General features: G+C 64.8%; 54 protein-coding genes and 1 pseudogene (2 of these 55 running past the window's edge). 19 read left to right on the forward strand and 36 right to left on the reverse strand.

The window, feature by feature from the left end; all coding sequences use genetic code 11:
• Positions 1 to 377, reverse strand: the start of a protein-coding gene (locus J2W94_RS09490) for a class I SAM-dependent methyltransferase (RefSeq protein WP_310092558.1). Its footprint begins 805 nt before the window's first position; 377 of the gene's 1182 nt are visible here — the first part of the coding sequence; its start codon is at positions 375 to 377; the stop codon falls past the left edge of the window.
• 119 nt (positions 378 to 496) lie between these two features.
• Between J2W94_RS09490 and J2W94_RS09495 the strand changes: the two genes are divergently transcribed.
• Positions 497 to 1330, forward strand: a complete 834-nt coding sequence (locus tag J2W94_RS09495) for a 20S proteasome subunit A/B (protein WP_310092560.1) — start codon at positions 497 to 499, stop codon at positions 1328 to 1330.
• 112 nt (positions 1331 to 1442) lie between these two features.
• On the opposite strand, the gene J2W94_RS09500 is transcribed toward J2W94_RS09495, so the two are convergent.
• Both J2W94_RS09500 and J2W94_RS09505 read right to left on the reverse strand, forming a co-directional pair.
• Positions 1443 to 2384, reverse strand: coding sequence for an alpha-E domain-containing protein (locus J2W94_RS09500; RefSeq protein WP_310092562.1), 942 nt, complete (start codon positions 2382 to 2384; stop codon positions 1443 to 1445).
• Positions 2384 to 3832: a circularly permuted type 2 ATP-grasp protein gene (locus J2W94_RS09505; RefSeq protein ID WP_310092564.1), complete on the reverse strand. Its 1449-nt coding sequence runs from the start codon at positions 3830 to 3832 to the stop codon at positions 2384 to 2386. Before J2W94_RS09505 ends, J2W94_RS09500 begins: the two co-directional genes overlap by 1 nt.
• A 162-nt stretch (positions 3833 to 3994) precedes the next feature.
• On the opposite strand from J2W94_RS09505, the gene J2W94_RS09510 reads away from it, so the two are divergent.
• Complete coding sequence (locus J2W94_RS09510; protein ID WP_310092566.1) at positions 3995 to 4735, forward strand: pteridine reductase; 741 nt, start codon at positions 3995 to 3997, stop codon at positions 4733 to 4735.
• Positions 4736 to 4790: 55 nt separating this feature from the next.
• Here J2W94_RS09510 and folK read toward each other — a convergent pair whose 3' ends face one another.
• The 3 genes from folK to tsaD all read right to left on the reverse strand — a co-directional run bounded on the left by folK (position 4791) and on the right by tsaD (position 6982).
• Complete coding sequence (gene folK / locus J2W94_RS09515) at positions 4791 to 5291, reverse strand: 2-amino-4-hydroxy-6-hydroxymethyldihydropteridine diphosphokinase (RefSeq protein WP_310092568.1); 501 nt, start codon at positions 5289 to 5291, stop codon at positions 4791 to 4793.
• A 129-nt stretch (positions 5292 to 5420) separates the two neighbouring features.
• A complete protein-coding gene (gene folB / locus J2W94_RS09520) occupies positions 5421 to 5774 on the reverse strand; it encodes a dihydroneopterin aldolase (protein ID WP_310092569.1) in 354 nt (117 codons plus the stop codon).
• Between the two features lie 149 nt (positions 5775 to 5923).
• On the reverse strand, positions 5924 to 6982 hold the full coding sequence (gene tsaD, locus J2W94_RS09525; protein ID WP_310092571.1) for a tRNA (adenosine(37)-N6)-threonylcarbamoyltransferase complex transferase subunit TsaD: 1059 nt from the start codon (positions 6980 to 6982) through the stop codon (positions 5924 to 5926).
• Between the two features lie 125 nt (positions 6983 to 7107).
• Between tsaD and rpsU the strand changes: the two genes are divergently transcribed.
• The 3 genes from rpsU to J2W94_RS09540 all read left to right on the forward strand — a co-directional run bounded on the left by rpsU (position 7108) and on the right by J2W94_RS09540 (position 8562).
• Positions 7108 to 7323 (forward strand): 30S ribosomal protein S21, encoded by a 216-nt coding sequence (rpsU, locus tag J2W94_RS09530; protein WP_002808376.1) that lies wholly within the window; start codon positions 7108 to 7110, stop codon positions 7321 to 7323.
• A 148-nt stretch (positions 7324 to 7471) separates the two neighbouring features.
• A complete protein-coding gene (locus tag J2W94_RS09535) occupies positions 7472 to 7918 on the forward strand; it encodes a GatB/YqeY domain-containing protein (protein ID WP_310092573.1) in 447 nt (148 codons plus the stop codon).
• A 134-nt stretch (positions 7919 to 8052) separates the two neighbouring features.
• Positions 8053 to 8562, forward strand: coding sequence for a GNAT family N-acetyltransferase (locus J2W94_RS09540; protein WP_310092575.1), 510 nt, complete (start codon positions 8053 to 8055; stop codon positions 8560 to 8562).
• Positions 8563 to 8598: 36 nt separating this feature from the next.
• On the opposite strand, the gene J2W94_RS09545 is transcribed toward J2W94_RS09540, so the two are convergent.
• Positions 8599 to 9516: a hypothetical protein gene (locus J2W94_RS09545; protein ID WP_310092577.1), complete on the reverse strand. Its 918-nt coding sequence runs from the start codon at positions 9514 to 9516 to the stop codon at positions 8599 to 8601.
• A gap of 447 nt (positions 9517 to 9963) precedes the next feature.
• A complete protein-coding gene (locus J2W94_RS09550) occupies positions 9964 to 10866 on the reverse strand; it encodes a hypothetical protein (protein WP_310092579.1) in 903 nt (300 codons plus the stop codon).
• A gap of 217 nt (positions 10867 to 11083) precedes the next feature.
• Here J2W94_RS09550 and dnaG point away from each other — a divergent pair, with 217 nt between their 5' ends.
• Positions 11084 to 12823, forward strand: coding sequence for a DNA primase (gene dnaG / locus J2W94_RS09555; protein WP_310093668.1), 1740 nt, complete (start codon positions 11084 to 11086; stop codon positions 12821 to 12823).
• 108 nt (positions 12824 to 12931) lie between these two features.
• Here dnaG and J2W94_RS09560 read toward each other — a convergent pair whose 3' ends face one another.
• From J2W94_RS09560 to J2W94_RS09580, 5 genes are all read right to left on the reverse strand, one after another.
• Entirely contained in the window at positions 12932 to 14239 is a 1308-nt protein-coding gene (locus tag J2W94_RS09560; protein WP_310092581.1) for a metal-dependent hydrolase family protein, read from the reverse strand.
• Between the two features lie 71 nt (positions 14240 to 14310).
• The gene (gene cyoE / locus J2W94_RS09565; RefSeq protein WP_430540580.1) at positions 14311 to 15237 is read right to left on the reverse strand and encodes a heme o synthase; all 927 of its coding nucleotides are present in this window, start codon (positions 15235 to 15237) and stop codon (positions 14311 to 14313) included.
• A gap of 2 nt (positions 15238 to 15239) precedes the next feature.
• A complete protein-coding gene (locus J2W94_RS09570; protein ID WP_310092583.1) occupies positions 15240 to 16403 on the reverse strand; it encodes a COX15/CtaA family protein in 1164 nt (387 codons plus the stop codon).
• Positions 16403 to 16990 (reverse strand): hypothetical protein, encoded by a 588-nt coding sequence (locus J2W94_RS09575; protein WP_310092585.1) that lies wholly within the window; start codon positions 16988 to 16990, stop codon positions 16403 to 16405. The genes J2W94_RS09570 and J2W94_RS09575 overlap by 1 nt, the downstream gene beginning before the upstream one ends.
• A 28-nt stretch (positions 16991 to 17018) precedes the next feature.
• A complete protein-coding gene (locus J2W94_RS09580; RefSeq protein ID WP_430540581.1) occupies positions 17019 to 17786 on the reverse strand; it encodes an SURF1 family protein in 768 nt (255 codons plus the stop codon).
• Positions 17787 to 17855: 69 nt separating this feature from the next.
• On the opposite strand from J2W94_RS09580, the gene J2W94_RS09585 reads away from it, so the two are divergent.
• Positions 17856 to 18074 carry a twin transmembrane helix small protein gene (locus J2W94_RS09585; protein ID WP_093289811.1) on the forward strand — a complete coding sequence of 73 codons (219 nt, stop codon included), beginning with the start codon at positions 17856 to 17858 and terminating at the stop codon, positions 18072 to 18074.
• Positions 18075 to 18254: 180 nt separating this feature from the next.
• Here J2W94_RS09585 and J2W94_RS09590 read toward each other — a convergent pair whose 3' ends face one another.
• The 6 genes from J2W94_RS09590 to J2W94_RS09615 all read right to left on the reverse strand — a co-directional run bounded on the left by J2W94_RS09590 (position 18255) and on the right by J2W94_RS09615 (position 23076).
• A complete protein-coding gene (locus J2W94_RS09590) occupies positions 18255 to 19133 on the reverse strand; it encodes a cytochrome c oxidase subunit 3 (RefSeq protein WP_310092587.1) in 879 nt (292 codons plus the stop codon).
• A 60-nt stretch (positions 19134 to 19193) separates the two neighbouring features.
• Positions 19194 to 19772 (reverse strand): cytochrome c oxidase assembly protein, encoded by a 579-nt coding sequence (locus J2W94_RS09595; protein WP_310092589.1) that lies wholly within the window; start codon positions 19770 to 19772, stop codon positions 19194 to 19196.
• Positions 19769 to 19918: a hypothetical protein gene (locus J2W94_RS09600; RefSeq protein WP_310092591.1), complete on the reverse strand. Its 150-nt coding sequence runs from the start codon at positions 19916 to 19918 to the stop codon at positions 19769 to 19771. Before J2W94_RS09600 ends, J2W94_RS09595 begins: the two co-directional genes overlap by 4 nt.
• 6 nt (positions 19919 to 19924) lie before the next feature.
• Positions 19925 to 21535: a cytochrome c oxidase subunit I gene (ctaD, locus tag J2W94_RS09605; protein ID WP_310092593.1), complete on the reverse strand. Its 1611-nt coding sequence runs from the start codon at positions 21533 to 21535 to the stop codon at positions 19925 to 19927.
• 77 nt (positions 21536 to 21612) lie between these two features.
• The gene (gene coxB, locus J2W94_RS09610; protein ID WP_310092595.1) at positions 21613 to 22569 is read right to left on the reverse strand and encodes a cytochrome c oxidase subunit II; all 957 of its coding nucleotides are present in this window, start codon (positions 22567 to 22569) and stop codon (positions 21613 to 21615) included.
• A gap of 18 nt (positions 22570 to 22587) precedes the next feature.
• Positions 22588 to 23076, reverse strand: coding sequence for a DUF2244 domain-containing protein (locus J2W94_RS09615; protein WP_310093677.1), 489 nt, complete (start codon positions 23074 to 23076; stop codon positions 22588 to 22590).
• Positions 23077 to 23214: 138 nt separating this feature from the next.
• On the opposite strand from J2W94_RS09615, the gene putA reads away from it, so the two are divergent.
• On the forward strand, positions 23215 to 26535 hold the full coding sequence (gene putA / locus J2W94_RS09620; RefSeq protein ID WP_310092597.1) for a bifunctional proline dehydrogenase/L-glutamate gamma-semialdehyde dehydrogenase PutA: 3321 nt from the start codon (positions 23215 to 23217) through the stop codon (positions 26533 to 26535).
• Positions 26536 to 26638: 103 nt separating this feature from the next.
• Positions 26639 to 27793, forward strand: a complete 1155-nt coding sequence (locus J2W94_RS09625) for a GGDEF domain-containing protein (RefSeq protein WP_310092599.1) — start codon at positions 26639 to 26641, stop codon at positions 27791 to 27793.
• Between the two features lie 173 nt (positions 27794 to 27966).
• Here the strand turns inward: J2W94_RS09625 and J2W94_RS09630 are convergent, their stop codons facing one another.
• A complete protein-coding gene (locus J2W94_RS09630; protein ID WP_310092601.1) occupies positions 27967 to 29346 on the reverse strand; it encodes an OmpP1/FadL family transporter in 1380 nt (459 codons plus the stop codon).
• 234 nt (positions 29347 to 29580) lie between these two features.
• Here J2W94_RS09630 and J2W94_RS09635 point away from each other — a divergent pair, with 234 nt between their 5' ends.
• From J2W94_RS09635 to J2W94_RS09645, 3 genes are all read left to right on the forward strand, one after another.
• Positions 29581 to 30273, forward strand: coding sequence for a rhomboid family intramembrane serine protease (locus J2W94_RS09635; protein ID WP_310092602.1), 693 nt, complete (start codon positions 29581 to 29583; stop codon positions 30271 to 30273).
• Between the two features lie 74 nt (positions 30274 to 30347).
• Complete coding sequence (locus tag J2W94_RS09640; protein ID WP_162313861.1) at positions 30348 to 30668, forward strand: DUF1820 family protein; 321 nt, start codon at positions 30348 to 30350, stop codon at positions 30666 to 30668.
• A 121-nt stretch (positions 30669 to 30789) separates the two neighbouring features.
• Positions 30790 to 31308 carry a CHRD domain-containing protein gene (locus J2W94_RS09645; RefSeq protein WP_310092606.1) on the forward strand — a complete coding sequence of 173 codons (519 nt, stop codon included), beginning with the start codon at positions 30790 to 30792 and terminating at the stop codon, positions 31306 to 31308.
• 54 nt (positions 31309 to 31362) lie between these two features.
• Here J2W94_RS09645 and J2W94_RS09650 read toward each other — a convergent pair.
• From J2W94_RS09650 to gpmI, 3 genes and pseudogenes are all read right to left on the reverse strand, one after another.
• A pseudogene (locus J2W94_RS09650) lies at positions 31363 to 32685 on the reverse strand (S41 family peptidase); the annotation flags it as partial.
• A 120-nt stretch (positions 32686 to 32805) separates the two neighbouring features.
• Positions 32806 to 34071, reverse strand: coding sequence for a murein hydrolase activator EnvC family protein (locus J2W94_RS09655; RefSeq protein ID WP_310092608.1), 1266 nt, complete (start codon positions 34069 to 34071; stop codon positions 32806 to 32808).
• Complete coding sequence (gene gpmI, locus J2W94_RS09660; protein ID WP_310092610.1) at positions 34068 to 35627, reverse strand: 2,3-bisphosphoglycerate-independent phosphoglycerate mutase; 1560 nt, start codon at positions 35625 to 35627, stop codon at positions 34068 to 34070. Before gpmI ends, J2W94_RS09655 begins: the two co-directional genes overlap by 4 nt.
• Positions 35628 to 35837: 210 nt before the next feature.
• Here gpmI and J2W94_RS09665 point away from each other — a divergent pair, with 210 nt between their 5' ends.
• The 3 genes from J2W94_RS09665 (at position 35838) to J2W94_RS09675 (ending at position 38889) form a co-directional block, all read left to right on the forward strand.
• Positions 35838 to 36500, forward strand: coding sequence for a hypothetical protein (locus J2W94_RS09665; protein ID WP_310092612.1), 663 nt, complete (start codon positions 35838 to 35840; stop codon positions 36498 to 36500).
• A gap of 69 nt (positions 36501 to 36569) precedes the next feature.
• The gene (locus tag J2W94_RS09670) at positions 36570 to 38294 is read left to right on the forward strand and encodes a M28 family metallopeptidase (RefSeq protein WP_310092613.1); all 1725 of its coding nucleotides are present in this window, start codon (positions 36570 to 36572) and stop codon (positions 38292 to 38294) included.
• Between the two features lie 205 nt (positions 38295 to 38499).
• Complete coding sequence (locus J2W94_RS09675; protein WP_310092615.1) at positions 38500 to 38889, forward strand: MAPEG family protein; 390 nt, start codon at positions 38500 to 38502, stop codon at positions 38887 to 38889.
• A gap of 79 nt (positions 38890 to 38968) precedes the next feature.
• Here J2W94_RS09675 and J2W94_RS09680 read toward each other — a convergent pair whose 3' ends face one another.
• The 12 genes from J2W94_RS09680 to J2W94_RS09735 all read right to left on the reverse strand — a co-directional run bounded on the left by J2W94_RS09680 (position 38969) and on the right by J2W94_RS09735 (position 51660).
• A complete protein-coding gene (locus J2W94_RS09680; RefSeq protein WP_310092617.1) occupies positions 38969 to 39682 on the reverse strand; it encodes a pseudouridine synthase in 714 nt (237 codons plus the stop codon).
• A gap of 120 nt (positions 39683 to 39802) precedes the next feature.
• Positions 39803 to 40180 (reverse strand): hypothetical protein, encoded by a 378-nt coding sequence (locus tag J2W94_RS09685; RefSeq protein ID WP_310092619.1) that lies wholly within the window; start codon positions 40178 to 40180, stop codon positions 39803 to 39805.
• Between the two features lie 109 nt (positions 40181 to 40289).
• On the reverse strand, positions 40290 to 41948 hold the full coding sequence (gene ubiB / locus J2W94_RS09690; RefSeq protein WP_310092621.1) for a ubiquinone biosynthesis regulatory protein kinase UbiB: 1659 nt from the start codon (positions 41946 to 41948) through the stop codon (positions 40290 to 40292).
• A complete protein-coding gene (locus tag J2W94_RS09695) occupies positions 41945 to 42577 on the reverse strand; it encodes a ubiquinone biosynthesis accessory factor UbiJ (protein WP_310092623.1) in 633 nt (210 codons plus the stop codon). The genes ubiB and J2W94_RS09695 overlap by 4 nt, the downstream gene beginning before the upstream one ends.
• An 81-nt stretch (positions 42578 to 42658) precedes the next feature.
• Positions 42659 to 42814, reverse strand: a complete 156-nt coding sequence (locus J2W94_RS09700) for a DUF1328 domain-containing protein (RefSeq protein ID WP_310092625.1) — start codon at positions 42812 to 42814, stop codon at positions 42659 to 42661.
• A gap of 66 nt (positions 42815 to 42880) precedes the next feature.
• On the reverse strand, positions 42881 to 43888 hold the full coding sequence (oleD, locus tag J2W94_RS09705; RefSeq protein ID WP_310092629.1) for a 2-alkyl-3-oxoalkanoate reductase: 1008 nt from the start codon (positions 43886 to 43888) through the stop codon (positions 42881 to 42883).
• A 97-nt stretch (positions 43889 to 43985) separates the two neighbouring features.
• On the reverse strand, positions 43986 to 44273 hold the full coding sequence (locus J2W94_RS09710; protein ID WP_310092632.1) for an endonuclease domain-containing protein: 288 nt from the start codon (positions 44271 to 44273) through the stop codon (positions 43986 to 43988).
• Positions 44274 to 44392: 119 nt separating this feature from the next.
• Entirely contained in the window at positions 44393 to 46048 is a 1656-nt protein-coding gene (gene oleC, locus J2W94_RS09715) for an olefin beta-lactone synthetase (RefSeq protein WP_310092635.1), read from the reverse strand.
• The gene (locus J2W94_RS09720) at positions 46045 to 46935 is read right to left on the reverse strand and encodes an alpha/beta fold hydrolase (protein ID WP_310092639.1); all 891 of its coding nucleotides are present in this window, start codon (positions 46933 to 46935) and stop codon (positions 46045 to 46047) included. Before J2W94_RS09720 ends, oleC begins: the two co-directional genes overlap by 4 nt.
• Positions 46936 to 47000: 65 nt before the next feature.
• Positions 47001 to 48017, reverse strand: a complete 1017-nt coding sequence (locus J2W94_RS09725) for a 3-oxoacyl-ACP synthase III (protein WP_310092642.1) — start codon at positions 48015 to 48017, stop codon at positions 47001 to 47003.
• 227 nt (positions 48018 to 48244) lie between these two features.
• The gene (locus J2W94_RS09730; protein ID WP_310092645.1) at positions 48245 to 48565 is read right to left on the reverse strand and encodes a DUF4156 domain-containing protein; all 321 of its coding nucleotides are present in this window, start codon (positions 48563 to 48565) and stop codon (positions 48245 to 48247) included.
• A gap of 221 nt (positions 48566 to 48786) precedes the next feature.
• On the reverse strand, positions 48787 to 51660 hold the full coding sequence (locus J2W94_RS09735) for a M16 family metallopeptidase (RefSeq protein WP_310092648.1): 2874 nt from the start codon (positions 51658 to 51660) through the stop codon (positions 48787 to 48789).
• Between the two features lie 108 nt (positions 51661 to 51768).
• On the opposite strand from J2W94_RS09735, the gene J2W94_RS09740 reads away from it, so the two are divergent.
• From J2W94_RS09740 to J2W94_RS09755, 4 genes are all read left to right on the forward strand, one after another.
• Positions 51769 to 52482 (forward strand): SDR family oxidoreductase, encoded by a 714-nt coding sequence (locus tag J2W94_RS09740; protein ID WP_310092652.1) that lies wholly within the window; start codon positions 51769 to 51771, stop codon positions 52480 to 52482.
• Between the two features lie 385 nt (positions 52483 to 52867).
• Positions 52868 to 53260 carry a hypothetical protein gene (locus J2W94_RS09745; protein ID WP_310092655.1) on the forward strand — a complete coding sequence of 131 codons (393 nt, stop codon included), beginning with the start codon at positions 52868 to 52870 and terminating at the stop codon, positions 53258 to 53260.
• 119 nt (positions 53261 to 53379) lie between these two features.
• Complete coding sequence (locus tag J2W94_RS09750) at positions 53380 to 53871, forward strand: tRNA (cytidine(34)-2'-O)-methyltransferase (protein ID WP_310092657.1); 492 nt, start codon at positions 53380 to 53382, stop codon at positions 53869 to 53871.
• A 173-nt stretch (positions 53872 to 54044) separates the two neighbouring features.
• Positions 54045 to 54635, forward strand: coding sequence for a diffusible signal factor-reguated Ax21 faimly protein (locus tag J2W94_RS09755; protein WP_310092659.1), 591 nt, complete (start codon positions 54045 to 54047; stop codon positions 54633 to 54635).
• Positions 54636 to 54752: 117 nt separating this feature from the next.
• Here J2W94_RS09755 and J2W94_RS09760 read toward each other — a convergent pair whose 3' ends face one another.
• On the reverse strand, positions 54753 to 55539 hold the 3' portion of the coding sequence (locus J2W94_RS09760) for an NAD(P)H-dependent glycerol-3-phosphate dehydrogenase (protein ID WP_310092661.1). Its footprint extends 239 nt past the window's final position; only the last 787 of its 1026 coding nucleotides appear in the window; its start codon lies off the right edge, out of view — the gene reads right to left on this strand; the stop codon is at positions 54753 to 54755.

Genomic DNA, 55539 nt, shown 5'->3' on the forward strand with positions numbered 1-55539 from the left:
AGGATCGCGTAGCGCGCGGGCAAGGCATCCATCGCCAGCAGGCGCTTGAGCATGACCTCGGCGAAGGCGCCGCTGCCGCCGCCGATTTCCAGGAACTCGGCTTCCGGTCCCAGTTGCCGCAGCACCGGCGCCACGGCGGTGGCGACGCAACCGGCGAACAGCGGGCCGAGTTCGGGCGCGGTGACGAAATCCCCAGCGGCGCCGAACTTGGCGCTGCCCGCGCTGTAGTAGCCCAGACCCGGCGCGTACAGGCACAGCTCCATGAAACGCGAAAACGGAATGCCGCCACCGGATCCGGCGATTTCGCCGCGGACTATCGCCGCCAGCCCTTCGCTGTGATGGGCCGCATCCGGATCGGGCGTGGGAAGATCTGACATGGGAGGGGAATAAGAGAATCGAGCGTCACATCTTACGCGGCAGACGGTGGCGCTAGCCAAGCGTGGATGGCCCGCATAGAATCGTTGATGCACAGCACAATGGCAGCATAAACGGCCACATGACCTATTGCGTCGGCATAGAAACAGACGAAGGCCTGGTCTTCGCGGCGGATACGCGCACCAGCGCCTCGTTCGACGATGTGCGCGTGTACCGCAAGATGCACGTGTTCGAGTATCCGGGCGACCGCGTGTTCGTGATCATGTCGGCGGGCAACCTGGCGACCACGCAACTGACCATTTCGCGCCTGATGCGCGATGCCGAGGATCCCGCGGCCAGCCGCAGCCTGCGCACTTTCACCCATCTGTACGAGGTCGCCGAATACGTCGGCGAGGTGCTGGTGGCCAGCCAGGTAAAAATGAAGGACGAGGCGCAGCAGAGCGGCGTCAGCGTGCAATCCACCTTGATCCTGGGCGGGCAGATCGCCGGCGAACGACCCGGCCTGTACATGATCTACCCGCTGGGCAACTGCATCGCCACTTCGCCGGAGACGCCGTACCTGCAGATCGGCGAATCGAAATACGGCAAGCCCATCCTGGACCGCATCCTACGTCCGCAGACCACACTGGAAGACGCCGCACGCTGCGCGTTGGTGTCGCTGGATTCCACCATCCGCTCCAACTTGTCGGTGGGTTTGCCTATCGATATCGCCCTGATCCGCGCCGGCGACCTGAAGATCACCCAGAAGATGCGCATGGAAGGCGATACGCCGCTGTATTCAGAAATCCACGAGACCTGGTCGCGGAAACTCGAAGCCGCCGTGCACAGCCTGCCGCGTTTTCCGTGGGAACCGGCGCGCGCGCCCGAAGAGCAGACTTCTTCGTTGCCGCCACTGCCGCCACGCCGGGTGGCGCCACGACCCGATCCGGGCGATGCATCGGGTCAACAGCAATAGTTGGGATTGTCATCCCGAGTGTAGCGAGGGATCTGCTATTGCTGCGAACGATGAAGCAGAACCCTCGCTACGCTCGGGATGACAGTGTGAGCGGGTCGCAAAGCCCAGAATTTCAACCGCAGAAATAGCCATCTGCCAGTGCCGCATGGAAAGTACCCAGGTGCACCTGGATCTCGTCCATGAAATCCGCGGGATTCTTCGCCGCCAGGTGCGCCGGGTCCGCATTACGGATCAGTCCGACCACCCTGTTCAAACCGCGATCCACGCCAGGACGCGCCGGCATGGTGGGTAGGATGCTCTGCGCGCGGGCCAGGCAGAACTGCACGCTGCGCGGGAATTCGCTGTTCTGCAGCAGAAAGCGCAACGCATGTTCGACGCTGACGCGCTGACGCACATGGCGCCGATACATCTGGTAGGCGGCCAGCGAGCGCAGCACCGCCATCCATTGCATGTTCTGGAAAGCTTCGCGATCGTCCTCGTTGCGCGGTGTCACCAGCCCGGACGCGCCGGCATCGATGATGCGCGTGGTCATGTCGGCCTGTTCGATGGCCGTGCCCAGGCGCAGGAACTGGAAGCCGATATCTCGGCTCACATTCGCGGTGAGCAGACCAGAAACCTTGAGGCAGCCATCGGCGATACGGGCGATGAACTCCATGCGATAGCGCCGGCTAACGCCGCGCTCGCCGTTGGCTTCGATGTACAGATACAGATCGTTGATGGCTTCCCATACTTCCTGCGGCAGGGTATCGCGGATGCCGCGCAGAATCTCGCGCGCGTTATCGACGGAACTGCGCAGCGAGGACGCATTGCGTTCGTCCAACAACAGGAAACGCACCACCTCGGCGTCGCTGGCATCGTCGCCGGTGCTGGGGAACAGCTCGGCGAAGGCATCGCCCGCACCCACCGTATCCACCATCGGCCGCCAGGCGAAACGCACCGAGCGCGGCAGGTCCAGCTGCAGCAGGCTGCCGACGCCGACCAGGCGCGCGGTGTTCTCGGCGCGGCGCACGTAGCGGCTGAACCAGTACAGATTGTCGGCGACGCGGGAGAGCATCAATCGGCCTCCTCATCTAGATCCACGACCCACGTGTCCTTGGCGCCGCCGCCTTGCGAAGAGTTCACCACCAGCGACCCCGCTTCCATGGCGACGCGCGTCAAGCCGCCGGTGGTGACGTAGATATCTTCGCGGGACAACACGAAAGGCCTCAAATCCAGATGCCGCGGCGAGGGGCCGTCGTCGGTGACTATGGGCGCCGTCGACAGAGACAACGTCGGCTGGGCCATGTAATTGCGCGGATCGGCTTCGATGAGTTTCTTGAACTTGTCGCGTTGGCGCTTGGTGGAGCGCGGCCCGATCAGCATGCCGTAGCCGCCGGATTCGTTGGCCGGCTTCACCACCAGTTTCTCGATGTTCTCCAGCACGTACTTGCGCTCCTTCGCGTTGTGGCAAAGATAGCTGGGCACATTGGGCAGGATCGGATCCTCGTCCAGATAGTACTTGATCATCTTCGGCACATACGCGAACACCACTTTATCGTCGGCCACGCCCGCGCCCGGCGCGTTGGCCAAGGCTACCTTGCCCGCACGCCAGCTGCGCATCAGTCCCGGCGCGCCCAGCACCGACTCGGGATGAAACACTTCCGGATCGATGAACAAGTCGTCCACGCGCCGGTAGATCACATCCACGCGCTGCGCGCCGTATACGGTGCGCATGTAGGTGCAGTCGTCGTCGGCCACGAACAGATCGTTGCCTTCCACCAGTTCGATGCCCATCGCCTGGGCCAGGTAGGCGTGTTCGAAATAGGCGCTGTTGAACACGCCCGGCGTCAGCAAGGCGATGGTCGGCGTATCGCCCGGACGCGGCGACAGGGCCGCGAGCGTGTCGTAGAGCTGCGAAGGGTATTCGTCCACCGGCAGGATCGAGCTGGTTTCGAACAGTTCCGGAAACACCCGCTTGGCCACCATGCGGTTTTCCAGCATGTAGGACACGCCGCTGGGAATACGCAGGTTGTCCTCCAGCGCGTACAAGGTGCCATCGCCGTCGCGTACCAGGTCCGAGCCGCAGATATGCGCCCATACGCCCAGCGGCGGCTTCACACCGACGCACTGCGGGCGGAAATTGACCGAGTCCTTCAGCAGGATCGCCGGGAACACCTTGTCCTTGACGATCTGCTGCCTGCCATAGATGTCGCCGATGAACAGGTTCAACGCGCGCATACGCTGCTTGAGGCCGGCTTCGGTGCGCACCCATTCGGTGCGCGGGATGACACGCGGGATCAGATCGAACGGCAGCGTGCGGTCCACGTTGCGGCCGTCGGAGTACACGGTGAAGGTAATGCCCATGACCCGGGCGATGACATCGGCGGCGAGCTGGCGTTCGGCGAGCTCACGACCGGACAGGCCACCCAGGTATTCGACCAGGCGACGTGCGGCGGGGCGCGGCTGGCCGTCAGCCTGGATCAGCTCGTCGAAAGTGGTAGTGCGGTATTTCGCCCAGTCCATTCGCTCCGTTCCGTTGTCCTGCGCCGGAGCGTGCCTCCGCGCAGGTGATGCATTGCAACATGCCCGGAACCGGGAGGGCCGTCAAGCATTGGCCCGCGGCGCCGGATTGGAGACATAATGTCAGGAGACACATTGTCTTTGGCCTTCACCTTCAGGAATTCCATGTCCGCATCGACACCCGTCGCCCTGATCACCGGCAGCGCCCGCCGTATCGGCGCGGCCATCGCGCGACGCCTGCATGCGGCGGGGTACGAGCTGGCCCTGCACTACCGCGGCTCGTCGGCGGAAATGCAGGCCTTGGCGGCCGAATTGGAATCGACGCGTGCGGGCAGCGTGCTGACCTTGCAGGCCGACCTGTCCGAATTCGACCGCCTGCCCGAACTCGTGGCCAAGGCGGTCGGCCACTTCGGGCGGCTCGATGCGCTGGTCAACAACGCTTCCGCTTTCCGGCCGACGATCATCGGCGCCACCACGCCGCAGCAGTGGGACGAGCTGTTCGCCTCCAATGCGCGCGCGCCGTTCTTCCTCGCCCAGGCGGCAGCGCCGCACCTGAAGGCCTCGCATGGCGCCATCGTCAATCTGGTCGACATCTATGCCGAGAAACCGTTGGCCGGACACACGGTCTACTGCATGGCCAAGGCCGCGCTGTTGATGGCGACCCAATCGCTGGCGCTGGAACTTGCGCCGGAAGTGCGCGTCAACGCGATCGCGCCGGGCGCGATCCTGTGGCCCGAGCAGGACCATAGCGACACCGCCAAACAGACCATGCTCGGACGCACGCCGCTGGCGCGCACCGGCACAGCGGAGGAAATCGCGGAAGCGGTGCGCTGGTTGCTGCGCGATGCGACCTACACCACCGGCCAGGTGATTCGTGTGGATGGCGGCCGCACACTGGCAGGATGACCGGTGGGAGCGGCGTCCCGCCGCGAGCGTTTGCTTTGTTCTTACCGCAGAAGGGCTAAAGCTCGCGGCGGGACGCCGCTCCCACGACTCGCAACGACGTCTCGCGCTCCGGTGAATGGGCCCACAGCGCAGCCAATGTCCGGCCCGACTTCGGATCCACGAAATCAGGCGCAATGTCGGCCAGAGGCTTCAGCACGAAAGCGTGCCTCAACTCCGGGCGCGGAATACGCAAACTCCCCGCCCCTTCCATCACCAGATCGTCGTAGAACACGATATCGATATCCAGCGGACGGTCGCCGAAACGCGGGCCGCTGCGGTCGCGGCCATGCGCGTCTTCCAGCGCATGCAGCCAATCGTTGAGCGCATGCACATCCAGATCCGATTCGATGATCGCGGCCGCGTTGAGGAAGTCGGCGCCTTCGAAGCCGACCGCGGCGGTGCGGTAAACCGGCGACAGGGCCAGCGCACCGAATCTCGTACGCAACGCGGATACCGCGGAGGCGAGATTCTTTTCCGCCTCCATGTTGCTGCCTAGACTGAGATAAGCCTTGCCCATGTTTACTGCGATCCCGAGCAAATAGACTTTGTCATCCCGAGCGCAGCGAGGGATCTGCTTTCCCCTGCGCGGCGACAGAAGCGTGTAGCAGATCCCTCGCTGCGCTCGGGATGACAAAGGGTTGGGAATTCATCCGCGCGAACGCTCGATGATCACGCCCACCGCCACTGCGCCGCGCACCGCGCCGGGCTTGCTGAGTTTCAGCCGCAGCCAAGACACGCCGAATTCGGCCAGCACGATTTCCGCGCAGCGCTCGGCCAGCGTTTCCACCAGGCCGTAGTCGGATTGCGAGACGAATTCGATCAGCCGTTTGCTGACCGCCTTGTAGTTGAGCGTATCGACGATGTCGTCGCTGGCCGCAGGCTTGCGGTTGTCGAAGCCCATCTCAAGGTCGAAGCGCAAGGTCTGGCGGATGCGCCGTTCCCAGTCGTAGATGCCGATCAGAGCGTCTATTTCCAGACCTTCTATGAAGACTTTGTCCATGTGCGCCGAGAGTATGAAGAGAAATGGAGAGACTATCCGCTTTCGATCGTCATTCCCGCGAAGGCGGGAACCCAGTGACTTTGCTTTGGATGGGTTGCGCAAAAGGCGGAGGCGCTGGGTTCCCGCCTTCGCGGGAATGACGACATTATTTATTCGGATGCCGGAGAGGTCACGAGGGGTAAAGTCGCCATATCCCACCGCGGCGTCACCTTCACCGCCGCGGTTTCGTGCTGTCCGGCCTGCAGGCGCAAGGCGCCGGCGAAAGCGATCATCGCGCCATTGTCCGTGCACAGCGCCGGCCGCGGGAAGCAGGCGCGTCCGCCGCGCTTGCCGCAAATGTCGTGCAGCTTGGCGCGCAGACGCTTGTTGGCGCCGACGCCGCCGGCGACCACCAGGGTGTCGCTGCCGGCCGCATCCAGCGCGCGCTGGCACTTGATCGCCAGCGTGTCCACCACCGCATCCTCGAAACCGCGTGCGATATCGGCGCGGGTGGCATCGGACTGGTCGCTATCGCGCCAGGCCAGCATCACCTGGGTCTTCAGGCCGCTGAAGCTGAAATCCAGCCCGGGCCGGTCGGTCATCGGCCGGGAGAACTTGTAGGCGCCGGGGCGGCCCGGCTCCTTGTCGGATTGCGCTGCCAGGGCGGCCAGCTGCGGACCGCCCGGATACGGCAGGCCCATGACCTTGGCCGTCTTGTCGAAGGCTTCCCCGGCCGCGTCGTCCAGGGTTTCGCCCAGCAGCCGGTAGCTGCCGATGGCGTCCACCGCTACCAACTGGGTGTGTCCGCCGGAGACCAGCAGGGCCACGAAGGGCGCCGCGGGCGGGTCGTCTTCCATCAAAGGCGCCAGCAAATGGCCTTCCATGTGGTGCACACCCACCGCCGGGATCTCCAACGCCCAGGCCAGGGAACGGGCCACGCCCGCCCCGACCAGCAGCGCGCCGACCAGTCCCGGGCCGGCGGTATAGGCCACCCCGTCTAGGTCTTCCAGCTTCAGATCGGCCTCGGCCAGGGTCTGTCTGACCAGCGGCAGCAGCTTGCGGACATGGTCGCGGCTGGCCAGTTCCGGCACCACGCCGCCGTACTCGGCGTGCAGCGCGATCTGGCTGTAAACCGCATGGGCGCGCAGGCCGGCACTGCCCGTCAGGGCCGTGTCGTAGACGGCCACGCCGGTTTCATCGCAGGAGGTTTCAATGCCAAGGACGCGCATGGGGCTCGAAATGGGGACTCGGAAGCGGTAATCCAGCGCCCGGGCGGGTTGCAGGCGGGCCCGGGCTGCCGTTATCATACGCGGCTCGCCGGGACTGACCCGGTTGTTTGTGTCCCGGAGATTCCATGCCCAGCGTCAAAGTCCGCGAAAACGAGCCTTTTGAGTTTGCTCTGCGTCGCTTCAAGCGTACCTGCGAAAAAGCCGGTGTTCTGGCCGAAACCCGCAAGCGCGAGTTCTACGAGAAGCCGACCCAGGAACGCAAGCGCAAGGCCGCCGCCGCGGTGAAGCGTCAGCTGCGTCGCAGCTCGCGCGACGTCACCAAGCGCCAGCGCCTTTACTGAGCCGCGTCGCTTCGCCAGAAGCCGGCACGCGCGAGCGTAGCCGGCTTTTTGTGTTTTTAGGCCCTGTAGGGCGGGCATTGCCCGCCGCGGGTTCGAGCAAGAGCACGGCGGGCAATGCCCGCCCTACGATCGGAATCTGGAGACTGCCATGAGCCTTAAAGAACAGTTGGTCGAAGACATGAAAGCCGCAATGAAAAGCGGCGACAAGCAAACGCTGGGCGTGGTGCGCCTGATCAACGCGGCCATCAAGCAGCGCGAAGTGGACGAGCGCATCGAGCTGGACGACGCCGCCGTAGTCGCCGCGATGGAGAAGATGGTCAAGCAGCGCAAGGATTCGGTCAGCCAGTTCGAGGCCGCTGGCCGCGAAGACCTGGCCGCGATCGAGCGCGCCGAGATCGTGGTGATCGAGAAGTACCTGCCGGCCAAGCTGGGCGAAGCCGAAATCCTGGCCGAGATCGACGCCGCCATCGCCCAGACCGGCGCGACCGGCCCCGCGGACATGGGCAAGCTGATGGGCGTGCTGAAGCCGAAGCTCGCAGGTCAGGCCGATATGGGCTTGGTGTCGGCGCTGGTGAAGAAGAAGTTCGCGGGCTGAGTTTTTCTCCTTCCCCTTCAAGGGGAAGGACGGGATGGGGATGGTTTCCCGTCCGATCCCATTGATTCACTTTCGCAGCCACACCATCCCCACCCAACCCTCCCCTTGAAGGGGAGGGCTATGCTGCTTCGGCCATGACTGAATCCATCACCTCCCCGAATGTCGAACTACGTCCCGCGACGCGCGCGGACGTGCCGCAAATTCTGGCTTTCGTCCGCGAACTGGCTGAGTACGAGCAGCTCGTCCATGAGGCCGTCGCTACCGAAGCCGACATGACCGAGCAATTGTTCGGTGCGCGCCCGGCCGCGGAAGTAGTGATCGCCGAAGTCGACGGCCAGCCGGCCGGATTCGCGTTGTTCTTCCATAATTTCTCGACCTTCCTCGGCCAGCGCGGCCTGTATTTGGAAGATCTGTTCGTTCGTCCGCAATATCGTGGCCTGGGCCTGGGCAAGCGCCTGATGATCCATCTGGCCAAACTGGCGACGGAACGCCATTGCGGCCGCTTCGAGTGGTCGGTGCTGGACTGGAACACGCCCGCCATCGATTTCTATCGCGAACTCGGCGCGTCGCCGCTGGACGAGTGGACCGTACAGCGCGTCACCGGCGATGCGCTCAAGGCGCTGGCTGCACGCGATCCGCGGTGAGTAGGGTCGCGGTCGCAATTCGGGTTCGCAACCTTCTCAGTTGGCCTGACGGCAATCCTTCAGCACCATGCCTTGAGGGGTGAATTCTTCCACCTTGCCGATCAACGTCACCCAGTCCTGCGCCCTCAACGTGGAGAAATACTCCTGCTGATCCAGCGCCATCTTGCATTCGATGCTGAAATTCAAGTTGTTGTAGCTGGAGTCCTGACGGACCCGCAGCAATCCGCGGGTGACCGTGACCAGATAGTCGATGCGACCGACGGTGTCGCGCTCGAACGATTCGGAGGCGGTATAGACCTGGCCGTCTATCCGGTAGGTGCGGCCGACGTACTTGGCGGCCAGCGGGGCGAGCGTCGCATCGATTTCACTGCCGCCGGAGGAAGAATAGGTGCCCAGCAGCAGGTCCTTGAGCCCGCGGGTGTTGAGGGTGCTCGTGGTCTTCCTGACTTCACGGCCGATTTCCGCCGACAGGTCCACCGCCTTGGCGTCGATAACGCGGCCCGTGCCGCTCTTCGCGCGCGCCGCAGCGGCGATGGCTTCGCCCTCCTTGCCGCCCTTCAGTTTCGCCAGCATTCCGCAGATCTTCGCTCGAGCGGCTTCGGCCGGGAATTTCTGCCCGGGTGCGGGCTTGGTGACTATTGAGACTTCGCCGGAGCTGCTGGCCAACGCCCTGATGGTCAGCGGCGGTCTTACGTTGGCCTGCATGAAAGTCAGTTCTCCGGCGTCGCCGGAAATGGACTCTCCACCGACCTGGAAGCCTTCGTCCATCGCCAACTTCTGCAATTGTCCCAGCGCGCTGCTGACGCTAAGGTCGGACACTCTGACCGTACCCCGATAAGTGAGGCCGTTGCGCGGGTCCCCTATCGTCTTGAAATCCTGTTCGCAGGTACCCGCATGGGCAGGGGCAATCGCGGCAGATATCAGCAGGCCGGCAAGATAAATTCCTTTTTTCATAGCAAATCCATTCTCGTGATTGACATTTCCGTGCTTGGAAGTCGTCGTGGCGTTACCGCACACAGCATGATCGGTGCGACTGACCGAGAGGTCGGAGGCGGCCGGATATTAAGGTGAACGGGCCCGAGGATCGGCTGAAGGGATGCCACGATGCGCCCGGCCGTGCGGATTTTGCGGCAGCCCGTTCGCTGCACTTGTTGGCGCCGTCGCGCTTCGGCCGGCATGGCCGCCAAATTCGGCGACGGCCGCTTCGAGCAGTCGGTGCTGGACTGGGGAACGGGCCGGGCCATCCGTTTCTACCGCGGCCTGGGCGCAGCGCGCCTGGAGGAATGGACGGTGCAACGGCTCAGCGGGCCGGCTCTGGACGCGCTGGCCGCGGAATCGGACCGATCCGGACGCCTAGGGTCCGGATCGAGTCCTGCGCATGACGAACGATTGGCGCCGGGCTCAGTTGGCCTGGCGGCAATCCTTGAGCACCATGCCCTGCGTATCGATCTGGTTCACCGTGCCCGCCAGCTTGACCCAATCGCCATCGGCCAGGGTAGTGAAGAACTTCGCCTGGTCCGGCGCGAGGATGCACTGGATGGTGAAGTTGTTGTTGTTGTTCGAAGAACTTTGGCGAATCGCAAGCAAGCCACGGGTTTGCGTGACCAGGTAGGCGACCTCCATTTCACCGCTGAACTGGTTCTCCGACACCGTGTAGATCTGTCCGTCGATCCGGTATTTGCGCCCCTTGTATTTGGCGACGATGGGCGCGAACGCTTCGTTGCGTTCGCCGGCGGTCGCGTAATTGCTGGAGCCGACCATCAGGTTGCCGAATACCCCCTTGCTGTTCACTCCCGCCATCGTCTTCTGGATGTCGCGGCCGATTTCCGCGGACAGCTTCGGGGCCTCGGCATCGATGACCTGGCCTGCGCCGGTCTTGGCGCGCGCAGCGGCGGCGATCGCCTCGCCTTCCTTGCCGGTCTTGAGCTTGGCCAGCATCGAGCAGATTTCAGTGCGCGCCCCTGCGACTTCCATCTTCTGGCCCCGGGCCAGTTTTGTGCCCAGCGATACCTGCCCGGAGCTGTCGGCCTGCACGCGCCATACCAGCGGCGTGCGAAGATTGGTCTGGGTGAAGAGCAACTCGCCCGAATTGCCGGTGATCGACTCGTTGCCGATCTGGTAGCCCTCTTCCTGGGCGATCTTCTGCATTTGCCCAAGGGCGCTACTGACGCTCAGGCCCGGCTTCTGCACCTGACCCATGAACAACATGCCATTGCGCGGGTCGCCGACCGCCTCGAAACCGTCTTCGCAAGTACCGGCGCGCGCGGCCGTGGACAGGGCCAGCAGGCCCACAAGACACAACATCCTATTCCCCATAAAACCTCCCTATGAGCGGAATCCCGCTCGTCCTGAACGAGCCGCGGCGTACACGATTCCGGTGTGATACCCGCGGCGGATCGATCATACTTGAATCGCAGAAAATACAATGCCGGCAATGGCGATGCGCCCCGCACCCATGGCGGCAGTCTTACCCCAACGGGCCGGCACGATCGGCCCCGCAACCGAGGCTTCCAACCCCAGCATGGCGCGTATTCCCGACGCCTTCATCGACGACCTTCTGGCGCGCACCGACATCGTCGAGGTGATCGGTACGCGCGTGCCGTTGAAGCGGCAGGGAAAGGAGTATTCGGCGCGCTGCCCGTTCCACGACGAACGTTCGCCGTCGTTCACGGTGTCGCAGACCAAGCAGTTCTACCACTGCTTCGGTTGCGGGGCGCACGGTACGGCCATCTCGTTCCTGATGAACTACGATCGTCTGGAATTCCTCGATGCGGTCGACGAACTGGCCAAGCGCGTGGGCATGGAAGTGCCCAAGGAAACCCAGAAACGGAACGAGACCGACGACGGCCGCGACATGTACGCGGCGCTGGACGCGGCGGCGAAGTTCTTCCAACGGCAATTGGAGGGCAACGAAAAAGCGAAGGCGTATCTCGACCGGCGTGGCGTCGACGAGAGCATCCGTACGCAATTCTCTATCGGCTATGCGCCCGATGGGTTTTCCGCGCTCAAAGATGCGCTGGGTACCGACGAGCGCCGGATCAAGCTGCTGGACAAGACCGGCATGCTGTCCAGGAGCGACAACGGCCGCGTCTACGACAAATTCCGCGACCGTGTGATGTTCCCCATCCACGACCGCCGCGGCCGGGTGATCGCCTTCGGCGGGCGGGTGCTGGCCAAGGACGACGGTCCGAAATACCTCAATTCGCCGGAGACGCCGCTATTCCACAAAGGGCGCGAACTCTACGGTCTGTGGCAGGTGCGGCAGGCCAACCAGAAGATCGAACGATTGGTGGTGGTGGAGGGCTATATGGACGTGGTGTCATTGTTCCAGTACGGAGTGACGCAAGCCGTCGCGACGCTGGGCACGGCGACCACGCCCGATCATGCCGAGCTGCTGTTCCGCAATTCGCCGGATGTGTATTTTTGCTTCGATGGCGACGCTGCCGGCCAGCGCGCCGCCTGGAAGGCGCTGGAGTCGGTGTTGCCGCGCATGAAGGACGGACGCCAGGCGTTCTTCCTGTTCCTGCCCGATGGCGAAGATCCGGACAGCATCGTGCGCAGCGAAGGCGCGGCGGGTTTCGATACGCGTCTGCAACAGGCCACGCCGTTGTCGCAGTTCTTCTACGACGAACTGGGCAAGGACGTGAAGCTCTCGACGCTGGACGGCAAGGCGAGATTGGCCGAACGCGCCAAACCCCTGCTGGCGCAGATTCCCGACGGCGCCTTCGGCGACCTGATGCGGCAGCGCCTGGGAGAGATTACCGGAGTAGGCGTGCAGCAGCCCGTCGCGCTGCCCGAAAAACCAAAAACAGTTTCGCGCCTGCCCGCGCAGACGCAGAAACGCAGCTTGGTGCGTGGTGCGATCACCGTCCTGCTCCAGCAACCTTCGTTGGCGCTTTCGCTGGAGCCACCATACGGTTTCAAGGACCTCAACCAACCGGGCGTGGGACTGCTGATCGAGCTGCTGTCCTTGGTTCATGCACGGCCGGAAATCACCACCGGTGCGTTACTGCAGCATTTCTCGGAACGAGACGACCTCAACGCACTGCAGAAACTGGCATCGGAAGCCGTGCCAGGCGACGCAACCATCTGGCGGCAGATCTTGATCGATGCGGCCGAACAGCTTGAAGACCAGGCCATTCAGCAGCGCCTCGCGGAATTGCACGCCAAGATGGGCGCCGGCCCCCTGGACGTCGCCGACAAGTACGAACTGATGGCCCTGATGCAGGCGCAACGCCGTCGCGGCAAACTGCCGTCCTGACAAACCTGGATGTCCCGGTCAACTCGCAGCTCCACTGCGCTTCGCCAAAGGTGCTCCCAACCGGCTCAGCGTTCGACAGGATTATCTGCGAACAGCTGATCGCGCTGTTTAGCGCAGATCCTTCACCACTTCCCCGCCCTTCATCACGAAGGGAATCGCTTCGAGCAGACTGACATCCTGGGTCGGATCGCCGGCGACGGCGATCAGATCGGCCCAGCGATCCTTCTCGATCGCACCGACGTCCTTGCGGTCCAGGGCTACGGCCGCATCGAGTGTCGCGCTACGGATCGCTTCGACCGGCGTCATGCCGTAGCGGACCATCACCTTGAACTGGCCGCCATTCAGTCCATGCGGATAGACGCCGGCGTCGGTGCCGTAGACCAGCTTCACGCCGGCGGCGTGGGCGCGGCGGAAACCTTCGCGCTGGATGTCGGCGACCTCGCGGTCCTTGCGTAGGTTGTCCTCCAGCACGCCGTTCTTCTTGCCTTCGGCCTGGGTGTAGTCGGTGTTGTAGATGTCCATCGACAGCCACGCGCCATGCTTCTTGGCCAGGGCGATGCCTTCGTCGTCGATCAGGCTGGCGTGCTCGATGGTGTCCACCCCGGCGCGGATCGCATCCTTGATGCCCGAGGCGCCATGCGCGTGCGCCGCGACCTTGAGACCCTGCAGATGCGCTTCCTCGACGATGGCCTTCATTTCCTCCAGGCTCAGCTGCTGCTGGCCCGGCTCGGTATTGCGCGAGAACACCCCGCCGGTGGCGCAGATCTTGATGACCTGCGCGCCGTACTTGCGCAGTTCGCGCACGCGCTTGCGGCCTTCCTCGGGACTGTCGGCGTTGAACGGACTCTTCTGCTCCATCGACGGCGGGAAGAAGGTCGAATCGCAATGGCCGCCGGTCGAGCCGAACGAATAGCCTGCAGTAACGATGCGCGGCCCGGAAATCTTGCCTGCGTCGATCGCCTGGCGCAGGCCGACGTCGTTCCACGCTTCGGCGCCGACGTTGCGCACGCTGGTGAAGCCAGCCATCAGCGTCTTCTGCGCGTGGGCCACCGCCAGCACCGACCAGAAGCGGTCACTGAATTGCAGGCCGGTGTAACCGCCATAGGAGGGATCGCTGTCCAGATGCACGTGCATGTCGATCAGCCCGGGCAGCAGGGTCATGCCCTGCAAATCCACATGCTTGGCGCCCGCCGGTACGGCGGCCGCGCCGCTGCCGGTTTCGACGATACGGCCGTTGCGCACCAGCACGTGCGGTTGGTCGACCAGGCGGCCGCTGCGGACGTCCAGCATGCGCTCGGCGGTGATCCATACCGTAGCTTCGGCCACGCTTTCTTGCGCGGAGACCGCGCCCGGCACGAGCGCCAGTCCGACGGCAAGAAAAAGGCACCCCGAAGCAAGCAGGCCACGTTCGATCATCTCCACCTTCCCGTTTTTATCGACCCGCCGAGTATAGGCAAAGCGAGCGGTGCCCGGACGGATCCGTGCCGTCAGGACTGCGGAGCGAACTCGATCAACGCCGTCGGCTGCAGCAACGGCATCAGCCAGTGGTCGGCCAACAGGAACGCGAACAGCGCCATCAGGTAGACGATGGAATAGTTGAACACGCGCATCGGAAAGAATTCGTCCGGCGGGTCCAGCAATCGCCATGCGTACCAGAGGAATACAGCACCCAGCACCAGCGCGCCGCCCAGATAGAAGAACCCGCTCATGCCGAAGATGCACGGCAGCACGGTGACCTCGACCAGCAGCACCGTGTAGAACAGGATCTGCCAGCGCGTATAGGTCACGCCATGGGTGACCGGCAGCATCGGCACCAGCGCGCGCGCATAGTCGTCGCGACGGAAGATGGCCAGCGCCCAGAAGTGCGGCGGCGTCCATACGAAGATGATCAGCACCAGCAGCAGCGCATACGGCCAGTCCCACTCGCCGGTCATGCCGGTGACCGCGGCCCAGCCCAGCAACGGCGGCGCGGCGCCGGCGACGCCGCCGATGACGATGTTCTGCGGCGTGGCGCGCTTGAGGAACACGGTATAGACGATCGCATAACCGATCAGCGAGGCGAAGGTCAGCACGGCGGTGATGGTGTTGACCCACACCGCCAGCACCGTCATCGAGAGGGCGGCCAGCGCCAGCGCGAACACCAAGGCCTGCCAAGGCTGCAGCTGGCCGACGACCAGAGGGCGCCACGAAGTGCGCGCCATCTTCGCGTCGATGCGCGCATCCAGGATCTGGTTGATCGCGGCCGCGCTGGAGGCCGCCAGCCAGATGCCGAGGAAACCGAGCGCGCCGTGCTTCAGCTGTTGCGCGTCTGGCATGCCGTCGATGGCCAGCAGCATGCCCACCAGCGCGGTGAACACGATCAGCGCGACGACGCGCGGCTTGGTGAGGCTCCAGTACTGGCGGATGACCGACATCGCTATTCCGGCTTGCGCAAACGCGCCAGCAGCGAGACCAGCACGAACAACAGCAGCGCGGCGCCGGCGTTGTGCGCCACCGCCACGTGCAGCGGCAGGGCCAGCTTGACGTTGAGGATACCCAGCGAGACCTGGGCGACGACCAGCACGATCAATGCAGTGGACCAGCTGCGCATGCCCGGCGTGTACAACAGGCGCACGGCGAACGTCAGCAGGTACAACGCAAGGACGACCGCGACGATGCGGTGCGCCATCTGGATGGCGATGCGCGAGGCGCCGTCCAGCACGCCGCCTTCGTAGTCCACGCCGACGCCGCGCCAGAGCACGAAGCCTTCGCGGAAGTCGTGCGGCGGCCACCACTGGCCCACGCACTTGGGGAAGTTGTCGGCCGACCAGCTGCCCGCGCCGCACGACAGGGCCGCATAGTTGGCGCTGACCCAGCCGCCGAGCGCGATCTGCAGCCCCAGCAGCAGCAGGCCCGCGATGACCCAGCGCTTCAGAGTGTCGGCTTCGACGACGATGATCGGACGGCCGATCGCGCGCCACGCCATCCACGTCAGCAAGGCGAATGTGGTCAGTCCGCCCAGCAGATGACCCATGACCACGATGGGCTTGAGCAGCCAGGTCACCGTCCACATGCCCAGCAGGGCCTGGAAGATGATCACCGCCAGGGTCAGCGCGCCGGTGCGAGCCAGATCCGTATTGGACCAGCGCAACGCGGCGAACAGCAGAATGGTTTCGCCAAGGATCGCCAGCACGGAGGCGGCGCCATGTTGCCCGCGCATGTACAGCGGAATCGCGGCCGCCACCAGCAACGAGGCGATGGCGATCTGCGCGATCCCGTAGCGGCGCTTGCGCGCGGCCAGCACTGCCAGCAGCAGCACCAGCACGCCCAGCGAACCGGCCAGCATCCTGTGCACCTGCTCGCGCCAGGCTTTATGCGTTTCGAAGGGACGGATGGCGCTGGCGGCGTGATCGTTCACTTCGCTGGCGGCCTGCGGCCATGCGGCGCGGCCGTAGCAGGTGGGCCAATCCGGACAGCTCAGGCCCGCATCGGACAAGCGCACAAACGCGCCGAACACCACCACGCACAACGTGAGCGCCACGGCGAGCCAGGCGAAGCGGTGAAAATGTTTATAGACGGCGGGACGGGCGAGCAGATTCATCAGATCAACTTGAGCAATTTCGAAACGTCGGTGCGGATGAAACCCGGATCGGTACCCGGCGCGTAACGCAGGATCACGAAGCCGTTGGGATCGATCACGTACACCGGCACGCCGGCGGGGTCGTTCACGCGCGGCAACGCGGTCAGCAGCTCGGGCGTTGGCTGCAGCTGGCGCAACGACACGGTGTCGGGTGCGCCGGCCGGACGCGGGCCGATCCACAGGATTTCGACGTGATCGGCGTTGTTGCCGAACAACTGCCACACCACGTCCAGGTCCTTGGCCAGTTTCAGGCAGTCGCTGGCGCAATCGGCCGGCGGCGCGACCACGATCCGCCACATGCGTTCGGCAGGTCGCCACGCGTAGTCGCCGCCACCTGCGAGCTTGGGCACCACTGCGCGCGCATCCACCGCCGGGCGCAGCATTTCGCCATGGGCCTTGGTGCCATGCGGTTGCCAGCCGCTGAACCGCAGCACGCCCGCCCCGAAGATGGTGCCGAAGAACAGCAGGAAGATCAGCACCAGGATCCAGCGTCCGCGGCGGATTCGTGCCGCCTCGGAGGAGGTCGGAAGAGGAGGATTCGAATTCATTTGCGGCATTTTCTCATGCGCAGAGGCTCTACGCTGCCTGCGAACGCTGCTTGCGCTTGCGCAAGGTCAGCACCAAAGCGGTGATGAACACGGTCAGCGCCAGCCCGAACCATTGCACCGCGTAGCCGAGGTGGCGTTCGGGCGGCAGGGTGTTGGGAAGGATGTCCAGGTCGCGGAGGTAGCCGACCTTGAGCGCGGGATCCAGGCGCAGCACGCGCGGAGCGAGCGTCGGCAGCTTGAGCGCGTTCGACAGCACCGCATGGTCGAGGCTGGTCGCCAACAGGTTGCCATCGGCCTGCGGCGAAGCGATCGCACTGGCCAGGCCCGCGGACGGCGGCGGCGCCAGCAGGCCAGCCACCTGCAAGGTGCCGGAAAAGGATTCGATTCGGGGAAGCCTGCGATCGCCCGCAAGCGGCATCCACCCCAGTTCCACCAACAAAGGCGGTGCGGCGGCGGCATCGGCTTGGTGCCTGTCGGGTTGGGACATGTTGGGTTGGAACACGCGGTAGACGCGGACTCCGGAACGGCCTTCGCGGGTCTGGTTGTCGAGCAGCACGGCGGGCGCTTCGGTGAAACGGCCCTCGCCTTGCGCCCAGTCGTAGACGGCTTTGCGCGCCGGATCCGCAGCGGCGCGCAACGGCAGCGGCTTGCGCACGGCCAGAACGCTTCGCGATTCGGCCAGCATCGCCTTTTTCTGCTGGGCGCGATCCAGCTGCCAGACGCCGAGGCTGCAGAACAGCGCCATCGCCAGCAAGGCGAGCGTCCAGCCGAACAGATTTCCAGTAGGCCGGCTCACGCGCGCTTGTCCCGTGCCTGCGATAATGCGGGCCTCGATACCACGTGTTCACCGCCGGACGAAAGCACCATGAACGACTCGCTGAAAACCCTGCTGATCATCGCGTTCCTGATAGTGATCCTGTGGAACCTGGGCGCCGGCCTGTACTACCTGCTGGTCGACAAGGGCCAGAGCAAGCGTACCGTCAATGCCCTGACCCGGCGCATCGCGTTCTCGGTGGCGCTGATCCTGCTGGTGGCGCTGGGCATCTATACCGGGGTGATCAAACCGCATGGTATCGGCGGCTGAGCAACGGGGAAGTCGCCCGCTGCGCGGGCTGTGAATGGGGAAGTCGCGCCTTCGACGCTGCAAATCAAAGAAGTCGGCTGCTGCGCAGCCTGAAAATGGACGAGCCATGCTTGCCATTCGCAGGCTGCGCAGCAGCCGACTTCCCCATTCACAGCCCGCGCAGCGGGCGACTTTCCGTTCTTACAGCACGTAGACGAACAGGAACAGGCCCAGCCACACCACGTCGACGAAATGCCAGTACCACGCGGCCGCTTCGAAGGCGAAATGGTTGTCCTTGGTGAAATGGCCCTTGAGCACGCGCAGCCACATGATCAGCAGCATCAAGGTGCCCAGGAACACGTGCGCGCCGTGGAAGCCGGTCAGCATGAAGAAAGTGGAGCCGTAGATGCCCGAACCCAGGGTCAGGTTCAATTCCTTGTAGGCGTGGATGTACTCCTCCGCCTGGAAGGTCAGGAACAGGCCGCCCAGCACCACGGTCAGGCCCAGCCAGATCAGCACCTGCGTGCGGTTGGCCGCTTTCAGCGCGTGGTGGGCGATGGTCAGGGTCACGCCCGAGCTCAACAGGATCAGGGTGTTGACCAAGGGCAGGCCCCAGGCCGGGATGGTCTGGAACGCGCCACCGACCTCTGCCGGACCCGAAGTCGGCCAGGCCGCGCTGAACCCGTCCCACAGCAGCGCATTGGTCATCACGCCGTCGCCTTCGCCGCCCAGCCACGGCAACGCCAGGTTGCGCGCGTAGAACAGAGCGCCGAAGAACGCCCCGAAGAACATCACCTCGGAGAAGATGAACCACACCATGCCCATGCGGAACGACACGTCCACCTGCTTGTTGTAGCTGCCGGTGATCGATTCGCGGATCACATCGCCGAACCACATGAACAGCGTGGCGCAGAGCATGACGAGGCCGGCGAAGAACGCCCACTTGCCCCACGCCGTCTCATTGAGCCAGCTGGCCACGCCCAGCATGGTGGTGAACATGGCGATGGAGCCCACGAACGGCCACTTGCTGTGGTGCGGTACGTAGTAGACGTTGGCGTCCGGCGAATGCGTTTGGGCCATGGCGGGGTCTTTCCTGTTTCTGATGCAGTTGATGCGATGGATTGCGGATTGTTGGGTTGCTTACGGCGCCGCGAGCGGCGTATGCGCTGTCTTGGCCGCGCCGAGCCGCGCGGTCAAGGCATCGTTCCTGAAGAAGGTATACGACAGGGTGATGGTTTTCACGTCGGCCGGCAGGTTGGGATCGACGATGAAACGCACCGGCATATCGCGGGTTTCGCCGGCCTGCAGGGTCTGGGCGGTGAAGCAGAAGCACTCTGTCTTGGTGAAATAGCCCGAGGCGCGCGACGGCGCGACCGACGGCACGGCGCTGCCGACAATGGTGTTCTTGCTGTCGTTGCGCGCGAAGTACAGCGCTTCGTTCAATTCGCCCGGCACCACCTGCATGGTCAGCTGTTCCGGATGGAACGCCCACGGCAGTTTCGAGTTCACGCCGCCATCGAACTGCACGGTCACCGTGCGCGCCTTCGGCGCCAGCGCTGCGGCCTGGGCTTCGCCCGGGCCCTGCTCCAGGCGGATGCCGAAAACCTTCTCGCAAGCGATGCGGTACAGCGGCACCAGCGAGAACGTGAAGGCGAAAGCGGCCAGCGACACGCCCACCAGCTTGAACAGTCCGGCCGCGTTGGACTTGTTGGCGCTCATGCCGCGGCCACGCCGGACAGGATGAAGGCGACGTAGATCGCCACCGCTATCGCGCCTATGACCAACGCCGTGCGCAGCGCGCGTTTGCGGCGCGCGGCGAGATCATTCTCGGTAGAGCTGGCAGCAGGGCGGCGCGGCGCGGTCATGGCGGATCAGTGGGTCACGTCGTCATGGGCCAGGTCGCCCGGGCGGATCACCGGCGGCGTGGTGAAGGTGTGGTGCGGAGCCGGCGAAGGCACCGTCCATTCCAGTCCGCGCGCGTGTTCCCAGGCGCGCGCTTCGGCCTTGGCGCCGTTGCGCAGCGAGCTCAACAGAATCGCCGCCATCAGGAACGGAGTGACGAACATGCCGAACGCGCCGATCGAGCTGATCAGGTTCCAGTCCGCGAACACCGGGTTGTAGTCCGGGATGCGGCGCGGCATGCCGGCCAGGCCCAGGAAGTGCTGCGGGAAGAACAGCAGGTTGACGAACACCATCGTCCACCAGAAATGCACCTTGCCCCAGAACTCGCTGTACATCCGGCCCGACCACTTCGGCCACCAGTAGTAGACCGCGGCGATGATGCCGAACAGCGCGCCGGTGACCAGCACGTAATGGAAGTGCGCGACCACGAAGTAGGTGTCGTGGTACTGGAAGTCGGCCGGCACGATGGCCAGCATCAGTCCGGAGAAACCGCCGATGGTGAACAGGATCACGAACGAGATCGCCCACAGCATCGGCGTCTCGAACGACAGCGAACCGCGCCACATGGTGCTGACCCAGTTGAACACTTTCACGCCGGTCGGGATCGCGATCAGCATGGTCGCGAACATGAAATAGATCTCGCCGCCCAGCGGCATGCCCACCGTGAACATGTGGTGCGCCCACACGATGAACGACAGGAACGCGATCGACGCGGTGGCGTAGACCATGGCCTGGTAGCCGAACAGCGGCTTGCGGCTGAAGGTCGGCAGGATCTCGCTGGCGATGCCGAACGCCGGCAGGATCATGATGTAGACCTCCGGATGCCCGAAGAACCAGAAGATGTGCTGGAACATCACCGGGTCGCCGCCGCCGGCCGCATTGAAGAACGAGGTGCCGAAGAATTTATCGGTCAGCAGCATGGTCACCGCGCCGGCCAGCACCGGCATCACCGCGATCAGCAGGAACGCGGTGATCAGCCAGGTCCAGCAGAAGATCGGCATCTTCAGCAGGTCGATGCCCGGCGCGCGCATGTTGAGGATGGTGGCGATGATGTTGATCGCGCCCATGATCGAGCTGACGCCCATCATGTGGATGGCGAACACGGTGAAGGCCACGTTGTAGCCGCCCTGCAGCGACAGCGGCGGGTACAGCGTCCAACCGCCGGCCGGTCCGCCGCCTGGCAGCACCAGGGTCAGCAGCAGCATGGTGAAGGCGAACGGCAGGATCCAGAACGACCAGTTGTTCATGCGCGGCAGCGCCATGTCCGGCGCGCCGATCTGCAGCGGCACCATCCAGTTGGCCAGGCCCACGAACGCCGGCATCACCCCGCCGAAGATCATCACCAGCGCATGCATCGAGGTCATCTGGTTGAAGACCTCGGGCTTCACGAACTGCAGGCCCGGGGTCATCAGCTCCGCGCGGATGATCACCGACATGCCGGCGCCGATCAGGAACATGACGAAGCTGAAGATCAGATACAGCGTGCCGATGTCTTTGTGGTTGGTCGAGAAGAACCAACGCTCGATGAAGCCTTGCTTGTGGCCGTGATCGTCATGGTGGGCGACTTCGGAATAGGCCATGGGGTGTTACCTCAGAAAATCGGTGCGGGCTAGTGAAATGCGGATGGCGTGAGCGGATCGGCGTCGGTTAGACGCGATCAAGCCTTGGCGGGTTCGGGGGCGGGAGCGGCTTCGGCCGGTGCGGCGGCAGGCGCAGCCCCGGCGGGCGCGGCTTCAACCGGTGTGGCTTCGACCGGCGCAGCGGGGGCGGACGCAGGCGCAGGGGCGGCCGGCTTACGCGAAGCGATCCACTGTTTGAATTCTTCCTTCGATACCGCACGCACCACAATCGGCATGAAGCCGTGGTCCTTGCCGCACAACTCGGCGCACTGGCCACGATAGATGCCGGGGGTCTGGATGTCGGTCCAGGCCTCGTTGATGATTCCCGGAATGGCGTCCTGCTTCCAACCCAGCGCCGGCACCCACCAGGCGTGGATCACGTCGTCGGCGGTGATGACGAAACGGATCTTGGTGTTGACCGGCAGCACCAGCTGGTTGTCGACGTCGAGCAGGTAGTGCGGATTGGCCGCCACCGTCGGCTTGGCCCCGCTCTGGCGGATGCGATCGGATTCGCGGTCCAGGCGGCTGGTGAACACGACGTCCTGGCCCAGGTATTCGTACTTCCACATCCACTGGTAGCCGGTGATCTTCACCGTCATCTCGGAATCGCGGGTGTCGTACATGGCGATCAGCTTGGCCGTGGCCGGCCAGGCCATCACGATCAGGATCAGGATCGGGATCACCGTCCAGATGACTTCGGCCGTGGTGTTATGGCTGAACTGCGCGGCGACCGCGCCCTTGGAATGGCGGAACTTGACCATGGCGTAGGCCATCGCGCCGAACACGATGACGCCGATCACCACACAGACCCACAGCGCCACCATGTGCGCGTCGTAGGCGTGCTGCGCGGACGTGGTGACGCCCCTGCCCATGTTGAGCTGCCAGGGTTTGGGATCGGCCGATTGCGCCCAGGCCAATGCCGGCGCCAGCAACAATGCGCAGGCCGCACCCAAAGACCGCGTGACCCGCTTGAAGAAACCTTTCGCTTGCGTCATTGCCTAGACCCTTGTGCGTCATCGGTAGCGACTTGCCGCCGCCAGTAAATCCTGCAATTGCCTTGCCAGCTCCCGGCGTTCGGCCGGCCCGAGGAAGTTGCCCACCTCGACCCGCCTGCCGCTGGAAACCAGCGAAATCCTTTCGCCTTCCTCTTCGATACGCAGACGCACCCAATAGGGATGCGCCCGGAATATCGGCTGTGCCTCTGCCCCGGTTCCGGCGCTGCGGCTGACCTCCACCACCTCCGGATCGATGGTGATGCATTCGCCGCGTTCGCCGCTGCGCCACAACCAGCGCAGCGCAGCCGCCACGATCGCGCTGTGCAGCAGCGCGAAAGCCGGCGCGAACACATTGCCGGCCAGCCAGCCTGCGCTGGCCACCAGCCACATCGTCCCGGCCAGCACGGCGAACAGCGCCCTGAACTGAGGGGCCGTCAGCGCCCGGGGCGGTCGCAGGCTGAGCCGCGCGCCATGCCCAACCGGGAAAGACGGAACCACTTCGATCATGTCGCTACCCGCGCCGTAGCTGTCGCGGAAAACCACTAAATGGTAGCTCCCGTGCCGCATTGCGGCAAGCCGAAGGGGGTTCTCGCGGGTTCGCCACGCACTACACTAGGCGGCTCCGACACGCACTCTGCGGGCCTCATGACCGCCATTCCCCAAGCCGCCAGCGGCCTCGCCGCCGACGCACCGATCCTCTCTTCCGAACTGCCGGGCGAACCGGCGCCCCTGCGCCGCGCGATCACCGCGGCGTGGATGCGCGACGAAACTGAACATGTGCGCGAATTACTGGAGCAGGCCCGCCTGCCCGCCGAGGACCAGGCCAAGGCGCAGGCGCTGGCCGCGGACCTGGTCACCCGGGTCCGCGCGCGCGCGCAGGACCAGGGCGCCATCGAGGCCTTCATGCGCCAGTACGACCTGGGCAGCGAGGAAGGCGTGCTGCTGATGTGCGTGGCCGAGGCGCTGCTGCGCATCCCCGACCAGGACACCGCCGACAAGCTGATCCGCGACAAGCTGGGCGACGCGGACTGGAAGAAGCACATGGGCGAAAGCGACTCGGTGCTGGTCAACGCCTCGACCTGGGGCCTGATGCTGACCGGCAAGCTGGTCAGCCTGAACGACCTGACCCGCCACGATGTGCGCGGCGCGTTCAAGCGCCTGGTCGGCCGCGTGGGCGAACCGGTGATCCGCCTGGCCGTGCGCCAGGCCATGCGCATCATGGGTCACCAGTTTGTGATGGGGCGCACGATCGCCGAGGCGCTGACCCGTTCGCGCAAGGGCGACAACGCCAACTACCGTTATTCGTTCGACATGCTGGGCGAGGGCGCGCTGACTTCGAAAGATGCCGCGCGCTATCTGGAGGCCTATCGCAAGGCGATCCATGCGATAGGAAAGACGGGGCCATTCGCCGACGTCTTCGCCGCTCCCAGCATCTCGATCAAGCTCTCCGCGCTGCACCCGCGCTACGAACACGCCAAGCGCGCCCGGGTCATGGCCGAACTAGCCCCGGGCATCCTGGAGCTGGCGCAGCTGGCCAAGTCCTACGGCATCGGCTTCACCATCGACGCCGAAGAAGCCGACCGCCTGGAACTTTCACTGGACCTGATCGAAGCCACTTTCTCCGACAAATCGCTCGACGGTTGGGAAGGCTACGGCCTGGCCGTGCAGGCGTACCAGAAGCGCACGCCGTATGTGATCGACTTCCTCGCCGACCTGGCCCGCCGCGTCGGCCGGCGCATGCCGGTGCGCCTGGTCAAGGGCGCGTACTGGGATGCGGAAGTGAAACGCGCGCAGGTGGAAGGCCACCCGGGCTATCCGGTGTTCACCCGCAAGCCCAATACCGACGTGTCCTATCTGGCCAATGCGCGGCGCCTGTTCGCGAATATCGATGCGCTGTATCCGATGTTCGCTACGCATAACGCGCAGACGATTGCGGCGATCCATGCTTTGTCCCTTCTCCCGTCGGGAGAAGGTGCCCGTAGGGCGGATGAGGGTCCGGAGCATCCGACTACTGAGGCACGCGCCGTACCCTCACCCCAACCCCTCTCCCGCAGGGAGAGGGGCTTCGAATTCCAGAAACTCCACGGTATGGGCGACGACCTTTACGCCGAAGTAATTCCGAAAGAACGCCTTGATGCGCCCTGCCGCGTGTACGCGCCGGTGGGTTCGCACGAGGACCTGTTGCCGTACCTGGTGCGGCGCCTGCTGGAGAACGGCGCCAACTCCAGCTTCGTCAACCGCATCACCGACGAAAACGTCGCCATCGAAGACCTGATCCGCGACCCGGTGGAAACCGTGTCGTCGTTCGACTCCATTCCGCACCCGCGCATCCCGCTGCCGGTGCAACTTTTCCAGAACCAGGCGCCGAGCCTGAGCACCAACAGGAAGAATTCCATGGGCGCCAACCTCGCCAACGATCAGGACCTGCGCGCGCTCGCCGAGCAGGTCAACGCCGCTTTCCACCAGGCCGGTCCGCACGGCTGGCGCGCCGCGCCGCTGGTGCCGGGCGCGGTGCTGTCCACCCGCGCTTTGCCGGTGACCAACCCCGCCGACCGTCGCCAGACCATCGGCGAATGGCATGCGGCCGATGCGGCCATCGTCGAGAAAGCCCTGCAGAACGCAGTCGCCGCGCAGCCCGGCTGGGACCGCACGCCCGCTGCGGGCCGCGCGACGATCCTGGAGCACGCCGCCAGCTTGCTTGAAGCGCGCATGCCCGAATACATCGCGCTGTGCGTGAAGGAAGCCGGCAAGACCATTCCCGACGGCGTGGCCGAGGTGCGCGAGGCGGTCGACTTCCTGCGTTACTACGCAGCGCAGGCGCGCGCGCAGTTCGGCGCGCCCGAACGCCTGCCCGGACCGACCGGCGAATCCAACGAACTGCAACTGCACGGACGCGGCGTATTCGTCTGCATCAGTCCGTGGAATTTTCCGCTGGCCATCTTCCTGGGCCAGGTCGCCGCGGCGCTGGCCGCCGGCAACAGCGTGATCGCCAAGCCGGCCGAGCAGACCAATCTGATCGGCCATGCCGCGGTGAAGCTGCTGCACGAAGCCGGCGTGCCGGAGAACGTTGTCCAGTTCCTGCCGGGCGACGGCGCCGTGGTCGGCGCGGCGCTGACCCAAGATCCGCGCGTGGCGGGCGTGGCCTTCACCGGTTCCACCGACACCGCACGCGCGATCAACCGCGCGATGGCCGCGCGCGATGCGGCCATCGGCGTGCTGATCGCCGAGACCGGCGGCCAGAACGCCTTCATCGCCGATTCGTCCGCGTTGCCGGAACAACTGGTCAAGGACGCGATCGGTTCGGCTTTCACCTCCGCCGGCCAGCGTTGCTCGGCCGCGCGCGTGCTGTTCGTGCAGGAAGACATCGCCGACAAGGTGATCGGCATGCTGGCCGGGGCGATGGACGAATTGAAGGTCGGCGATCCCGGCCTGCTTTCCACCGACGTGGGCCCGGTAATCGACGCCGACGCCTTGAAGCTGCTGGAAGACCATGCTGCGCGCATGGATCGGGAAGCGAAACCAATCAAGCGCGCGCATACGGATGCTTCCGTCGCTCACGGCACCTACTTCGCGCCCGGCGCCTGGGAGCTGCATTCGCTGGATCAGCTGCACAAGGAAGTCTTCGGTCCGGCCCTGCACGTGGTGCGCTGGAAGGGCGAGGAACTGGACAAGGTCATCGACGCCATCAACGCCACCGGCTACGGCCTGACCCTGGGCGTGCATTCGCGCATCGACGAAACCATCGACCGCATCGCCGCACGGGTGAAGGTGGGCAACGTCTACGTCAACCGCAATCAGATCGGCGCGGTGGTCGGCGTGCAGCCGTTCGGCGGCCAGGGCCTGTCGGGCACCGGTCCCAAGGCCGGCGGCCCGCACTATCTGCCTCGCTTCGCCACCGAGAAGACCGTCACCGTCAACACCACCGCGGCCGGCGGCAACGCCTCGCTGCTGACCCTGGGCGACTGACCGACCCGTTCGCGGGCGTCCACTTGGCTGCGTCGGGCGGCTTGCGGCCAAGATCGGCCGCAGCCGTGACGATGGGCCTTAACCGCCGATACTATCGGCAGGTATGACCACGGACTTCTACAACCTGCTGCTCAGCGACTGCGGTCTTGCGGTCGTACTGCTGGTGTTGTTCTGGTACGTGGAGCGCATCTCGCGCGGCCTGCGCGGCATCGCGCTGTGGGGCGTGGCGCATCTGGTGTATTCGCTGGGAGCGGCCATGCTGGATGGCACCACCCAGGAACTCGCGCGTTCCGGCGATACCCACGCCGCCTATTGGACCGCCGGCATCGGCGGCCTGTTGGCCTGCGCCGGATTGGCCGGCCTGGGCTGGTCCATCACCCAATTCGTGGGTCAGCGCGCGCTGCGTCGCGGCGAATGGCTGCTGATGCCGCTATTGCTTGGCCTCTCGCTGACGGGTTGGATGTTCTGGGGCAGCGTGGACGCGCAAGGCGCGGCGATGAGCGCGGCCGAAGTGCTGGTGCTGCTGGTGTTGATCGCGCAGCTGCGGCACCTCAACACCCCGCCGGACCGTTTGCCCGCCCGCCTGATGATGATGGGTTGCGCGGTGTTGGCGATTCTTTACGGGCGCGACCTGCTCAGCGCCTTCCTCGGCGAATACGGTCCCAACGATGCCTGGGTCAACCTGGATCTCTCGATCTGGTTCCTGCTCAATTTCTGCATGCTCATGCTGACCAGTTTCCGCGCCAGCGAATCCCTGCGGTTGAGCGCATTGTTCGACCCGCTGACCGGCGCCCTCAACCGGCGCGGCCTGAGCAGCGAATTGCGCACGCACGTAGAAGCCGCGCCCGTCGGCAAGGGCCTGGCCGTGATCGTGATGGACCTGGACCACTTCAAGATCATCAACGACGTGCATGGCCACGAAACCGGCGACGAGGTCCTGCAGGGCTTCTCCGACACCGTGCGGGCCTGCATCCGCAGCGACGATCTGTTCGCGCGGATCGGCGGCGAGGAATTCGTGGTGGTGCTGCCCGACAGCAGCGCCGAAAGCGCGCGGCACATGGCCGAACGCATCCGCATCGAAGTGGCGGCGCTGGAGTTCGCCGCGCGCGATGCGCCGGTGAAGGTGACGGTCAGCGCGGGGGTGGGCGCCTCCCGCGAACCGCAGGCGTTTCCGGCGCTGATGCGGATCGCCGACCAGGCTCTGTACGAGGCCAAGCGGTTGGGACGCAATCAAGTGCAGATGCGCTTGCACGCCTGAGGGAAGTCGTCGGCAGGAATAGAAGCATCCTGATCTTAGTAGGGATGCCGCCGCTGTTTTCTCCTCTCCCCTTCTGGGGGAGGGGCCAAATTAGCGGCAACAAGCCGCACTAGATTCCGGAACATAAAAAACCCCGCCGTAGCGGGGTTTTTCTTGATGCGATGCTGCTGCGATCAGAAGCGGTACTGCGCGGAGACGCCATACAGGTCGGCGCCGCCGTCGTATTCGCCTACCAGGCGCGAACCGCTGGAGGACAGCAGATCCACTTCCGGCGTATCGACCAGGTCGATCTTGACGTAGCTGGCGCTCAGTTCGAAGTTCTCCGTCGCCTTCCAGGTCAGGCCCAGCGAATACCACATGCGGTCCTGGTCGGGCATGCGCGGGGTGCGGTACGGACGGCTGATCGGGGAGTCGTCGCGGGCCACGCCGGCACGGAAGGTGAACTTGTCGTTGAACGCGTACTCGCCACCGACCGAATAGAACCAGCTGTCCTTCCAGTTGTAGTTTTCGGCCGCATCGGCCTGCAGCGGGTTGTCGAATTCGATGCGGATTTCCTGCAGCGAATGCCAGTCGGTGCGCGACACTTCGGCCATCAGGGCCAGGCGTTCGTTGGTCTGCCAGGTGCCGCTGAAGATGTCGATGCTGGGCGTGGTCAGCTGGGCGCCGCCGCCGTCGGTCGGCAGGTACACCGCGTTGCCGATCAGCGCGCGCACGTTGCCCGGAACGGTGAATTCAGCCGTGCCGCGCAGATCGTGGTCGATTTCCGAACGGTGCGAGTAACCGAACGACAGGTTGTCGGTCGGTCGCCAGTTCAAGCCGACGATCCAGCCCAAGCCGTTGTTGGTGCCATGGATCTTGGCCAGGCCGTCGTTCTTCTGCGGACCATACGGAGCAGTGGCAGGGCTGGGGGTGATGCAGGCCGCGATGTTGATGCGGCAGATGGCCGAACCGAAGTCGACCGCATTGGACAGGGTCACATCGGCGCGCTCGTAGACCAAACCGGCGCCGACCGAGAAGCGGTCGCCCAGCGCGAGCGAAGCGGCCAGGGTCAGGTCGACCAGCTTCACGTCAGATTCCAGCGCGTGGTAACGGCCGACCCAATCGCTTTCGTAATCGGTTTTCAGGCCGAACGGGGCGCTGATCATGGCGCCCACGGTCAGGTACTCGAAGCTGTCGCTGAGCGGCAGGATGAAGGACATCGCCGGCACGACGCTCACGCCACCGGCGTTGCCGCCGTCGCCGCCGGTAAGCGGACGCGCCAGCGGGCTTCCTGCAGCGGCAGTGCCGCCGCCGCTGAAGTTGAACGACAGGTCGATGGCGGTGAGATCGGCCTGCACCGTCTTCTCGGTGAAGGTCGACATGACGGCCGGGTTGTTGACCACTACCGAGGCGTCGCCCTTGGCCGAAGCCGAGCCGGCCGTGGCGCGGCCCAGGGCCTTGACGCTGTTTTCTTTCAGCTGGAAGGCCGAGGCCTGGGCCTGGCCACAAGCGAGGGCGCCGGCGATGCCGAGGGCCAACGCCGAGATGCGGGTTACTTTGCTTACGAATTCCATGATTTCTCTGCTCCGGAAGGACGTGGGAAAAAGCTCACTGCGTCGTTCGAGGACAATGCTTAGCCCTACTACCACGTGCCGGAATCCCCTCCCGACATACGACGCCGTATGCAGTATACATTCAGGGTATAACCAAAAGCTAACAATCCACGGCCCTGCTGGTTAGACTTGGGTTCATGGTTGTGATGCAAGTCACTGGCAGCGCTCAGTTTGAGGAACGGGTACATTCCCGCCATGTTCGTTTCCCTCCCCTCGCGTAAGAAACCTGCCCTGCGCTGGGCCACACCGGTTCTGTTCGCGGTGCTGTGGGTGGCTTTCCTGTGGGCTGCGACGCGACCGGTCGCGGCTCACGACAGCTTATTGCTGGATTGGGGCGCCCTGTCCGGCGGCTTGTCCTCGCCCCAGGACTGGATGGCCGCCATCCGCGACGGCAGCGCCCTGCGCTTGTTCACCGCCTTGTTCCTGCATGCGGACTGGGCGCACTTGCTGGGCAATCTGGTCTTCCTGCTGATCTTCGGTCTGCCCGCGGAACGCACCATGGGGCCGTGGCGGTTCCTGGTTCTTTTCCTGTTGGGCGGGGCCTTCTCCAATCTGGCCGCGGTGTTGGCGATCGGCGCCCCCGACCGGGTGATCATCGGCGCGAGCGGTGCGGTCTCGGCGGTGATCGGCGCTTATCTGGCGCTGTTTCCGCGCGCCAAACTGGGCGTGGTGGTGCCGCTGGGGCTGTTCCTGGAATTCGTGAAGGCGCCCGCATCGCTGTTGATCGGTATCTGGGCGCTGCTGCAGGTGATCTTCGCCTACATCGGTCCCGCCTTCGGCGCGGTGGCGTGGTCGGCGCACATCGCCGGTTTCCTGTTCGGCATCGTGTTCGCGCTGTTCGTGCGCGCGGCGATCGCGCGGCGTTTGCGCAAGCGGCAAGGGTACTGAACGGCCGTTGTGGCGCCCGTTCGCTTTTGTCCGCCAAAGGCCACCGACCCACACCCGACTCTTATAATCGGTCCATGGCCAAGTCCCTCTACAAAATCACTTTCCTCAACCACGGCAAGATCTACGAACTGTATGGCCGGCATGTCGCGGCCAGCAGCCTGTGGGGTTTCACCGAGGTGGGCGAACTGGTGTTCGATGTGCACGACGGCATCGTGGTGGATCCGACCGAGGAGCGCCTGCGCGACGAGTTCGCCGGCACCAAAGTGCTGCACCTGCCTATGCAGAGCATCGTGCGCATCGAGGAAGTGGAACGTAAGGGCCAATCGGTGATCCGCGATGCGGAGAGCGGCGAACGGGTGGTGACGCCGTTTCCACTGCCGGCAAAACCCCGTTAGCGGGCTCGTCGAAGCGAACCCCGTTGATCGGAAAGCGCGGAGGTTTCACGGCCGCTGAACGATGCCGCGCGTATTCAACGGCGCATGAGGGGATCCGATGCGAAGCATCGAGGAATTCGCCATGAAGACGACGCTATTCGCCCGCGCCACCTGCCTTTTGGTGTTGTGTTGCGCCCCAGTCGTTTCGAAAGCCCAGAACATCAGCATCCCATTACGGAGTTTCGAGGAAGTGCCTTCGATCTCCTCCGGCGCGCATGGCATGTTCCGCGCCCGCATCGACGACGGCGCGATCGCCTACCGGCTCAGCTACGAAGGCTTGCAGGGCGAAGTCCGCCAGGCGCACATCCATCTCGGCCAGAAGAGCGTCAATGGCGGGGTCAGCGTCTTCCTGTGCCAGACCGCGGCCAATCCCGATCCCACCGGCCTGGCGCCGACGTGCCCGGTCTCGGGCGAGGTCGCCGGGCTGTTATTGCCGGCGAACATCATCGGCCCCAGCGGACAAGGGATCACGGCGGGCGAGTTCGCCGAGCTCGTCGCTGCCATCCGCAAAGGCGTGGCTTACGTCAACGTGCATTCGTCGCTGTTTCCGGGCGGCGAGATCCGCGGCCAGCTCGACCGCGGAGGGCATGATGGACATTGAGCGTCCGAACTTCGCCGGTTCCCTCGCATTCGTGATGCTTCAGCGGTGCGTTATCGCGGCCGGCGCGGCGGCCATCTTCTTCAGCTCCGCCAACGCCGCATCGATCGGCTTGTCGCCGTCCAGCGCCTCGCCGGCGCTATAGCCTTCGGCGCCTTCATCGTCGCCGCGCAGATGGCCGGGCAGCGCGGCCTCGCTGTAGTCGATGCTCGCGCCGGTCGAACTGACGAACTTGGGATCCTTGGACGTCGCCGCCGTGTCCTGTTCCGGCTTCAACACCACATCCGGCACGATGCCGCTGGCCTGGATCGACTTGCCGCTAGGCGTGTAGTAGCGCGCGGTGGTCAGTTTCACCGAATCGCCGTTGTCCAGGGGCAGCACCGTCTGCACCGAACCTTTTCCGAACGTGCGGCTACCGACCACGCGCGCGCGCTTGTTGTCGCGCAGCGCGCCGGCCAGCACTTCGGCAGCGCTCGCCGAACCCGCATCGACCAGCACGACCAGGGGCGCGCCCTGCAGGCGGTCGCCCGGTGTGGCGTCGAACTTGGAATCGCTGACCGCGATGCGTCCGCGGGTGCTGACGATGTTGCCCTTGTCCAATAAATCGTCGGCCACCTGCACCGCGGAAATCAACAGGCCGCCCGGATTGCTGCGCAGGTCCAGTACCAGTCCGTTCAATTTTCCGCTTGTCTGCAGCTTGTCCAGGTTGCTCTGGAAATCGGCGCCGGTATCGGCCTGGAACGTGCTGATGCGCACGTAGCCGTAGCCCGGCTCCAACAGGCGGCTGCGCACGCTGGCGATGCGGATGGTCTCGCGGGTCAGGGTGACGTCGAAGGGCTTGGGTTTGCCTTCGCGCAACAGGGTCAAGGTGAGTTTGGAGCCCGGTTCGCCGCGCAGCGGCTCCATGCCGTCTTCGCCGCTGATCGGCTTGCCGTCGATGGCCACGATCACGTCGCCGGCCTTGATGCCGGCCTTGGCCGCCGGCGTGTCGTCGATGGGCGAGATGACGCGCAAGGTGTTGTCGGGTTGCTGCAGCAGTTCCACGCCCACGCCGTCGTAAGCGCCGGTGGCCTGTTCGTCGAAGGCCTCGGCGTCTTCCTTGTCGAAATACGTGCTGTGCGGATCCAGGTCCAACAACAGCCCGCGGATCGCCGAGTGCATCAGCTTCTTATCGTCCACCGGCTCGACGTAGGCGTCCTTGACCGCGTTGTACACCGCCACGTAGCGACGGATCTCGTCCAGCGGCACTTTCGAGGGCGCGGTTTCGGCCGCATCGGGATCGTCGCTGGAAGCGACCGCGGGTTCTTCCTTGTCCGCTTGCTGCTGGGCAAATACGGGAAAGGGCAACAACACCAGCAACAGGACCAAGGGCAAACGCATGCAATCGCTCCGGGGAGGCTTCAAAGGATCGACCCCGCACAGCCGCGCGAAGTTTCACCGGATTATGCGCGAAGCGGCCGTAAACCCGCGTTTAACCGCCGCACGCCGAGGCCAGGCGATTCAGCGGCGCTGCAGCCAGGAGGAAGGATCCACCGGCTGGCCGTTGCGGCGCAGTTCGAAATACAGCGCCGGCGTGCCCTGGCCGCCGGAAGTGCCGACTTTGGCCAGCGCGTCGCCGCGCTTGACCCGGTCGCCGGCGTCGCGCAGCAGGCTTTCGTTGTGCGCGTACAGGCTCATGTAGCCGTTGCCGTGGTCGATGATCAGGATCAGGCCGTAGCCGGTCATCCATTCGGAAAACACCACGCTGCCATCGGCCACCGCGGTCACCGTGCTGCCGGCCGGCGCACCGATCAGCACGCCGGAACTGGTGCGCCCGTCCGGCATGCGGCCGCCGAAGCGCGCCAGCAGGTTGCCCGACAGCGGCCAGCCCAGGCCGCCGACTTTCAGCGCCGGCGCATTGGCCACGGCAGGACGCGGCGAGCGAGTGGCCGTCGCCGCTTTGTCGCCGGCGTTGCGTGGCGAAGCGGCAGCGGCTTTCTTCTCCGCGGCCTCTTGCGCGGCCAAGCGACGGGCTTCGGCGCGACGCTCCCTCTCGGCGCGTGCGGCGGCCGCGCGCAGGTTGGCCAGCAGGGTTTCCAACGAACGCGCATCCTGGCCCAGCGCTTTCTCGCGCGCGCTCCGGTCTTTGTAGCGCTCGTCCAGATCGGCGGTCAGCGCGGCATTGGCCTTGCGGTCCTTCGCCAGCGCGGCGACCTGGGCGCGCTGCCGGTTGCGGGTGGCGTCGAGCTGCGCGCGGCGCGCGGCGATCTCGCGTTCCACCTCATCCAGCGCCTTGAGTTCGGTGGAGAGCGCGGCGATCTTCTGCGCGCGGTCGCTTTGTATGTAGCGATGGTAGGCCAGCGCGCGGTTCGCATCGGCCACCCGGTCCTGCGACAGCAATACCTTCAACGGCGCGTCGCCACCCAGTTGGTAGGAAGCGCGCACCAGCGCGGTCAGTTGCTGCCGCTGCCGGTCCAGCCGCGTGCGCATCTCGTCGCGTTGCTGCTGCAATTGCGCGAGCGCAGCTTCCTCGCGCTTGAGCGCGGTTTCGGTGTCGTTGAGGGAGCGGCTGGATTTGCCGACCTGCTCGTCGGCCTCGCGCAGCTTGCGGGCCGCTTCTCCGCGCGCGTCCTCCAGTTTGCGGCGTTCCTGGGCGATGCTCTTCAGCTCGCCGCGCAGCTTCTGTAGTTTCTTCTCGGCTTCGCGCTGGCTCTGTGCGGCCGACGGCACGACGACCGTCAGGCCGATCGCCAAGGCAAGACAGGCCAGGGCGAAACGATGCCTCATCCGGCGTGGTCGAACAGGCTGCGGCCGGTCATTTCCACAGGCTGCGGCATGCCCAGCAAGTCGAGCAAGGTCGGCGCCACGTCGCGCAAAGCGCCGCCCGTGCGCAGCGTCGCCTTACGGTCGCCGACATACACCAGTGGCACCGGGCCTACGGTGTGCGCGGTATGCGGCTGTCCGGTCACCGGGTCGCGCATCATTTCCAGATTGCCGTGGTCGGCAGTGATGACCAGCGCGCCCTGTTGCGCACGCACCGCCGCGTCCACGGCGCCAATCGCAATGTCCACCGCCTGCGCGGCCAGGATCGCCGCCTGCAGATCGCCGCTGTGGCCCACCATGTCCGGATTGGCGATGTTGCACACGATCACGTCGAAGCGCGCGGAACCGATGGCTTCGACGAGTTTGCCGGTGAGTTCGGGCAGGCTCATCGCCGGCTGCAGATCGTAAGTGGCGACCTTCGGGCTCGGCACCAGGATGCGTTCCTCGCCGGCGAAAGGCTCTTCGCGTCCGCCGCTGAAGAAGAAGGTGACATGCGCGTATTTCTCGGTTTCGGCAATGCGCAGCTGGCTCAGGCCGGCATCGGCCAGCAATTCGCCCAGCGTATGGCTCAGGTCATCGGGCCCGAAGGCGACGGCCGCCGGCAGTTTGGCGTCGTATTCGGTCAGGCATACGAAGCGCGACAGCTTCGGCCGGCGCACGCTTTTATCAGCATGGTCGAAGCCGTCGAAAGCGGGCGATACGAACGCCGAAGTGATTTGCCGCGCACGATCGGCGCGGAAGTTCATGAACACTACCGCGTCGCCGTCGCGCATCGGCTGCGCACCGTCGATCACCGTGGGCAACGCGAACTCGTCGTTCTCGCCGCGCGCGTATGCGGCTTGCAGGGCGGATAGCGCATCGGCGGCATGTTGTTCGCTATTCGCCTCCACGATGGCGTCCCAGGCCAGACGCAGGCGGTCCCAGCGCTTATCGCGATCCATCGCGTAATAGCGGCCGCTGATCGAAGCGATATGGGCATTGCCCAGCCGATCGCACACCGACTGCAACGCCTGCAGACTGGCTTCGGCCGAGCGCGGCGGCGTGTCGCGTCCATCGAGGAACGCATGCACGGCCACGCGCGGCGCACCTTGGCGCTTGGCCAGCTCGAGCATGGCGAAGATGTGGGTCTGATGGCTGTGCACGCCACCCGGCGACAACAGCCCGAATACGTGCAAAGTACGCCCGTCGGCCTTGGTGTCTTCGCAGGCGCCGACCAGTTCGGGATTCTCGAAGAAGCTGCCGTCCTCGATCGCCGCATCGATGCGGGTCAGATCCTGATAGACGATACGGCCCGCGCCCAGGTTCATGTGCCCGACCTCGGAATTGCCCATCTGCCCCTCCGGCAGGCCCACGTGGCGGCCTTCGGTATGGATCAGCGTGTGCGGCGCGGTGGCCAGCAGGCGCTGCCAGTTGGGCAGGGTGGCCTGCGCCAGCGCGTTATCGGCGGTTTCTTCGCGGTGGCCCCAACCATCGAGGATCAGCAGGACGACGGGCTTGGGACGTGCGGGGGATGCGGACACGGGGGAACTCCGATGAGGGGCGGCCGATGAGGGGCGGCCGATGACGGGCGGTCGTTGGGGGCAGCGATGACTTCAGGCAGGTGAGGATTGTAACGAAGCGTGATGCAATGGATGCCCGCACCGCGTCCTCACGCGCAAGAAACCGGACGGGGTTTAAACCTTCGTCCCGCCCGGCGCATCACAGCCATCACACCCAGACAGGAAAAAACCATGTCCCGAGTACGCACCGCACTGTTCCTGGCCGTGGCGCTGAGCGCCGGTCCCGCTTTCGCCGCCGAAGACGTCTCCAAGGTCAACGGCAGCATCACCGCCGAAGCCGGCCAGACTTATGGCGATCTGGAAACGGTCAACGGCAGCATCCGCATCAACGGCGGCGCGACCACCGATCAGGCCAGCACGGTCAACGGCAGCATCGCGGTGGACGACAAGGCCGTCACCGGCGGCCTGGAAACCGTCAACGGCAGCATCAAGCTGGGACGCGACGTCACCGTCAACGGCGGCGTGGAAACGGTGAACGGCAGCATCTTCGTCGACCGTGGCGGCAAGGTGAAGGACGGCGTGGCAACCGTGAACGGCGCGATCGGCCTGGTCGCCACCCAGATCGGCGGCGGCATCGAAACCGTCCGCGGCGACATCACCGTCGGCGTCGATTCGCATGTGCGCGGCGGTCTGCGCGTGCAGAAGTCGCAGGGCATGTTCAACATCGAACCCAAACGCGACCCGCGCATCATCATCGGCCCGAATGCAGTGGTGGAAGGCACGCTGGTCTTCGAGCGCCCGGTCAAGCTGTACGTGCACAAGAGCGCGAAGATCGGCGCGGTCACCGGCGCCACCGCGCAATCCTTCGACGGTCCGACTGCTCCTAAAGACTGACCAATCCATGCACGACCGCACTGGAGCATAAGCGCTAGAATCCGGGGTTCCTGAACCGAGGAATCCCGGATGCGCTCCCCTCTGCTGTTGTCCCTCGCCCTATTGGCCGCGTTGTCGGCCTGCAAGCGCGAAACGCCCGAAACCGCAACACCCGAACCCGCCACGCCGGCCGCCGCCCCTGCAGCGCCCGAGCACGCCTTCTCTTCCGAGATCAATCCGGCCGACTTCTCCGAACTGGTGAAGACGCTGGCTTCCGATGAGTTCGAAGGCCGCGGCCCCGGCACGCCCGGCGAAGACAAGACCGTCGAATACATCCAGGCGCAGATGAAGCGCATCGGCCTGAAGGCCGGCAACGGCGACAGCTATTTCCAGACCGTGCCGATGATGGAAACCACCGCCGACGAAAACACGGCGATGACCATCGACGTCAAGGGCAAGGCGCACACGCTGAAGTTCGGCAGCGACATGGTGATCGGCACGCGCACCGGCCAACCGGAAGTGAAGATCGACGCCAGCGACATGGTCTTCGTCGGTTACGGCGTGGATGCGCCGGAACAGAAGTGGAACGATTACGCCGGCCTCGACGTCAAGGGCAAGACCGTGGTGATGTTCGTCAACGACCCGGGCTTCCACGCCAAGGACGAATCGTTGTTCGAAGGCAAGCGCATGACCTACTACGGGCGCTGGACCTACAAGTTCGAGGAAGCCGCACGCAAGGGCGCCGCCGCCGCGCTGATCATCCACGATACCGAAGGCGCATCGTACGGCTGGGACGTGGTGAAGAATTCCTGGTCGGGCGCCCAGTACGACCTGCGCGCCGCCGATGACCCGGCGCCGCGCGTGCCGCTGCAGGGCTGGATCACCGGCGACCAAGCCAAGACCCTGTTCGCCGACGCTGGCCTGGATCTGGACAAACTGCGCGCCGACGCCAACAAGCGCGGCTTCAAGGCCGTGCCGCTGCCGGCGAAGATGAGCGTGGACTTGAAGAGCACCAGCACCGAGAAGCAGTCGCGCAACGTAGTCGGCATTCTTCCCGGCAGCGAGAAGCCCGATGAAGCGGTGGTGTACATGGCGCACTGGGATCATCTGGGCAAGCACCCGGACGAGACCGGCGACAACATCTACAACGGCGCCGTGGACAACGCGACCGGCGTGGCCGGCATCCTGGAAATCGCCGAACAGTTCGCCAAGGTCGGCAAGCCGAAGCGTTCGGTGGTGTTCCTAGCGGTGACCCTGGAGGAATCGGGCCTACTGGGCTCCAAGTACTACGTCGCCCATCCGATAGTGCCGCTGGACAAGACCGTCGCCGTCATCAATCTCGACGCAATGGGCGTGGCCGGCAAGACCCGCGACATGACCGTGGTCGGCATGGGCAGTTCGGAGCTCGAAGACATCCTCAAGCCCATCGCCGAGAAGCAGGGCCGCACCCTGCATTCGGAATCGCGTCCGGAAGCCGGCAGCTATTTCCGCTCGGATCACTTCAACTTCGCCAAGGCCGGCGTGCCGGCGCTGTACGTAGACGCAGGCGACGACCTGATCGAGGGCGGCAAGGCCGCGGGCGAGGCGGCGGCCAAGGATTACAACGAGAACCGCTACCACAAGCCCGGCGACCAGTACGACGCGGCGACCTGGAAGCTGGACGGCACCATGGACGAACTGTCCGCCGTCTATGGCGTAGGCCTGGAGATCGCCAACGGCGATCGCTGGCCGAATTGGTATTCCGGCAATCCGTTCAAGCGCGCGCGCGACGCGATGTTGAAGGCCAAGCCGGCGGCAGCCGCGCCAGCGAAGTAAAACGCTTAGGCCCTCCCCTTCAAGGGGAGGGTTGGGTGGGGATGATGTGCCGCTCACGATTGGGATTTACTTCACTGGAAGGGAACACCATCCCATCCCAGCCTTCCCCTTGAAGGGGAAGGAGCTACACAGACGGCGCCGCAAGGCGCCGTCTCTTTTTGCGGACGCTTCGGCTAGGCTATGGCGCAACCTTGAGGAGAAAGACATGTCCATCGCCTACTGGTGCATCCTGATCGCCGCTCTGCTGCCGTACGTATGGGTGTCGGTCGCCAAGAAATCCGGCGAACGCTACAACAACCGCGATCCGCGCGATTGGCAGGCCAAACAGACCAATCCCCGCTCCAATCGCGCCCACGCCGCGCACCTCAATGGCTTCGAATCCTTTCCCGTCTTCGTTGCCGGCGTGCTGATGGCGCAGCTGGCCGGAGTCGGTGCCGGCACCATCAACCTGCTGGCCATCGTCTTCGTCATTGCGCGCGTGCTGCACGGCGTGTTCTACGTGGCCAATGTGCAGGCGCTGCGCAGCCTGGTGTGGCTGGTCGGATTCGCCAGCGCCATCGCCTTGATCGTGCTGGCGGCGCTGAAGGTAGGCTGATCTCATTGTTGTAGGAGCGCCCCATGAGCGCGAGCTTCATCTGCGAGAACAAACAAGAGTTCGCGTCCATCGGGCGCTCCTACAGAATCTTTTCGTCCCAATCGAACAAGGCGAACGCCTTCTTCCATTCCGTATCCAACGGCGCCGCCGCCGTGATGCGTTCGCCGCTGACCGGGTGCGCGAACGAGAGCCGCGAAGCGTGCAGCAGCATGCGATGCACGCCGCGCATCCGGAACTGCAGATTGTGGCGGCCATCGCCATGGCTGGTGTCGCCGATCATGTGATGGAAAGCGTGCTTGAGATGCCGGCGGATTTGGCGGAAGCGCCCGGTCTCCAGCGCACAACGCAACAGCGCATAGCGCGAAGTTTCGAACCCGGCCGAAGGGACCGGCAGCTCTCCGGTCGCCAAGCGGGTGAAATGCGTCACCGCCGGTTTCTTCTCCGGCTTGCCCGGCCCGCCATCGAGCGCATGGTCGACGGTGAAGGTTTCCTGCGGCCAGCCGCGGCAAACGGCGAGGTATTCCTTGTCCATCTCCTGCGTCATCAACGCCTTGCCCAGCGCGCCGGCGGTTTCGCGATCGAATGCCAGCAACAGGCAGCCGCTGGTGGCCCGGTCCAGCCGATGGATCAGGAAGATCGGCTTGCCGAACTGCTCGCGCAGACGATCGGCGGCGAAATCGGTTTCGCCGCGGGCCAGCTTGCTGTCGTGGACCATCAGTCCGGCCGGCTTGTCGATCACGGCCAGCCATTCGTCGAAAAACAGCGTCGGCAGCGCCAAGGTCGTTTCTTGCACAAGTTCTCCGGTCCGGATGCGGCGACGTCGCCAAGGCGGCGCAGCTTACTCCGGCTGCGGCCCAGTAACGCGCTTCTTCTCTCGTTCCTACAGGCTTCGTCGACCGATCGGCGCCGACGGCTAGCTCAGGCCATGCCGCAGCCAGATGACCGCGTCGGTCTGGTCGGTGAAAACGCGCGCGTGCATGCCCGCTTCCAGTGCGAATATCTCGCAGTACTCGATTCGTTCCAGTCCCATCGGCTTGACGTGCGCGATCCGCAACCGTTCCAACGGCCCGCCCTTCATCATCTCGACCAGCCGCCGCCAGTGCTCTTCGGATAAAGGCGTGCCGGTCATCTCGTCTATCAGCAGCAGCGCCGGCGAGGCCCGTTTGTCCAACTCGGCCACGATGGCGCGCCAATAGGCCACTGTATTCTCGAAGGTGGCCTCGCCGGTGACCCGCGCCATCAACCCGAACGAATGCGTGGAAAACACGATCTCGAAGGACGTCTGGGTCATCGCGATGATCCCATCGGACGGGGTGGGCAATGCTATACCCATGGCACGGAGATGACGGTGATTTTCCGTTGTCGGTAGAGCGATCCCGCCGCTTAACCCCGGCAAACGATCAGCGTCGCGGCCACGCCGCCAACAAGGCCCACAGACCGCCGAGGCCGGCGATCCAGGACGAGGCCGGGATCGACATGAGGCTGGGCCCGCCGGCTTCGAAGCCGTACAGCACCGCCGCGACGATCAACAGGCCGGTGCCCAGGATCGCGGCGACGATGCGCCGTTGCATGCCTTTCATGGTCTGGGCCAGCTCGTTGAGATCGCGCGAACGCAACGCGAGCTCGTGCTTGCCTTCCACCTGCTGCTTCAGCCAGGCGTGCACCAGTCGGGGCATATCGGGCGCATGGGTCATGATTTCCGGCAATCGCTTGCGCAGTTCCTGCACCGCGCGCTGCGGGCTGTAACGCTCCAGCAGGATGCGTTCCAGCACCGGCTTGGCCACGGCCCAGATGTCGAGTTGCGGATCCAGCTGGCGGCCGACGCCTTCGATGTTCAGCAAGGTCTTCTGCAGCAGGATCAGCTGCGGCTGCAGGGTCAGCTCGTACTTCTGCGCGGTGCGGAACAGCTTCACCAGCACTTCGGCCAGGGAAATCTCAGAAAGCGGACGGGTGAAGTACGGCTCGCACACCGAACGCGCCGCCGCTTCCAGCTCGTCGATGCGCACAGTGGCCGGCATCCAGCCCGCCTCCACGTGCAGTTCGGCGATGCGTCGATAATCCTTGTTGAAGATGGCCATGAAATTCTCGGCCAGGTAGTACTGATCTTCCTGCGACAGTTGGCCCATGATGCCAAAATCCAGCGCGATGAAGCGCGGATTCGTCTTACGCGCAGGATCGTCGTCGACCCAGATGTTGCCGGCGTGCGCATCGGCGTGGAAGAAGTTGTCGCGGAACACCTGCGTGTAGAAAACGCGCACGCCCTTGGCCGCCAGCGCCTTGCGATCGATGCCGGCCGCATCGAGCGCGGCGATGTCGTCTGAGGGAATGCCGCGCACCCGCTCCATGGTCAGCGCGCGCTCGGCGGTGTGGCTCCAGACGATCTCGGGCACGTACAGGTCGTCCGAATCCAGCCACATGCGTCGCATCACGCTGGCGTTGCCGCCTTCGCGCTGCAGGTCGAGTTCGGCGGCCAGCGTGGTCTCGATCTCGGCGACGATCGCGCGCGGACGGATCTTGTCGGCGCTGGGGTGCGCGCGATCCACCACGGCGGCGATCGAGTTGAGCAAGGAGATATCGGCGGCGATCTGCTTCTCGATCTTCGGGCGCAGCACTTTCACCACCACTTCGCGCCCGCCCGCCAGCGTCGCGGCATGCACCTGGGCGATGGAAGCGGAAGCCAACGGAGTGGTGTCGAAGGTCTCGAACGCCTCTCCGATCGGCAATCCCAATGCCTGTTCCACGATGGCGCGTGCGGTTTCGCCGTCGAAAGGTTTGACCCGGTCCTGAAGCTGCGCCAGTTCGTCGGCCACGTCCGGCGGCACCAGGTCGCGGCGCGTGGACAGGATCTGGCCGAACTTGACGAAGATCGGGCCGAGCTCCTGCAACGCCAGACGCAGACGCGCGCCGCGCGATTGCGCGGCGATGGAAGCCGAGGCGCGCGGCACGAACGGACGCGCCAATTTCAACCAGCGCTCGGCCGGCGTGTCTTCGAACAGGTCGTCCAGCCGATAGCGCAGCAGCACGCGTCCGATCTTGCTCGCCCGCAGCGCGGCCCTCACGCAACGCTCCCGCGCAAACGCTCTACCTTGGCCTGCAGACGCTCCACATCGTCGCGCAAGGCATCGACATCGTCGTGGAAGGCATTGAGTTCGGCGCGACCGACCGCATCGCGCGATTCCTCGGTGACGAACTCGGCCGCGTTCTGGGCCAGGTTCCCGCCCACGCTGCGCAGCTGGCGCAATGCGCCGCGCGCGGCGTTGGCGATCTGCACGCCGACGATTTCGCCGAATACGGCAACGAACGGCTGCTGCCAGTCCGGATCGAAACGTTCGGCCAGGGTCTGCAGGCGACGGGCGAGTTCCGCGTCCCCAGAAACGCGTACGCGTCCGACCGGCGCGGCGTTGTCCTTGCGCAAGAAGGGAAGCTGTCCCAGCAAACCGCCCAGCGTGCTGCGCACGGCCAAATCGGGCTCTTCCGAAGAATCGACCGGGCCCACTCGTAGGCGCTCTCCGGCCACGTCGATCTGCAATGCCAGGGCGGGGGCCTCGAGGGAGAGCGCGATCTTGCGCCCATCCAGCGGCTTCAACGCCTCGCGCGTGTCGGGATCCAGCGCCAGGGCGCGGTTGAGCGCAGCTTCGAGGGCGCGACCCGCGAGCGGCTTGAGGGAGTCGAAGGGAGAAGTCGCCATGCCGGCATTCTAACCGGCCGGCGCGGTCGGCCGTGGCGCGTCGTCAGGCAGGACGCGCCACGGCCGCCCATCGCGAATGGCTCAGGCGCGTTTGCGGAAGAACGAAACCGCCGCCAGGATCAGGAATACAACGAACAGGATCCAGGCGATGTTGCTGGCGGCGCCGGCGATGCCGCTGAAGCCGAGCACGGCGGCGATGATCGCGATGACGAGGAAGATGACGGCGTAATGCAGCATGGAGTCCTCCGTTGATCGATGCGCCGGATTGGCGACGCGATCATCATTGACACATGCAAGTTGCTTCTAGGTGATGACAGCGGCTTTTTGCAGCGATTGCTTCAGCCTTGTGAGGCCCTCGTCAAAACTCACGCGTGGCCGATAGCCGAAGTCGCGCGTGGCCGGAGCCATGTCGTACCAGTGCGTGGTGCTGAGTTGCTCGGCAAGAAAGCGCGTCATCGGCGGCTCGCCTTTCAGCGGCAGTATCTTCCACAGCGTCTCGCACACCGCGCCGATGCGGTAGGCGGTTTTGAACGAGAGGTGCTTTTCCACGCGCGGCGCACCGGCGGCGTCCAGCAACGCGTTGAGCACTTCGCCCATCGGCTTGGGTTCTCCATTGGAAATGAAGTAAACCCGGCCCGCGCAGGCCGAGCCGACGGCAAGGTGCTCGAAAGCGTCGAAGTGCGCCTGCGCGGCATTGTCGATGTAAGTGGTGTCGACAAGATTGCTGCCGTCGCCGACGAGGCGCAGCCGACCGGCTTTCGCGCGTTCCACCAGACGCGGCAGGATCTGCTGGTCGCCCGGCCCCCAGATCAGACGCGGACGCAGGGCGATGGTGGCGAGCGTGCCGCTATTCGCAGCCAACACCGCTTTTTCGGCGATGGCTTTGGTCTCGGCGTAAGGGGCCTGGAAGTCCTCGCCATAAGGCACGTCGTACGCGGTGCCGCCTTCGACCGGATGGGTGGCCCGATGGGTGACGCTGGGCGTAGAGGTGTAGACCAGCTTGCCGACCCCGTGCGTGCGGCAGGCATCGAGTACGTTCTGCGTGCCGATCACGTTGGCCGAATAGTAGCTGTCGTAGCTGCCCCAAGCGCCGGCCTTGGCCGCATTGTGGAAGATCGCTTCGACTCCGTCGGCGGCATGGGTCAACGCGTGCGCATCGGCCAGATCGCCCTGCACCTGGCCGACGCCAAGCGCGGCCAACGCAGGATAGTGGCCGCGGTTGAAGCTGATGACCTGATGACCACGCTCGACCAGGCCGCGGCAGAGCGCCTGTCCTAGGAAACCGCCGCCGCCGGTGACGAGGATTTTCATTAGTCGTTGCCTTCGCTGTTGCTGCTAGCCTCCTCCCTTGCGCGCAGCGCAGGGGAGGGTTGAGGAGGGGTGCCTTTGATCTTGCCGTTGCTCTGCGTCAATTCCAAGATCCGCAGAATATCCTCAAGAACACAGGAAGTCCGCAGCAACACATCGTTATTTGCTGCTTGTCGTACGCAGACTGCTCGACATGCTGACCGCCATCCAATTCCACGACCAGCTTCAACTCATGGCATAGGAAGTCGGCAATATAGCTTTTTACGGGAACTTGCCTTCTGAACTTAAAACCACCCAGTTGCTTCAGTCGAAGATGCTGCCAGAGGCGCTGTTCTGCGTCGGTGGCAGAATTGCGAAGCTTGCGTGCTCTTTGGCGAAGCGTGTCCATTGGCTTCCTGCCTTGGCTAGGTCTTGTCTTTGTATTTCGAAGCAAAGCCAAAGCAAGATCAAGAGCAACCCCTCCCCAACCCTCCCCTGCTTCGCAAGGGAGGGAGCAAGAGCGCTACGTCAGATGCTTTTCTGGCTTGCCGCCCACACCGCCAGCTTCTCCCGCCCGATCTTCGCGTTATGGCGGATGTCGACAGGAAAGGCCGGATGGCAAAGGAATCGTTGAATACCCGCCGTGTGCGCATGCCCTGCAGCAATCGCGTGAAGCGCAACGACAACGTCGGCGCGACGGCTTGCCGAAACGTCCGCTTGCAATTCGTAGCAGAGCACCGGTTCCTGCCGACCCTGCGTACCGATGCCTACCAATGCGGTCCGCTTCACCTCGGGATGCGTGTTGAAGATGGGTTCCACCTGTTCCGTGTACAGCGGACCGGCGATGGTTTCGACCCGCTGAGTCTTGCGTCCGCAGAACCACAGACGACCTTGCGCGTCGAAATAGCCGACGTCGCCCATGCGATGCACGACGCGTTCGCTTCCGTCCGGCAATGACTCGCGAATCTTCGCGGCGCGGGTGGCGCTTTCGCGGTTGAAGTAGCTGTCGGTCGCGGTAGGTCCGGCGACGGTGATTTCTCCGACGGTGCCATCGGCAACGACCAGATCGTTCGACCATTCGCCGATGGCCTCGTCGCGAATGGCGATGATGCGCACTTCATTGGGCGCGACCGGGCGGCCGACGCAGGTGCCGGCGCCCGCTTCGGTCTGCGCGCGGGTGCTTTGCAGTTCGCGGCCTTCGATCACGGCGACCGGCAAGCATTCGGTGGCGCCGTAGGGCGTCCAGAATTGCGCCTCGTCGGGCAGCAGCAGTCGGATCTTCTCCACTACTTCCGGCGGCACCGGCGCGCCAGCGGAAGTGACGCGCTGCACGCCATCGAGTTTCTCGCCGTGATCGGCCAGCACGCGCATCAACGCAGGCGAACCGAACAGCTGGGTCACGCCGAACGCGCGGATCGCATGCAGCAGCTTGCGCGGATCGGCGCTGGCCGGCCGGGTCGGGTCCATGTCGGGAATAATGGACGTCATTCCCAGCGCAGGATCGAACAGGGCGAACGGAGGAAACGTCGGCAGATCGACGCCGCCGGGCCGCATGCCGAACGCGTTGCGCAGCAGTTCGATCTGGGCGACGAAATGGCGGTGCCGGTAGACCACGCCCTTGGGCACGCCGGTGGAACCGCTGGTGAAGAGGATGCCGGCCACGTCGTCGGGCTGGGTGTCGGCGAGCTGTGCGCCGGCGCCGGCGCCCAGGCGCTCGATCTTGGCCAGCGTGGTTCCACCCCAGCCGAAGCGCGAACCCACCGTGACTAACTTGTTCGCGCCGCGTGCCCAACCCAGGATCAGTCGTGCGATGTGGGCGAGCGGAATGCCGATGAAGGCTTCCGGCTGCGCTTCGTCCAGGCACTGCTTCAGCGCGCGGCGGTCGATGCCGGGATCGACCAGCACCGGCACCGCGCCAGCCTTGAACAATGCGAACATCAACAGGAAGAACTCCGGCGACGGCCGCACCATGATCACCGTGCGCGTGCCGCGGACGATGCCGTGCTTGGCCAGGCCCGCGGCGATCGCATCGCTGCGCGCGTCGAGTTCGGCGTAGGTCAGGGCGACATCGTATTTGCCGAAACCGTCGCTGCCGCGCGAACCGGGGCAGCGTATCGCGATCTGCTCGGGCCGCTCGCGCGCAAGCTGCGGCAGCGTGGCGGCGATGTTGCAGATCCGGCTCATGCCAGCGGGTGCGTATCGAGGAACTTGCGGATCGCCGGCACCAGCTCGGCCCGCTTGTCTTCCAGCACGTAGTGGCCCGCGTCTTCGAATGCGGTCACCTGCGCGTTCGGCAAGGCTTTCGTGAAACCGGCGAGGAAATGCTTGTCGAACACGAAATCCTTCAACCCCCAGCCGATGAAGGCCGGACGGTCGGCGAACTGCGGCAGGCGCTGCCCGGCCGCTTCCACCAGCGCCCAGGCCTTGTCGCCCGGATGCAGCGGGATGTCCTGCATGAAGCGCAGCGTACTGATGCGGTTGGCCCAGTTGTTGTAGGGCGACACGTAGGCACGGCGCACGTCGGCCGGCATTTTCGTTTCCACGCCCTGGTAGGAGGCGCCGCTGGAGAACGCATTGAAGGCGCGAATGACGAAAGCGCCGAACTTGGAATCGCGGCCCAGCGACAGCTGCCACGGCATCTTCTTCGCCGCCGGCAATGGAAACGCAGCGGTGTTGGTGATCACCAGCCGCTTGACCTGCGCGGCGTGGGTCAGCGCCCAGCCGAAGCCGATCATGCCGCCCCAGTCGTGCACGGCCAGCGTCACCGGGCCGGCGATGCCCAGGTGATTCAGCAGTGCGGTGACGTCGTCGATGCGCGATTGCAGCGTGTAGTCGTAGTCGCGGTCGCCGGGCTTGTCGGAATGGCCCATGCCGATGTGGTCGGGAACGATGCAACGGTATTTATCGCTAAGCCCCGACACCAGGTTGCGCCAGTAATAACTCCACGACGGGTTGCCGTGCAGCATCACCACCACCTCGCCCTCGCGCGGACCTTCGTCGAGATAGCTCATCGACAGGCCAGGACGCACCTCGAACTTCTTCGGCGTGTAGGGATAACCGGGAAGATTCATCGTGTACTAGCGTCCCAAAATGAAAGGGCCGGCGAACCGGCCCCGAGGAATACTGGCCCGCCGTCTTACCAGACGACTTCGGCCATCGAGCAGTTCAAACCCGAACCGATGCCCAGCAAGGCGATGCGGTCGCCTTTCTTCAGCCGGCCCAGCTGCTTGAGTTTGCTCAGCACGATCGGCACGCTGGCCGGTCCGATGTTGCCGTGCTCGCCGAAGATGGTCAGCACTTTCTTGGGGTCGATGCCGAAGGCCTTGATGAAGGCCTGGGTGTGCACCTGGCTGACCTGATGGATGACGAACTGGTCCAGCTCGTCCACCACCCAGCCCAATGCGATCCTGGCCGCGCCGAAAGTCTTCTGCGCCAGCTTCATGCCTTCGATCAGCAGCATGCGGGTGTCGGTGACCATGCGGTCCAGGTTGCCGCGGCACAAGGTGTTCCACTGGGTGGCAGCCTTGGTTACGCCGCCCTTGTAGCGGGGCGCGTCCGGGGTCAGCTCGCTGCGCGACATGACCATGGCCGCGGCGCCGCAACCCAGGGTCAGGGTGGCCAGTTCATTGCGGAATTGTTCTTCGGTGACGTCCGGCGACTGCATGCGTTCCAGGGTCATCTTGTAGGCGAGGTTGGCGGTTTCGCCATCCACGACCAGGGCGTAGTTGATCTCGCCGCGTTCCAGCATGCGGGCGGCGATGTCCATGCCGTTGATGAAGGCCAGGCAGGCGTTGGCGACGTCGAAGTTCTGACAGTCCTCGCCCATGCCGAGATTGCCGGACACGATGCTGGCGGTGGACGGCTCGAGGAAATCGCGGCTGACCGATGTGTTGACCAGTAGGCCGATCTGATCGGCGGTCACGCCGGCGTCTTCCAGCGCCAGCCGCGCGGCCAGGGTGGCCACGTCGGAGGCCTGCTGATCGTCGTCCCACAAGCGGCGGGCGTGGATGCCGGCGATGTCGCCCAGCACGTCGGTGCGGATGCCCAAACGGTCCATGGTGGGCTTCAACTGTTCGTTGATGGCTTTGGAAGTCAGGGTGTGCGGCGCATCGATATGCGCCAGTCCCGCGATGGAGACGTTCTGGAAGAGCATCTAAGTGAGCGCCGAGGCTGGCCGGAGGGGCGACAAGGGTACCGGCTTCCGTGCCTTATCGCACCTTTGCCGATGCTCGTCCCCCACCCGTACGGCCAGCAGGGGGAGGTTTTTATCAAGGTGAGGAGGTGTCGACCCCCTCTACGCGACCGACGCGTGAGGGTTCCGGTTCCTGCGCGTCGGGGGCATCGCCCCGACCTACTCCTCCCTGCTAAGGGAGGGGCGAATCAGCTGCTGGCGCAGCGGTAGGCGGCGAAACGCTGTTCGCCATTGGCCGGGTCGGCCAGCGGCTGCACGGTATTGGCCTGGATGCCGGGGGCTTCGTTGCGGGCCAGGGTTTCCAGTTCGTCGCGTACGCGCAGCGCGTTGCGCTCGTAGAAAGCCACGCTGTCCTTGACCGACACCGAGACCTCGCCGCGCTTCTCGCAACCCGTCGGAGCGGCGCCGGCCGCGATCACGCGCACACCGCTGGCTTCGGGGGCCATCTGCACCCAAGTGCAGCCGGAAACGGTCAGGATCAGGGAAATGGCGATCAGCGGCAGACGCATGGGGAAATCCTGTTTGCGGGGTAGCGCGTTGGAGTATGTGGCGGGAGTTCTGAACTTCGGAGGAAGCTGCGCCTACCTCCTCCCTTGCCCGCGCAGCGGGTAGGGGAGGCTGGGAGGGGTGCTTTTGGCGGGAAGCTTGAAGATCAAAAGTCGGGCAAAAGCAAAATCAAGAGCAACCCCTCCCCAACCCTCCCCTGCTTCGCAAGGGAGGGGGCAGTGGCTTACTTCGCGGGTTTCACCGGCTTGCCGTCGGAGTCCAGCACACTGACTTCGCCCAGGTTGAGGGCGCGCACCGGCGCCTCGACCTTGGACAGATCGCCGACCACCACATACATCAGCGAACCGGGAACCAGGGTCTTGGCCGCGGCCTGTACTTCGGCGACGGTCATCGCGTCGTTGCGGGCCTTGTACTGGACGATGTAGTCGTCCGGACGGCCGTAGCGCAGGTTGCTGCTGATCTGGCCCTGCACCGCCGACGCGGTTTCGTAGCCGCCGGGCAGGCTGAGCGTGTTGCTGGCGCGGATCTTGGCGATTTCGGCGGCGGTGGCCGGTTTCTCCCCACTGGCGAAAGCGGTGATTTCCGAACGCAGCTCCTTGATCGAGTCGGCGGTCTTGTCGGTCTGCACCGCGGCCGAAGCGAACCACGGACGCTGGCCCAGGGTGTTGCTGGCGTTGCTGTAGGAACCGTAGGCCCAATGCTTGTCTTCGCGCAGGTTCGAATTCAGGCGCGAAGTGAATTCGCCGCCCAGCACGCCGTTGGCGAAATCGAAGTCGATGGTGCCGGCATCGCCGGTGGGCGGAACCAGCTGGCCGACGTAGACGTTAGACTGGGTCGCGCCCGGCTGGTTGATCAGATAGACATGGTTGGCGGTAGGCGCGGCGACCTGGGAGACGGACGGCAATGCCGGCGCGCCCGCGGGCGTTTTCCAGTCGCCGAAGCGTTTTTCCAGCAGCGGCAGGACCTGCTTCAAGGTGGTATCGCCGACCACCACTACCCGGGCCTTGTCCGGCTGCAGCCAGTTGTCGTGAAAGGCGACCAGATCGTCGCGGGTCAGTGAAGCGATGGAGGCCTCGGTGCCGCTACCGGTGAACGGAATAGCGTACGGATGGCCTTCGCCGTAGAGCAGCGGCGGCATGATGCGCATCGCCGCGGTCTGCGGCCGCGCCTTTTCCTGTTTGATGCCAGCGATCCAGGTCGCGCGCACGCGCTCCATTTCTTCCGGAGCGAAAGTCGGACGACGCAGCACGTCGGCCAGCAGGTCCAACGATTCGGGCAGCTTGTCGCTGAGCGCGGACAGGCCGACGGACGCGTAATCCAGCCCGGCGCCGACGCCGATCTGCGCGCCCAGATCCTCCTGGCGCGCAGCCAGGTCCAGGGCGCTGTACGCGCCGGCGCCTTCGTCGAGCATCTGCATGGTGAAGTTGGCGGTGCCCAGCTTCTTGCCCAGATCTGCGGTGTAACCGCCGGGGAATTCCACCGACAGCTGCACCACCGGCGTCTCGTGACGTTCGGCCAGCACCACCTGCATGCCGTTGGAGAGCGTGGCGCGTTCCAAGGCGGGGAACTTCAGCGCGGGGAAGCTGGTGGTTTTCGGCACGCCGGTGCTGCGATCGATATCGGTTTTGACCGTCTTGAACTTCGGGTCGACCGCCGGTACTTCCGCCGGCTTGCTGGCAGGCGCCGCCTGCACGGTTTCCGGCAGCGACGAGGCCGGGGTTTCGCTGGGCTGCACGACCAGCGTATGCGAACCGACGCCCAACCATTTCTTCGCCACCGCCTGCACGCTGGCCGGGGTGGCCGCGTCGATGTCGGCCAGATCGGTCTTGTAGCAATCAGGCTTGCCGGAATAGACGGCGCACTGGGCCAGCACATCGGACTTGCCGCCGAAACCGCCGATGCGTTCGATGCCGCGCACGAAGCTGGCCCGGGTGGTGACCTTGGCGCGCTCGAGTTCCTCGGCGGTCGGACCTTCGCTGATCAGGCGTTGAAGTTCCTCGTCCATGGTCTTTTCGACCTTGGCCGTGTCCACGCCGTCCTTGACCGTGGCCACCAGGAAGAAGGTGCCGCTCAGTTCGCTGCTCCAGGCATAGGCGCTGGCGTTGTCGGCGATCTTGTCGCGATGGACCAGACGCGTGTCGAAACGCGAGGACGCGCTGCCGCCCAGGACCTGCGCGAACAGATCCAGCAGGGTGGCGTCCTTGCTGCCCAGCTCGGCCACCGGCCAGGCGCGATAGATGCGGACCTGCGGGACGCGGTCCGGTACGGTCTCGCGCGTGTCCTTGTCCCGCTTGGGGATGTTGGTGGGCATGTCGGCCAGGGTGGCGCTGGCGGGAATGTCGCCGAAATATTCGGCGACCTTCTGCTTGGCGGTTTTCAGGTCGATGTCGCCGGCCAGCACCAGCACCGCGTTATTGGGGCCGTACCAGCTCTTGAACCAGGTCTTCACATCGTCCAGCGTGGCCGCGTCCAGGTCGGCCATGGAACCGATGGTTTGCCAGCTGTACGGATGGCCGGCCGGATACAGCGCTTCGAAAATCTTGGCGCTGATGCGACGGCCGTAGGGCTGGTTCTCGCCCTGGCGCTTCTCGTTCTGGACCACGCCACGCTGCTCGTCCAGCGACTTCTGGTCGATCGCGCCCAGCAGATGGCCCATGCGGTCCGATTCCATCCACAGCGCCATGTCCAGCGCGGTGGTGGGCACGTTTTGGAAATAGTTGGTGCGGTCCTGGTTGGTGGTGCCGTTCTGGTCGGTCACGCCGACCAGTTCATAAGGTTCGAAGTATTCGGCCTTGTGGTTTTCCGAACCTTGGAACATCAGATGCTCGAACAGGTGGGCGAAACCGGTGCGGCCGGGTTGCTCGTTCTTGCTGCCGACGTGGTACCACAGGTTCACCGCCACCACCGGCGCCTTGCGATCGGTATGCACGATCACGCGCAAGCCGTTGGGTAGGGTGAACTCGTCGTACTTGATCTCCACCTGCGCGCTGCCCGCGGGCTTGGCTTGGGCGGCTTGCGGCGACGCCACCAGCCCGGTGAGGGCGGTCGACAGGGCAACCGCAAGCAGGGCGGCACGCGGACGGTGGGAAAGGCGCATCGGGTATTCCTTTATATAAGGTGGGTCTGCAGGTCGGCTCGTGATGCTAGCGGCCACGGCCGGTCATTACACTAGGCCACAAGGCATGGTCGTGAGGCGGGTGCTGGTATGGAACGCAAGGCAGCGCAACGGAGTCTGGTCACCGGAGCCAATCGCGGGCTGGGCTTGGAACTTTGCCGGCAGCTACTGACGGCGGGCGGCCGGGTGATTGCCGCCTGCCGACATCCCGGCAAGGCCACCGCGCTCAATACGCTGGCCGGCGAATATCCCGGACGGCTGCGCGTGGCGCCGCTGGATGTGGCCGAACCCAAGAGCCACGCGGCGCTGGCGCGCGAACTGCCGCTGTTGACCGACGGCGAACCGCTGGACCTGCTGATCAACAACGCCGGCGTGCTGCGCGGCGGCGAGCGCTACGGCAGCGTGCAGGCCGCCGATCTGGAAACCAGCTTCCGCACCCATGCCCTGGGGCCGTTCCTGCTGGTGCAGGCCCTCACCCCGCAACTCGCGGACGGCGCGCGCGTAGCCAACATCTCTTCGGAAATCGGATCGATCGGCCTGCGCCAAGAATTCCGGACTCCCAGCTACGCCATCGGCAAGGCCGCGCAGAACATGGCGACCTCGTTGCTGGCGCAAGCGCTGGCGCCGCGCGGCATCGTGGTGGTGGCATTGCATCCCGGTTGGGTGCGCACCGACATGGGCACCGACCGCGCCGCGCTGAGTCCGCAGGAATCGGCCCGCGGCCTGTTGCAAGTGATCGGCGGGCTGCAAGCACAGGACTCCGGCGCTTTCCTGGATTGGCAAGGACAAACCCTGCCCTGGTGACGCGGATCCGGCGTCCGCGTTCAACCTTTCTTCCCTGAAGCGCATCACAACTACTGTCCAGAAAGCTGGCCGGGTGATTTTCCTTCGTCCGTAGAAGGGGGTCACATGCGACGGGATCGAATGTCATTGACAGCGATCCGGTCACCCACCGGACACCCGGGCGGACGGACGGACACCAGTTTCTCGAACTCATTTTCAATAAAATCAATAACTTAAAGTTGGCACGGCGTCTGCATTACTACTCTGCAAGCACAACCGATCCAACCAAACCTGACTAATAGCTGAATAAAAGAACTGCAAATGCAAGTTCTACTTGACCGATCTGATTAGGTGTACTACATTACTACCACACCACCCAACAACGACACTAAAGAGGCACAACACCATGAACACCAAGACCTTCCTCCCGCTGACCGCCGCCGCCCTGTTCGCCGTTTGCGCCGGCTCCATGCTGATCTCCAGCCAGTCCTATGCCGAAGCCAACGCCAAGGCCTCCGCCCCGGTTTCCAGCCCCATCGTCGACCTGCCGACCGTCACGGTTCGCCCGTCGTTCGAAGACGCGGTGTACTACCAGTCCCACAAGATCGTCGATCTGGCCGCGGTGACGGTACGCCCGGCCGCTGAAGACATGGCGTACTTCCTGGCCGACAACACCCTGGCCAACAGCGCCGCCCGCATCGTCGATATGCCGGTCGTGACCGTGCGCCCGTCGATGGAAGACGTGCAGATCGTGGCCGTCGGTGCCGCTACCCTGGCCCAGCAGCTGGCTTCGCGTTGATCGCTTGAAGCGCAATACCTTTGAATAGCTTTGCGTTAATGGAATAACCCGCTTCAAGCATCACCGGAACCCTGTGCGGCACCGCGCCTGTAGAGCCAGCGCCCCGTAGAATCCGTGCGATGAGCAACGACACCGCAAGCGCACTCGATCTGGACGTGCTGCTGTACCAGCCGGAGATTCCACCGAACACCGGCAACGCGATCCGCCTCTGCGCCAATACCGGCGCGCGGCTGCACCTCATCGAGCCCTTGGGCTTCGATTTGCAGGACAAGCAGCTCCGACGCGCCGGATTGGATTACCACGAATACGCCACGCTGCAAGTCCACGCTTCGCTCGAAGCGGCTCTGACTGCGATCGCGCCTAAACGCCTGTTCGCTCTCAGCACGCGCGGCCGCCAACGCTACGACCAACCGCGCTACGCCGCCGGCGATGCGGTCTTGTTCGGCCCCGAAACCCGCGGTCTGCCCGCCGAGGTGCTGGAAAGCCTGCCGCCGGAGCAGCGCCTGCGCCTGCCGATGCGGCCCGACAACCGCAGCCTGAATCTCTCCAACAGCATCGCCGTGGTGGTGTTCGAAGCCTGGCGACAGATCGGCTTCGCCGGCGGCAACTGAGCGCAGCTTTCGCGCGCCTCGATTAGTTCCTCAACGCTGCACTTAATTTATGTACCGCTCAGTTTGGTATTCAGTGGGCATTGCAGCGCTTTACGGATACTTCACATACCGGCTGCGAACGGCTTACCGCCTCAGCGCCGGCTAATAACCATAAACCTTAGAGGCTCATTGCAATGAAGAAGTCCTTGCTTGCTCTTTCGCTCCTGTCCGCGCTCACTTTGAGCGCTGCCGCTTCGGCTGCAGAGGGCGTGTCGTACAACTACGTCGAAGGCGGCTATACCGCCACCAACCTGAAAGATTCGCCCGATTCCGACGGCTGGGGCTTGAATGGCTCGGTCGCGATCGCACCCAACTTCCATGTCTTCGCCGGTTACAACAACCAGGACCTGAAGGACACGAACTACGGCTACGACCAGTGGCGCGTGGGTGTGGGCTACAACCACGAAATTTCGCAGAAAGTGGACCTGGTCACCCGCGTGGCCTATGAAAAATTCAAAGGCGACGATTTCACCGTCGGCGATGTGCGCTTCCCCGGCGACGACCTGGACGGCTATAGCGCCGAGGTCGGCGTGCGAGCCGCACTGATTCCGAACCTGGAAGGCTACGCCATGGCCGGCTACGAAGACGGCAAAGACTACGACGGCGATTTCTACGGCCGCCTGGGCGCACAGGTGAAGTTCAACCCGAACTGGGGCATTACCGGCGACGTGAAATTCGCCGATAACGATACCCAGTGGTTCGTGGGCCCGCGCTTCACCTGGTAATAAGGTCGACGGGTATCCACTGTCATCGAGTAACGCGACGCGTCCCTCTCTCTCCGCGTCGCACCCTGAGCCCGGCCTAGCGCCGGGCTTTTTTATGGCGCGGCATCCGGCGCGGACTCAATCCTTGAACAGCGTTTGCGGGTACTCGGGTTTCTGTTCGCGCGCCAACAATTGCTGCAGACCGGCGGCGGGCGCCAGATCGCCATGCAGCACGGCGCGCACGGCGCTGGAAATGGGCAGATCGATGCCATGGCGATCGGCCTGGCGCATCACTTCGTCGGCGGTCTGCACCGATTCGACCACTTGGCCGATTTCGCGTACCGCATCCTGCAGCGACTGACCGCGGCCCAAGGCCAGGCCGAGGCGGCGGTTGCGGGAGAGATCGCCGGTGCAGGTCAGCACCAGATCGCCCAGCCCGGCCAGGCCCATCAGGGTCTCGGGCTTGGCGCCGATCGCTGCGGACAGGCGCAACATTTCGTTGAGCCCGCGGGTGATCAGACCGGCCCGGGCGTTGAGGCCCAGCTGCATGCCGTCGGCCACGCCGGTGGCCACCGCCAGCACATTCTTCATGGCGCCGCCAAGTTCGGCACCGACCATGTCGTCGCCGGTGTAGGCACGGAACGCCGGGCCATGCAGGACCTCGGCCACGCGCTGGGCGAATTCGGCGTTGCTGCCGTGCACGGTCACCGCAGTGGGCAGGCCCAGCGCCACTTCCTTGGCGAAAGATGGGCCGGTGACCACGGCCAGCGGTACCGTCGGGCCCAGGATGTCTTCGGCCACTTCGTGCAGGAATCGGCCGGAACCCGGCTCGAAGCCCTTGGTCGCCCAGGCCACGCCGGCAGCGGACGGGCGCAGCGGCGCCAGCAGGCGCAGGGTTTCGGTGAACGCGTGCGAAGGCACCACC

The organism is Pseudoxanthomonas sacheonensis (assembly GCF_031455975.1).
Lineage (GTDB): Bacteria > Pseudomonadota > Gammaproteobacteria > Xanthomonadales > Xanthomonadaceae > Pseudoxanthomonas_A > Pseudoxanthomonas_A sacheonensis_A.

Bases quoted from the DNA above. Each gene is read 5' to 3' on its own strand.
- J2W94_RS09635 (WP_310092602.1), top strand. From the start codon at position 29,581: ATGTTCGTTTCCCTCCCCTCGCGTAAGAAACCTGCCCTGCGCTGGGCC.
- J2W94_RS09495 (WP_310092560.1), top strand. From the start codon at position 497: ATGACCTATTGCGTCGGCATAGAAACAGACGAAGGCCTGGTCTTCGCG.
- J2W94_RS09595 (WP_310092589.1), bottom strand. From the start codon at position 19,772: ATGAGCGCCAACAAGTCCAACGCGGCCGGACTGTTCAAGCTGGTGGGC.
- folB (WP_310092569.1), bottom strand. From the start codon at position 5,774: ATGGACAAAGTCTTCATAGAAGGTCTGGAAATAGACGCTCTGATCGGC.
- cyoE (WP_430540580.1), bottom strand. From the start codon at position 15,237: ATGTCGGTCATCCGCCAGTACTGGAGCCTCACCAAGCCGCGCGTCGTC.
- J2W94_RS09545 (WP_310092577.1), bottom strand. From the start codon at position 9,516: ATGAAAAAAGGAATTTATCTTGCCGGCCTGCTGATATCTGCCGCGATT.
- ctaD (WP_310092593.1), bottom strand. From the start codon at position 21,535: ATGGCCTATTCCGAAGTCGCCCACCATGACGATCACGGCCACAAGCAA.
- J2W94_RS09600 (WP_310092591.1), bottom strand. From the start codon at position 19,918: ATGACCGCGCCGCGCCGCCCTGCTGCCAGCTCTACCGAGAATGATCTC.
- J2W94_RS09695 (WP_310092623.1), bottom strand. From the start codon at position 42,577: ATGGCGACTTCTCCCTTCGACTCCCTCAAGCCGCTCGCGGGTCGCGCC.
- J2W94_RS09500 (WP_310092562.1), bottom strand. From the start codon at position 2,384: ATGCTCTCCCGCGTCGCCGACAATCTGTACTGGTTCAGCCGCTACGTG.
- J2W94_RS09655 (WP_310092608.1), bottom strand. From the start codon at position 34,071: ATGAGGCATCGTTTCGCCCTGGCCTGTCTTGCCTTGGCGATCGGCCTG.
- putA (WP_310092597.1), top strand. From the start codon at position 23,215: ATGACCGCCATTCCCCAAGCCGCCAGCGGCCTCGCCGCCGACGCACCG.
- J2W94_RS09685 (WP_310092619.1), bottom strand. From the start codon at position 40,180: ATGACCCAGACGTCCTTCGAGATCGTGTTTTCCACGCATTCGTTCGGG.
- dnaG (WP_310093668.1), top strand. From the start codon at position 11,084: ATGGCGCGTATTCCCGACGCCTTCATCGACGACCTTCTGGCGCGCACC.
- J2W94_RS09540 (WP_310092575.1), top strand. From the start codon at position 8,053: ATGACTGAATCCATCACCTCCCCGAATGTCGAACTACGTCCCGCGACG.
- J2W94_RS09505 (WP_310092564.1), bottom strand. From the start codon at position 3,832: ATGGACTGGGCGAAATACCGCACTACCACTTTCGACGAGCTGATCCAG.
- tsaD (WP_310092571.1), bottom strand. From the start codon at position 6,982: ATGCGCGTCCTTGGCATTGAAACCTCCTGCGATGAAACCGGCGTGGCC.
- J2W94_RS09725 (WP_310092642.1), bottom strand. From the start codon at position 48,017: ATGCTCTTCCAGAACGTCTCCATCGCGGGACTGGCGCATATCGATGCG.
- J2W94_RS09700 (WP_310092625.1), bottom strand. From the start codon at position 42,814: ATGCTGCATTACGCCGTCATCTTCCTCGTCATCGCGATCATCGCCGCC.
- J2W94_RS09560 (WP_310092581.1), bottom strand. From the start codon at position 14,239: ATGATCGAACGTGGCCTGCTTGCTTCGGGGTGCCTTTTTCTTGCCGTC.
- oleC (WP_310092635.1), bottom strand. From the start codon at position 46,048: ATGAGCCGGATCTGCAACATCGCCGCCACGCTGCCGCAGCTTGCGCGC.
- rpsU (WP_002808376.1), top strand. From the start codon at position 7,108: ATGCCCAGCGTCAAAGTCCGCGAAAACGAGCCTTTTGAGTTTGCTCTG.
- J2W94_RS09670 (WP_310092613.1), top strand. From the start codon at position 36,570: ATGCGCTCCCCTCTGCTGTTGTCCCTCGCCCTATTGGCCGCGTTGTCG.
- coxB (WP_310092595.1), bottom strand. From the start codon at position 22,569: ATGACGCAAGCGAAAGGTTTCTTCAAGCGGGTCACGCGGTCTTTGGGT.
- J2W94_RS09640 (WP_162313861.1), top strand. From the start codon at position 30,348: ATGGCCAAGTCCCTCTACAAAATCACTTTCCTCAACCACGGCAAGATC.
- J2W94_RS09630 (WP_310092601.1), bottom strand. From the start codon at position 29,346: ATGGAATTCGTAAGCAAAGTAACCCGCATCTCGGCGTTGGCCCTCGGC.
- J2W94_RS09590 (WP_310092587.1), bottom strand. From the start codon at position 19,133: ATGGCCCAAACGCATTCGCCGGACGCCAACGTCTACTACGTACCGCAC.
- J2W94_RS09745 (WP_310092655.1), top strand. From the start codon at position 52,868: ATGAACACCAAGACCTTCCTCCCGCTGACCGCCGCCGCCCTGTTCGCC.
- J2W94_RS09665 (WP_310092612.1), top strand. From the start codon at position 35,838: ATGTCCCGAGTACGCACCGCACTGTTCCTGGCCGTGGCGCTGAGCGCC.
- J2W94_RS09755 (WP_310092659.1), top strand. From the start codon at position 54,045: ATGAAGAAGTCCTTGCTTGCTCTTTCGCTCCTGTCCGCGCTCACTTTG.
- oleD (WP_310092629.1), bottom strand. From the start codon at position 43,888: ATGAAAATCCTCGTCACCGGCGGCGGCGGTTTCCTAGGACAGGCGCTC.
- J2W94_RS09535 (WP_310092573.1), top strand. From the start codon at position 7,472: ATGAGCCTTAAAGAACAGTTGGTCGAAGACATGAAAGCCGCAATGAAA.
- folK (WP_310092568.1), bottom strand. From the start codon at position 5,291: ATGGGCAAGGCTTATCTCAGTCTAGGCAGCAACATGGAGGCGGAAAAG.
- J2W94_RS09750 (WP_310092657.1), top strand. From the start codon at position 53,380: ATGAGCAACGACACCGCAAGCGCACTCGATCTGGACGTGCTGCTGTAC.
- J2W94_RS09740 (WP_310092652.1), top strand. From the start codon at position 51,769: ATGGAACGCAAGGCAGCGCAACGGAGTCTGGTCACCGGAGCCAATCGC.
- J2W94_RS09575 (WP_310092585.1), bottom strand. From the start codon at position 16,990: ATGAATTCGAATCCTCCTCTTCCGACCTCCTCCGAGGCGGCACGAATC.
- J2W94_RS09550 (WP_310092579.1), bottom strand. From the start codon at position 10,866: ATGTTGTGTCTTGTGGGCCTGCTGGCCCTGTCCACGGCCGCGCGCGCC.
- J2W94_RS09625 (WP_310092599.1), top strand. From the start codon at position 26,639: ATGACCACGGACTTCTACAACCTGCTGCTCAGCGACTGCGGTCTTGCG.
- J2W94_RS09730 (WP_310092645.1), bottom strand. From the start codon at position 48,565: ATGCGTCTGCCGCTGATCGCCATTTCCCTGATCCTGACCGTTTCCGGC.
- J2W94_RS09615 (WP_310093677.1), bottom strand. From the start codon at position 23,076: ATGATCGAAGTGGTTCCGTCTTTCCCGGTTGGGCATGGCGCGCGGCTC.
- J2W94_RS09510 (WP_310092566.1), top strand. From the start codon at position 3,995: ATGTCCGCATCGACACCCGTCGCCCTGATCACCGGCAGCGCCCGCCGT.
- J2W94_RS09720 (WP_310092639.1), bottom strand. From the start codon at position 46,935: ATGAATCTTCCCGGTTATCCCTACACGCCGAAGAAGTTCGAGGTGCGT.
- J2W94_RS09675 (WP_310092615.1), top strand. From the start codon at position 38,500: ATGTCCATCGCCTACTGGTGCATCCTGATCGCCGCTCTGCTGCCGTAC.
- J2W94_RS09735 (WP_310092648.1), bottom strand. From the start codon at position 51,660: ATGCGCCTTTCCCACCGTCCGCGTGCCGCCCTGCTTGCGGTTGCCCTG.
- J2W94_RS09710 (WP_310092632.1), bottom strand. From the start codon at position 44,273: ATGGACACGCTTCGCCAAAGAGCACGCAAGCTTCGCAATTCTGCCACC.
- J2W94_RS09585 (WP_093289811.1), top strand. From the start codon at position 17,856: ATGAACGACTCGCTGAAAACCCTGCTGATCATCGCGTTCCTGATAGTG.
- J2W94_RS09645 (WP_310092606.1), top strand. From the start codon at position 30,790: ATGAAGACGACGCTATTCGCCCGCGCCACCTGCCTTTTGGTGTTGTGT.
- J2W94_RS09570 (WP_310092583.1), bottom strand. From the start codon at position 16,403: ATGAATCTGCTCGCCCGTCCCGCCGTCTATAAACATTTTCACCGCTTC.